52 protein-coding genes and 1 pseudogene (2 of these 53 cut by a window edge) are annotated in these 57,671 nt (G+C 39.3%); 36 read left to right on the forward strand and 17 right to left on the reverse strand.

The features are described from left to right. The 7 genes from R3X26_RS09400 to R3X26_RS09430 form a co-directional block, all read left to right on the forward strand. Positions 1 to 709: the 3' portion of a lipase family protein gene (locus tag R3X26_RS09400; RefSeq protein WP_317717043.1), read on the forward strand. 110 nt of this gene lie to the left of the window's left edge; the window shows 709 of its 819 coding nt (coding positions 111–819); the start codon falls outside the window, past its left edge; it ends in the stop codon at positions 707 to 709. A gap of 382 nt (positions 710 to 1,091) precedes the next feature. Then, the gene (locus R3X26_RS09405; RefSeq protein WP_317717044.1) at positions 1,092 to 2,165 is read left to right on the forward strand and encodes a hypothetical protein; all 1,074 of its coding nucleotides are present in this window, start codon (positions 1,092 to 1,094) and stop codon (positions 2,163 to 2,165) included. 14 nt (positions 2,166 to 2,179) lie between these two features. Beyond that, positions 2,180 to 3,310 carry a hypothetical protein gene (locus R3X26_RS09410; protein WP_317717045.1) on the forward strand — a complete coding sequence of 377 codons (1,131 nt, stop codon included), beginning with the start codon at positions 2,180 to 2,182 and terminating at the stop codon, positions 3,308 to 3,310. Positions 3,311 to 3,549: 239 nt separating this feature from the next. Continuing rightward, positions 3,550 to 3,873, forward strand: coding sequence for a DUF3316 domain-containing protein (locus R3X26_RS09415; RefSeq protein ID WP_317717046.1), 324 nt, complete (start codon positions 3,550 to 3,552; stop codon positions 3,871 to 3,873). A gap of 257 nt (positions 3,874 to 4,130) precedes the next feature. Continuing rightward, the gene (locus R3X26_RS09420) at positions 4,131 to 6,107 is read left to right on the forward strand and encodes a methyl-accepting chemotaxis protein (RefSeq protein WP_317717047.1); all 1,977 of its coding nucleotides are present in this window, start codon (positions 4,131 to 4,133) and stop codon (positions 6,105 to 6,107) included. A gap of 478 nt (positions 6,108 to 6,585) precedes the next feature. After that, positions 6,586 to 6,909, forward strand: a complete 324-nt coding sequence (locus R3X26_RS09425) for a DUF3316 domain-containing protein (protein WP_317717048.1) — start codon at positions 6,586 to 6,588, stop codon at positions 6,907 to 6,909. A gap of 210 nt (positions 6,910 to 7,119) precedes the next feature. Beyond that, positions 7,120 to 7,578 carry a GNAT family N-acetyltransferase gene (locus tag R3X26_RS09430; RefSeq protein ID WP_317717049.1) on the forward strand — a complete coding sequence of 153 codons (459 nt, stop codon included), beginning with the start codon at positions 7,120 to 7,122 and terminating at the stop codon, positions 7,576 to 7,578. 31 nt (positions 7,579 to 7,609) lie between these two features. Here R3X26_RS09430 and R3X26_RS09435 read toward each other — a convergent pair whose 3' ends face one another. Continuing rightward, positions 7,610 to 8,215: a DNA-3-methyladenine glycosylase 2 family protein gene (locus R3X26_RS09435; RefSeq protein WP_317717050.1), complete on the reverse strand. Its 606-nt coding sequence runs from the start codon at positions 8,213 to 8,215 to the stop codon at positions 7,610 to 7,612. A gap of 467 nt (positions 8,216 to 8,682) precedes the next feature. On the opposite strand from R3X26_RS09435, the gene R3X26_RS09440 reads away from it, so the two are divergent. Next, on the forward strand, positions 8,683 to 9,999 hold the full coding sequence (locus R3X26_RS09440; RefSeq protein WP_317717051.1) for an NAD(P)/FAD-dependent oxidoreductase: 1,317 nt from the start codon (positions 8,683 to 8,685) through the stop codon (positions 9,997 to 9,999). Positions 10,000 to 10,047: 48 nt separating this feature from the next. Here the strand turns inward: R3X26_RS09440 and R3X26_RS09445 are convergent, their stop codons facing one another. Continuing rightward, a complete protein-coding gene (locus tag R3X26_RS09445; RefSeq protein WP_317717052.1) occupies positions 10,048 to 10,386 on the reverse strand; it encodes a HopJ type III effector protein in 339 nt (112 codons plus the stop codon). 134 nt (positions 10,387 to 10,520) lie between these two features. Then, positions 10,521 to 10,685, reverse strand: a pseudogene (locus R3X26_RS09450) (GNAT family N-acetyltransferase); the annotation flags it as partial. A 2-nt stretch (positions 10,686 to 10,687) separates the two neighbouring features. Between R3X26_RS09450 and R3X26_RS09455 the strand changes: the two are divergent. Next, on the forward strand, positions 10,688 to 10,933 hold the full coding sequence (locus R3X26_RS09455) for a Rho-binding antiterminator (protein WP_317717053.1): 246 nt from the start codon (positions 10,688 to 10,690) through the stop codon (positions 10,931 to 10,933). Positions 10,934 to 10,998: 65 nt separating this feature from the next. Then, positions 10,999 to 11,385, forward strand: coding sequence for a DUF1801 domain-containing protein (locus R3X26_RS09460; RefSeq protein WP_317717054.1), 387 nt, complete (start codon positions 10,999 to 11,001; stop codon positions 11,383 to 11,385). Positions 11,386 to 11,442: 57 nt separating this feature from the next. On the opposite strand, the gene R3X26_RS09465 is transcribed toward R3X26_RS09460, so the two are convergent. After that, a complete protein-coding gene (locus tag R3X26_RS09465) occupies positions 11,443 to 12,795 on the reverse strand; it encodes a diguanylate cyclase (protein WP_317717055.1) in 1,353 nt (450 codons plus the stop codon). Positions 12,796 to 13,302: 507 nt separating this feature from the next. Between R3X26_RS09465 and R3X26_RS09470 the strand changes: the two genes are divergently transcribed. The 10 genes from R3X26_RS09470 to R3X26_RS09515 all read left to right on the forward strand — a co-directional run bounded on the left by R3X26_RS09470 (position 13,303) and on the right by R3X26_RS09515 (position 23,270). Further along, positions 13,303 to 14,436: a transporter substrate-binding protein gene (locus R3X26_RS09470; protein ID WP_317717056.1), complete on the forward strand. Its 1,134-nt coding sequence runs from the start codon at positions 13,303 to 13,305 to the stop codon at positions 14,434 to 14,436. Further along, positions 14,433 to 15,011, forward strand: a complete 579-nt coding sequence (locus R3X26_RS09475) for an ANTAR domain-containing response regulator (protein ID WP_317717057.1) — start codon at positions 14,433 to 14,435, stop codon at positions 15,009 to 15,011. Before R3X26_RS09470 ends, R3X26_RS09475 begins: the two co-directional genes overlap by 4 nt. A 5-nt stretch (positions 15,012 to 15,016) precedes the next feature. Further along, a complete protein-coding gene (locus R3X26_RS09480; RefSeq protein ID WP_317717058.1) occupies positions 15,017 to 15,871 on the forward strand; it encodes an ABC transporter permease in 855 nt (284 codons plus the stop codon). Beyond that, on the forward strand, positions 15,868 to 16,794 hold the full coding sequence (locus R3X26_RS09485; protein ID WP_317717059.1) for an ABC transporter permease: 927 nt from the start codon (positions 15,868 to 15,870) through the stop codon (positions 16,792 to 16,794). The genes R3X26_RS09480 and R3X26_RS09485 overlap by 4 nt, the downstream gene beginning before the upstream one ends. Positions 16,795 to 16,871: 77 nt before the next feature. Then, complete coding sequence (locus R3X26_RS09490) at positions 16,872 to 18,482, forward strand: ABC transporter substrate-binding protein (RefSeq protein WP_317717060.1); 1,611 nt, start codon at positions 16,872 to 16,874, stop codon at positions 18,480 to 18,482. Then, entirely contained in the window at positions 18,472 to 19,419 is a 948-nt protein-coding gene (locus tag R3X26_RS09495) for an acetamidase/formamidase family protein (RefSeq protein ID WP_317717061.1), read from the forward strand. The genes R3X26_RS09490 and R3X26_RS09495 overlap by 11 nt, the downstream gene beginning before the upstream one ends. A gap of 193 nt (positions 19,420 to 19,612) precedes the next feature. Continuing rightward, on the forward strand, positions 19,613 to 21,349 hold the full coding sequence (locus R3X26_RS09500; protein WP_317717062.1) for an ABC transporter ATP-binding protein: 1,737 nt from the start codon (positions 19,613 to 19,615) through the stop codon (positions 21,347 to 21,349). Positions 21,350 to 21,526: 177 nt separating this feature from the next. Next, entirely contained in the window at positions 21,527 to 22,618 is a 1,092-nt protein-coding gene (locus R3X26_RS09505) for a hypothetical protein (RefSeq protein WP_317717063.1), read from the forward strand. 228 nt (positions 22,619 to 22,846) lie between these two features. Then, complete coding sequence (locus R3X26_RS09510) at positions 22,847 to 23,074, forward strand: ParD-like family protein (RefSeq protein ID WP_317717064.1); 228 nt, start codon at positions 22,847 to 22,849, stop codon at positions 23,072 to 23,074. Beyond that, entirely contained in the window at positions 23,067 to 23,270 is a 204-nt protein-coding gene (locus R3X26_RS09515) for a hypothetical protein (protein ID WP_317717065.1), read from the forward strand. Before R3X26_RS09510 ends, R3X26_RS09515 begins: the two co-directional genes overlap by 8 nt. A gap of 208 nt (positions 23,271 to 23,478) precedes the next feature. On the opposite strand, the gene uxaC is transcribed toward R3X26_RS09515, so the two are convergent. The 5 genes from uxaC to R3X26_RS09540 all read right to left on the reverse strand — a co-directional run bounded on the left by uxaC (position 23,479) and on the right by R3X26_RS09540 (position 30,718). Next, complete coding sequence (gene uxaC, locus R3X26_RS09520; protein WP_317717066.1) at positions 23,479 to 24,882, reverse strand: glucuronate isomerase; 1,404 nt, start codon at positions 24,880 to 24,882, stop codon at positions 23,479 to 23,481. 12 nt (positions 24,883 to 24,894) lie between these two features. Then, positions 24,895 to 26,358, reverse strand: a complete 1,464-nt coding sequence (locus R3X26_RS09525; protein ID WP_317717067.1) for a fructuronate reductase — start codon at positions 26,356 to 26,358, stop codon at positions 24,895 to 24,897. Beyond that, complete coding sequence (locus tag R3X26_RS09530) at positions 26,351 to 28,810, reverse strand: glycoside hydrolase family 31 protein (RefSeq protein WP_317717068.1); 2,460 nt, start codon at positions 28,808 to 28,810, stop codon at positions 26,351 to 26,353. Before R3X26_RS09530 ends, R3X26_RS09525 begins: the two co-directional genes overlap by 8 nt. An 81-nt stretch (positions 28,811 to 28,891) precedes the next feature. Continuing rightward, entirely contained in the window at positions 28,892 to 30,193 is a 1,302-nt protein-coding gene (locus tag R3X26_RS09535; protein ID WP_317717069.1) for a TRAP transporter large permease, read from the reverse strand. A gap of 42 nt (positions 30,194 to 30,235) precedes the next feature. Then, positions 30,236 to 30,718, reverse strand: a complete 483-nt coding sequence (locus R3X26_RS09540; protein ID WP_317717070.1) for a TRAP transporter small permease — start codon at positions 30,716 to 30,718, stop codon at positions 30,236 to 30,238. Positions 30,719 to 31,077: 359 nt separating this feature from the next. Here R3X26_RS09540 and R3X26_RS09545 point away from each other — a divergent pair, with 359 nt between their 5' ends. The 4 genes from R3X26_RS09545 to uxuA all read left to right on the forward strand — a co-directional run bounded on the left by R3X26_RS09545 (position 31,078) and on the right by uxuA (position 36,040). Continuing rightward, positions 31,078 to 32,064, forward strand: a complete 987-nt coding sequence (locus R3X26_RS09545; RefSeq protein ID WP_317717071.1) for a TRAP transporter substrate-binding protein — start codon at positions 31,078 to 31,080, stop codon at positions 32,062 to 32,064. Positions 32,065 to 32,122: 58 nt separating this feature from the next. Further along, positions 32,123 to 33,916, forward strand: coding sequence for a glycoside hydrolase family 2 protein (locus tag R3X26_RS09550; protein ID WP_317717072.1), 1,794 nt, complete (start codon positions 32,123 to 32,125; stop codon positions 33,914 to 33,916). A gap of 86 nt (positions 33,917 to 34,002) precedes the next feature. Further along, on the forward strand, positions 34,003 to 34,755 hold the full coding sequence (locus tag R3X26_RS09555) for an FCD domain-containing protein (protein WP_317717073.1): 753 nt from the start codon (positions 34,003 to 34,005) through the stop codon (positions 34,753 to 34,755). A gap of 100 nt (positions 34,756 to 34,855) precedes the next feature. After that, positions 34,856 to 36,040: a mannonate dehydratase gene (uxuA, locus tag R3X26_RS09560; RefSeq protein ID WP_317717074.1), complete on the forward strand. Its 1,185-nt coding sequence runs from the start codon at positions 34,856 to 34,858 to the stop codon at positions 36,038 to 36,040. 165 nt (positions 36,041 to 36,205) lie between these two features. On the opposite strand, the gene R3X26_RS09565 is transcribed toward uxuA, so the two are convergent. Then, complete coding sequence (locus tag R3X26_RS09565) at positions 36,206 to 37,282, reverse strand: LacI family DNA-binding transcriptional regulator (RefSeq protein ID WP_317717075.1); 1,077 nt, start codon at positions 37,280 to 37,282, stop codon at positions 36,206 to 36,208. Positions 37,283 to 37,530: 248 nt separating this feature from the next. Between R3X26_RS09565 and R3X26_RS09570 the strand changes: the two genes are divergently transcribed. Next, a complete protein-coding gene (locus R3X26_RS09570) occupies positions 37,531 to 39,633 on the forward strand; it encodes an alpha-galactosidase (RefSeq protein WP_317717076.1) in 2,103 nt (700 codons plus the stop codon). 114 nt (positions 39,634 to 39,747) lie between these two features. After that, a complete protein-coding gene (locus R3X26_RS09575) occupies positions 39,748 to 41,514 on the forward strand; it encodes a solute:sodium symporter family transporter (protein WP_317717077.1) in 1,767 nt (588 codons plus the stop codon). Positions 41,515 to 41,759: 245 nt separating this feature from the next. Here the strand turns inward: R3X26_RS09575 and R3X26_RS09580 are convergent, their stop codons facing one another. Both R3X26_RS09580 and R3X26_RS09585 read right to left on the reverse strand, forming a co-directional pair. Beyond that, entirely contained in the window at positions 41,760 to 42,782 is a 1,023-nt protein-coding gene (locus tag R3X26_RS09580; protein WP_317717078.1) for a 2-hydroxyacid dehydrogenase, read from the reverse strand. Between the two features lie 215 nt (positions 42,783 to 42,997). After that, positions 42,998 to 43,591, reverse strand: a complete 594-nt coding sequence (locus R3X26_RS09585; protein ID WP_317717079.1) for an HD domain-containing protein — start codon at positions 43,589 to 43,591, stop codon at positions 42,998 to 43,000. Positions 43,592 to 43,810: 219 nt separating this feature from the next. On the opposite strand from R3X26_RS09585, the gene R3X26_RS09590 reads away from it, so the two are divergent. Both R3X26_RS09590 and R3X26_RS09595 read left to right on the forward strand, forming a co-directional pair. Continuing rightward, positions 43,811 to 45,040 carry a sensor domain-containing diguanylate cyclase gene (locus R3X26_RS09590; protein ID WP_317717080.1) on the forward strand — a complete coding sequence of 410 codons (1,230 nt, stop codon included), beginning with the start codon at positions 43,811 to 43,813 and terminating at the stop codon, positions 45,038 to 45,040. 99 nt (positions 45,041 to 45,139) lie between these two features. Continuing rightward, positions 45,140 to 45,718 (forward strand): DJ-1/PfpI family protein, encoded by a 579-nt coding sequence (locus tag R3X26_RS09595; protein ID WP_317717081.1) that lies wholly within the window; start codon positions 45,140 to 45,142, stop codon positions 45,716 to 45,718. 59 nt (positions 45,719 to 45,777) lie between these two features. On the opposite strand, the gene R3X26_RS09600 is transcribed toward R3X26_RS09595, so the two are convergent. After that, positions 45,778 to 46,371: an FMN-dependent NADH-azoreductase gene (locus R3X26_RS09600; RefSeq protein ID WP_317717082.1), complete on the reverse strand. Its 594-nt coding sequence runs from the start codon at positions 46,369 to 46,371 to the stop codon at positions 45,778 to 45,780. Between the two features lie 236 nt (positions 46,372 to 46,607). On the opposite strand from R3X26_RS09600, the gene R3X26_RS09605 reads away from it, so the two are divergent. Both R3X26_RS09605 and R3X26_RS09610 read left to right on the forward strand, forming a co-directional pair. Continuing rightward, positions 46,608 to 47,525, forward strand: a complete 918-nt coding sequence (locus R3X26_RS09605; RefSeq protein WP_317717083.1) for a LysR family transcriptional regulator — start codon at positions 46,608 to 46,610, stop codon at positions 47,523 to 47,525. 86 nt (positions 47,526 to 47,611) lie between these two features. Further along, on the forward strand, positions 47,612 to 48,304 hold the full coding sequence (locus tag R3X26_RS09610; protein ID WP_317717084.1) for a pirin family protein: 693 nt from the start codon (positions 47,612 to 47,614) through the stop codon (positions 48,302 to 48,304). 55 nt (positions 48,305 to 48,359) lie between these two features. On the opposite strand, the gene soxR is transcribed toward R3X26_RS09610, so the two are convergent. After that, positions 48,360 to 48,803 (reverse strand): redox-sensitive transcriptional activator SoxR, encoded by a 444-nt coding sequence (gene soxR / locus R3X26_RS09615; protein ID WP_317717085.1) that lies wholly within the window; start codon positions 48,801 to 48,803, stop codon positions 48,360 to 48,362. A 111-nt stretch (positions 48,804 to 48,914) separates the two neighbouring features. On the opposite strand from soxR, the gene R3X26_RS09620 reads away from it, so the two are divergent. Together R3X26_RS09620 and mog are read left to right on the forward strand one after the other, a co-directional pair. Beyond that, a complete protein-coding gene (locus tag R3X26_RS09620) occupies positions 48,915 to 50,117 on the forward strand; it encodes an MFS transporter (protein ID WP_317717086.1) in 1,203 nt (400 codons plus the stop codon). Positions 50,118 to 50,270: 153 nt separating this feature from the next. Next, complete coding sequence (gene mog / locus R3X26_RS09625; RefSeq protein WP_317717087.1) at positions 50,271 to 50,804, forward strand: molybdopterin adenylyltransferase; 534 nt, start codon at positions 50,271 to 50,273, stop codon at positions 50,802 to 50,804. Positions 50,805 to 50,875: 71 nt separating this feature from the next. Here mog and R3X26_RS09630 read toward each other — a convergent pair whose 3' ends face one another. Continuing rightward, the gene (locus R3X26_RS09630; RefSeq protein ID WP_317717088.1) at positions 50,876 to 51,259 is read right to left on the reverse strand and encodes a CZB domain-containing protein; all 384 of its coding nucleotides are present in this window, start codon (positions 51,257 to 51,259) and stop codon (positions 50,876 to 50,878) included. A 209-nt stretch (positions 51,260 to 51,468) separates the two neighbouring features. Between R3X26_RS09630 and R3X26_RS09635 the strand changes: the two genes are divergently transcribed. Further along, the gene (locus R3X26_RS09635) at positions 51,469 to 53,337 is read left to right on the forward strand and encodes a methyl-accepting chemotaxis protein (protein ID WP_317717089.1); all 1,869 of its coding nucleotides are present in this window, start codon (positions 51,469 to 51,471) and stop codon (positions 53,335 to 53,337) included. Between the two features lie 127 nt (positions 53,338 to 53,464). Here R3X26_RS09635 and R3X26_RS09640 read toward each other — a convergent pair whose 3' ends face one another. Then, positions 53,465 to 54,223 carry a PEP-CTERM sorting domain-containing protein gene (locus R3X26_RS09640; protein ID WP_317717090.1) on the reverse strand — a complete coding sequence of 253 codons (759 nt, stop codon included), beginning with the start codon at positions 54,221 to 54,223 and terminating at the stop codon, positions 53,465 to 53,467. Between the two features lie 542 nt (positions 54,224 to 54,765). Between R3X26_RS09640 and R3X26_RS09645 the strand changes: the two genes are divergently transcribed. The 3 genes from R3X26_RS09645 to R3X26_RS09655 all read left to right on the forward strand — a co-directional run bounded on the left by R3X26_RS09645 (position 54,766) and on the right by R3X26_RS09655 (position 56,792). After that, positions 54,766 to 55,212, forward strand: a complete 447-nt coding sequence (locus R3X26_RS09645; protein ID WP_317717091.1) for a GNAT family N-acetyltransferase — start codon at positions 54,766 to 54,768, stop codon at positions 55,210 to 55,212. 168 nt (positions 55,213 to 55,380) lie between these two features. Beyond that, positions 55,381 to 56,331, forward strand: a complete 951-nt coding sequence (locus tag R3X26_RS09650) for an acyltransferase family protein (protein ID WP_317717092.1) — start codon at positions 55,381 to 55,383, stop codon at positions 56,329 to 56,331. 143 nt (positions 56,332 to 56,474) lie between these two features. Then, the gene (locus R3X26_RS09655; protein ID WP_317717093.1) at positions 56,475 to 56,792 is read left to right on the forward strand and encodes a capsular polysaccharide synthesis protein; all 318 of its coding nucleotides are present in this window, start codon (positions 56,475 to 56,477) and stop codon (positions 56,790 to 56,792) included. Positions 56,793 to 56,850: 58 nt separating this feature from the next. Here the strand turns inward: R3X26_RS09655 and R3X26_RS09660 are convergent, their stop codons facing one another. Further along, positions 56,851 to 57,671: the 3' portion of an EAL and HDOD domain-containing protein gene (locus R3X26_RS09660; RefSeq protein WP_317717094.1), read on the reverse strand. It continues 412 nt past the right edge of the window; the window shows 821 of its 1,233 coding nt (coding positions 413–1,233); its start codon lies beyond the right edge, outside the window; its stop codon occupies positions 56,851 to 56,853.

Raw genomic sequence — 57,671 nt, forward strand, 5'->3', positions numbered from 1 at the left:
AGTTAAGCACGTTACAGAGCGTTGGGAGTATCAGTTAATTGGTGTAGAAAGTGCCATAAAAGGTAAAGACATAGATACACAGTGTTATGTGATGGAAAATGCCGACAATGTGGTGGTGGTATTTAGAGGCACCGATTCAATAGAGGACTGGCTTGGTAATTTTCAAGCCGTTTATGATCCTGGACCTTTGAATAAAACCAAAGCGCATGAAGGTTTCCAAGATGCTCTTTTCCCCGCAGTTATTGCTATTACACGTATGCTTGAACAACCTATTCGATATTCAAAAAAATTGTGGGTCACTGGCCATAGTTTAGGTGGAGCGCTTGCCTCATTGTATGCGGGTATGCTGATAGAGCACGGCTATGCGGTGCATGGTATTTACACCTTTGCTAGTCCTAGGCCAGGAAATGGCTCTTTTGAGGCGCAGCTAAATAGTCATGTATTTGGGCCGCATTATCGAGTGGTCAACTCTGGTGATATCGTTCCTCATGTTCCTCCTGAACCTTTTTACAGCCATCCAGGCTCTCGCATTATTTTAAAAGAAATTGGCATTGTTGACTCTAAAGGTTCTTGGTTTGAACAAAGGATTATGGCTTTAGAAAAGTTTGTCGAGAAAACGGCGAATTTATTTGATGTTGTCGATAATCACAGCTTGAATGGAGACGAAGAGAGTTACATTCCTCGTCTGATAAGAGATTTAAATCGTTGATCCCTTATTTTGTAAACGTTTAAACGTTGCCAATCTCGGTTGATTATGGAAGGGAGTTTAAGCGAAGATTTGTAAAGTTATTCCGGCTTTCTACGTTATGTCTTTGCCTGGTAATGACGAGTAATCACATTAGAGGTTTGGCTCCGTATTAGGCTATTTTGCGTATATACATAGAATTTTTTGTCTTCTGGTCGATATTATTACTACATTAGTTAAATTGTTACTACACTGATTGGGTAGGTGAGGAAGTTTTATCCACTTACAGTAGTGAATTAAGTATACCGATGCCTAATACCTAATAGATTGCAATTCGTGCTGATGTTTCATTTGGATATGATGCCGTTTTCCTTTGATAGCACATTAAACGAAGGAAACATGAATTATGGTACCGAAACCAGTTGTTCTTCTAGTTCATGGAATGGGAAACCATACCGATGCTTCTGTAAAAGAAGAGTTCAAAGATGGTCTAAAGCAATGCATGGAGTTTTTGGGTCAAAGTGATTTTGATGCCAATGATGCATTTACCATTAAAACATTTAATTATTCAGAGTATTGGGATGATAAGCGCAAAGCTTTTGCAGAACATCTTGAAGGCGATATTAAAGATGCCCTTTCATTAACTCCAAATCTTATCCAAAAAATTGTCAATATGACGTCTGAATTAGACGGTGATGATTTTCTATATACGCATGTGCTCGATGTTCTTTTTTACTTAACTGGAGGATTACGCAGTCACCAATTAATAAAATTGCATAAAATGATCGGTGATGAAATTGAAGCATCAGTGAACAACCTTAACGGTCAACGTGTCATTGTTGTTGCACACTCACTTGGTACTGCATTTGTTCATGATTGCTTAACTCAGTTGTATACACAGCGACTTGACCCGATCAATTTCGGTTTGGACCAGTTATGGTCTGTGGCAACGGTGTCTCGAATGACTCATATGATCACGCGGATGGACGACCCAACAACATCTATCGTGACGGATCATAGCCCAATTAAAGCGGGTGTATGTAAAGAGTTTTATCCAGTCTACAATGATTTTGATCCTTTTTGTTGGTTTAAACGATATACGCGTGCACCTCATGAAGGCATGCTAATCAATACTAAGCATGTCCGTGACCTTCATCAAATTTATTCTCAACCCTCTGATATCATGAGGTTTAACCCTCATGACTTACGAGAGTACTTTGCTGATCCAGAAGTGGGAGCTCGGTTTCTATCGAGTAATAATATTATTGATATCAATTTCAATGATTTTATTGCTGCGCAAGCCAAATATCGTAGTACGACTGCCACAGGTTTGCTTTCCGATTCTTATAAAGCCATACAATCACAATTAGAAGCGTTGGGAGAGACGGCTGATAGCTTTACTGGTATGAGAAAAAAGGTCGAAATTCTAAGTGAAGTCTACAAATTGATCGACGAAATACGTGATGAATTTAAACTATAAAGGGAACGTAAGTTATGAAAACACAAATCGCAGTGGGACTCTTAGCCTTATGTTTTTCCCAGATACCTTATGCGCAAGAGTTGGCGTTAAGCAATGATAATTTAGCTACCTCGTATATTAATGATCAGTGCGACTTTGAAACGGTTATTTCAAAGCCCCAAACCTTCAGTAAATGGTTCGCTGAGTACGATAAATACATTACTCAAAAAGCACTTATTGCTTGTCAGGCTATTTACTATGATAAAGATAACATACCCAAAGTATCTGAATATTGGTCTGATGACGAATTAAAAGAGATTTTACAGACCAATCTAGCTGAGTTAGATCGAGCATTTTCGTTAGATGAAAATGAACCGTTTACTACGTTGCGTAAGAATTATATCACTTGGCAGTCTGAGACTAGCTTGCCAATAGACAATGACGGTGTGCCTCGGCCTGCAAGTTTCGATTCACGAACAATTAATTTTGATAAGGAGTATTTCCTTACTACTACGTCAGGATTACCTAGAGATAAGTCAGAACGGTTTACGCTTACTAAAGAACAAAACGATTATTGTCAGACTCAATTCGTCGAAGCAAAAGATTGTGTAGATGTTTTCAATGCTTTTAATCAAATCAATGACAAGTTGGGTGTATTTCAAAAATTAAACACTATTCAACAACATAATGCTTATGTTGCGCTTCAAAATGTCAAATGGGATAAATTCTCTGATAACTCTCGATTTCAGAGCATGATTGATATTGGCTTTACATCATGGGTTTATCGAGAGCATTTCTCACGCGCTGACGATCTAATTGCGCCACCACCTTTGCAGTTGTTTGCCTTACGACCATCGATCGTATATGAACATTTGTCTGATGCACCGAAAGGAGATAGAGACGAACCTGCATTGGCACTAGAGTGGGTAGGTTTTAATGCATGGGATTTATCCATTCCATTTGGAGTGTCACTGACCAGTGTTTATGCCGATAGAGAAATAGGTAAGTCTGTAGGACACGGCCTTACTTTTCATTTAAATAACTCCTTCAGTTTTGGTTTTGCAAATCGAAGTGGAGAAGGAACCAGTTATTACATAAATTTAGAATTAATGGACTGGTTTGGTGACAACGCCGATATGCTAAATGCTTACAAAAAGTTCAAATAGTATGGAGGTCTACAGGATACGGCCTAAAAAGTATGCTTATAGGCCGCTCTATCACTATCGGATAGATGGATAACTATTGAACGTCTATCCGTTTCTACAGATGCACCGCGCATAATATTTGCTTTATTTTTTTTCCTTTACGTTCCTTTACATTCACCTTAACCCTGCCTTAACCACCCTAAAGCGTATGATAACCCCATCTTGTTAAGACATACAAAATTCATAAAAAGGGTTCTATCATGAAAAAAATTATTACTACTGCTATTGCTGCACTTCTTATCAGTTCAACTTCATTTGCAGGTGCGGTAACGTCTACATCAACATTGAAATCAGCAAGCTTTGACAGTAAAGCGCAAGCGTATGAAGCTGCGTTTGAACTTGCTGATGCAATCAATGACAAAACTGATAGCCAACTGCAAAAAGATTTGCATGTACTAAATGGCTCAGGTGTATCGGTGAATGATGTTGAAGTAAACGTGGAAGAGTTTGCTACTGATCGCAGTGACATTGGTTACCGCGCGGTTCTTGAAGTGAACTACTCTTATGACAGCAGCGACAGCTAAGATGTGAATACCGCCAATCATCTTATTAACACTGCTAACTAAGAAACGAAAGGGTCCAGATTTGGGCCCTTTTTCTATTTCTCTCAGATACCTTTCAATACAATGTCCGGTTGTGATCTAACCCAACTAAATTTTCTTGGTTTTCGTGAATAATTAGGCGTGAAATAATTCATGAATGAAATACTGCCCTTATATAAATTATGGTGGTATATTTATTAGCAATAACTAATAAAAAACTCTCTAATAAGGGACCGTCCATGCCTCTAAAATCAATTAAGCAAAGATATAGTTTAGTTCTAGTGATCTTTATTGCGCTAATCACTATCCTCACAACGATTGGTATACAGCAATGGGTTAAACCAGAACTACAAGCAGAAGAAGAAAAAAACCTTAGCTTTGCTGTCAAAGATATTGCCACTGAAATTAAACTAACCCTTACGTCTGTTCAGGCTCAACAGCGTTCTACTACTCAACTTATCCCGAACCTTGAAAGTGCGCAAATTGATTTATTATTACCTTACTTAGTTGATCAGTACGGTAATCAATTGGTATTTGGTGGTGGTATTTGGCCTATGCCGAATAAGAGAGTTGCAGGTACAGACAGAGCAAGCTCTTTCTACCATCGTGACGTAAATGGCCAACTGATAGTAAACACTTACTGGAATAGTGATGAAGCTCCCGACTATTTCACACAAGCATGGCATAAGGCAGGGCAGAATGCCCCTAAAGGTCAATGTGTTTGGGCCAATGCTTACAAAGATGGGGCCAGTTTACAACCCCGCACTAACTGTGCAATGGGTATTTATCAAGGTTCATCGTTGTATGGTGTTTCAACTGTTGATGTGACGCTTGGTTTCTTCAATGACCTTGTTGCGGATAAAGAGCGTGAACTTAATGCAGAGATATTGATTGTTGAAGCAGATGGTAAGATTCTTAGTACCAATAAAGTGCTTAGCAACGACAATGTGATCTTAACTGAACTTTCTGCACAGTCTTATCCATTCGCTACAACGTTAAATGAAGCTTTAAAAACGTCAGAATTCAGAAAAGAATTTGAGCAAAATGGTGAAAAACACATTCTTTTAATTCAACAGGTTGAAGGAACTCCGTGGCTTATCGCTGTAGCAAAACCAACAAATTTACTCACGATGCAAACTCAAGAAATCATGTCTACCTTGGCCATGATTCAGTTACCAATGGTCGTCATTTTATTAGCTGTTTTGCTTTATGCATTTACAAGTTTAGGGAATCGATTTAAGACTCTTAAAGAGAATGTAGATACACTTTCTGCGGGTGATGCAGACTTAAGTATAAGGCTTCCGATCAAAGGTGAAGATGAGTTAGATGCTGTTTCGGAATCTATGAATAACTTTATTTCATATCTACAAAAGTTGATCACTAACGTTATAGAAGCAAATAGAGTTTGTAATGAACAAATTACGGCAATGTCAGCGGTGACTGAGAAAACCCTTATGGTTTTGGATAAACATGTTAAAGAAACAGACATGGTAGCAACTGCGGTCAACGAATTAAGCTCTTCAGCACAAGAAGTTGCAGGATATACCAATCAAAGTACAGATATTACCAATTCAGCACATCGTGAAGCTCAGAACTCGGAAGATTCAGCACGTAAAGCAACGGACAGTGTTGGTGAATTAATGAAAAATGTTGAACTTACTTCTGAAAATGTTGGCAAGATGCAAGATAATGCAGCTTCAATTGAAGGTGTTTTACAAGTTATTCGTGGTATTGCAGAACAAACAAACTTACTTGCTCTTAATGCGGCGATTGAAGCTGCTCGGGCAGGTGAAATGGGTCGTGGTTTTGCGGTTGTTGCCGATGAGGTTAGAAATTTAGCAGCAAAAACTCAAGATAGTACTACCGAAGTAGCAGAGATGTTGGATATCTTAAAAAGTGGTGTTGAAACAACGGTTACATCAATGTCAGAAACTCGAGAGCAATGCCAAGTTACATCGGTATTGACGAATGAAGTCACCGAAGGTTTAGCTACTATGCAAAATTCCGTATCCAAAGTGGATGATGTGAGCGTCCAAATTGCTACAGCTGCAAATGAGCAAAGTCACGTTGCCGATGATATTAATCGAAGTATGGTATCTATTAGCACTATGCTTACAGAATTACATAGCCATGGTCAAACATCAGAGGAACACGCTAAAGCGCTCCAAAACGCTAATCGAGCATTGCAAGATCTCGTTGATCAATTCAAGGTGTAATATCTCAAACAAGATTGTTGCAGATACTTTTACCAATCACGTAACAGGAGCCGGCTTGAGTCGGCTCTTTTGGTTATTTATCTTATTTATTAAAAATTGCTTGTTGAGTTAGTGAATATTACGTTTTTTGTTACATTATGCAGTGATTAATAGATTAATAGATTAATAGATTAATAGATTAATAGATTAATTTTTAGTTAATTTTTGTTCTCTATAACCATTAAATCTAGTTATTTAAAAATATTTTTCACTAACTTTTCAGTTAAAAATCTACCTAGTTACTTTTTAAATTAAGTAGTCATATTAGTTTCGCTTACTTTAATATAAGCCTGTACCGTTCTGGTCAATGTATGAACGTAGCTGATTTTTTATCTCCTTTACGTTCCTTTACATTTATCTTAACCCTGCCTTAACCACCCTAAAGCGTATGATAACCCCATCTTCTTAAAACATACAAAATTCAAAAAAGGGTTCTATCATGAAAAAAATTATTACTACTGCTATCGCTGCACTTCTTATCAGTTCAACTGCATTTGCTGGTTCGGTAACGTCTACATCAACATTGAAAACGGCAAGCTTTGACAGCAAAGCGCAAGCGTATGAAGCAGCGTTTGAACTTGCTGATGCAATCAATGACAAAACCGATAGCCAACTGCAAAAAGATTTGCATGTACTAAATGGCTCAGGTGTATCGGTGAATGATGTTGAAGTAAACGTGGAAGAGTTTGCTACTGATCGCAGTGACATTGGTTACCGCGCGGTTCTTGAAGTGAACTACTCTTATGACAGCAGCGACAGCTAAGATGTGAATACCGCCAATCATCTTATTAACACTGCTAACTAAGAAACGAAAGGGTCCAGATTTGGGCTCTTTTTCTATTTAATGATGTATTGTTTTGATGCGAGTGTCATAAGCGATAAGCTTGTTGAAGGATTGTTATTAAAGGCGGCGTTAGTCAGTTACTATATAATCGACAATTATATCTTTCCGTCAAATTAGGTAGTAACAAGAATGAACGTACGAAAAGCAAAAGCTCATGAGCTTGATTGTATTTATGCGATGGGTTTTGATGTTTGGAACGATGGTCTGACGTTTGAAGAGTATTTAACGGCTTGCCGAAAAAGCACCAAGTATCAATCTGGTACTTGGTATGTGTTAATGGATAATGACAAGATAGTTTCGTCGTTCATTGTTTATAGCGATAATTTTGGGCTTAAAGAAGGCTGTTTTGGGGTCGGATCCGTTGCAACGTTTCCAAATTGTCGTGGTAAAGGGTATGCCTCTTACTGCATTAGTTCAATTACTACTGAACTGTTTGCTAACTCCAATTGTAAAGCAGTGTACTTGCATAGTGATATAGGCTATGAGTTTTACCACAAGCTCGGCTTTGTCCGCATTGAAGGTACGGATTGTATGTTGTATGCCAAACAGTCATCCAAATGGGACCACTCAATACCCAGTTATTTCTAGTTAATAATGACTCTTTTTGAGTTAATTCTGCTTAAGTATTATGGTAATAATTCCACAGGAATAGTGATCCAATGCTTCGCCAAGGCGTCCAATGACTAACCAATTCACGTGCTTGTGTAGGGGTTGGTCTATAATCGAGTTGTTTTAATCGTTGTAATCCGATAAGTATTCCTAAATCGTCTGCAGGAAATATATCGGTTCGCCCTAATGAAAATATTAAATATATTTCGGCGCTCCAACGGCCAAGCCCTCTAATACTAGTGATGGATTGTATTGCCTCTTCATCGCTCAAGTGTTTTAAAGCATCAATATCAAAATTTTCGTCAAGAATGGCTTTTGCTAAGCCTTGAGTATATTCGATTTTTCTATATGACAAGCCAGCATCACGAAGCTGTTGATCTGGAATTTTCACGAATTGCTCTGCGGTAACGTCGTCTAAGAGACAAAAGACACGCTGTGTTATTACCGTAGCCACTTTGGTGGATAATTGTTGACTTATTATGGTAGATAAAAACGCTTTAAATCCACTAGAACGCATACGAATTTCTGGTGGACCGAACCTAGCGAACGCTTCTTTTATCTCAGGGTCAGCTAGACTTAAATGTTGCATGCCCTGCAGTATGGTTTCAGCCTTCATATTCATCCTATTTGTTGAGTATTGTTCTAAATATCTAAACGGGTAGTTAAACACCTAAACTAATTTTACTAACGTTGTCTATACTTATATTTAGAAATAAGTTGTTGAGTTAGTAGGTGGCTATGTCATTGGTACGTATTAGATCTAAACATCTTGCATATTTATATAAGTATATGCTAATTTAGATTGTGCTTTATTTTGCTGCAACAAAAAGTATTTTACTAAATATGAGCGTATAGAAATAAGAGCGTATAGAAAATGCTTTGGTAAAAGCAGTGGTAACAACTAAGCTCGTTCAATGTGTGCTGGTACAGTATCTAAGTTAAACATTTTGATTTTTGTACAATTTTTAAGTGATAGGCCGTTTTGAATACAGTCTCGCTTCAATGATGTGAAATTCCGCCACGCATAGAGTCAGTGATAATCAAGTTAATGTTGAGTAACGTAACTTAACTAAGGAAAAGAAAATGGCAATTTCCCGACGAACATTATTAAAATCTGGTTTAGGTATTGGTGCGCTCGGTGTGGCTGGTGTCACTTATAGTGAGTTGCAGAAAATAAAGACCAATGCAAAAATTGTCGTAGTAGGCGGGGGAGCTGCTGGGATCGGTATTTCCAATATGTTGTTACGCAGCCTTGACGGAGTAAGTATGACGATCGTAGAGCCTAGAGACTTTCATTGGTATCAACCAGGACAAACACTCTTTCTTGCCGGATCATATACAGAACCTAATGATGTAGTTGGTCCAATCGAAAAATACCTCGATCAGCGCGTGACCTGGAAGCAAGATTCAGTAGTGGAGTTTATTCCAGACCAAAATAAAGTCGTGACCACTGATGGTGAATCAATACACTATGACTATCTTATTGTGTCTACTGGGCTCAATCTACGCTATGACATGATTGAAGGCATGGATGCAAGCTTGATCGGAAAAAATGGTATAGCGAGTATTTATCATAGCCCTGAATCTGGCATTGCGAGCTATAAACAAGCTCATGATTTTATTAGTAATCCAGGGCAAGGTAAGGCTATATTTACACGGCCTCAAGGCGCAATGAAGTGCGCAGGTGCGCCGATGAAAGCAATGAACTTGGTTGAGAGTTTTGCTCAACAGTCGCCAAATCGTGAACACATAAATTTTGACTATTTTACGTCAGAATCATTCCTGTTCTCGGTCAAACCATTCAATGAAAAGCTGGTAGATATTTGGCAGCAACGTCAGATCACGCCTAACTACGGACATGTGTTAAGTGCGCTTGATCCTGAGAAAAAAACGGCGACTTTTAAGCTAAATGATGGCGAGAGAAAAACGTTAGAATGGGATTTTATTCATATTGTGCCTCCGATGATGCCTCCTAAAGCAGTTATTGAATCAGAGTTAGCGGATAGTAATCGGTTTCAAGGGTATCTCGAAGTCGAGCCTTATACCTTGCAACATAAACGTTATCCTAATGTGTTTGGTTTGGGAGACTGTGTTGGAACACCAATTGGTAAAACGGCCGCTTCGGTTAAATCTCAATTACCAGTGGTAACCCACAACCTTTGTGCATTACTTCGTGGAGAAGAATTGAGTGCGAGATGGGATGGTTATACGTCCTGCCCTATGATTCTTGATGTTGGACATGCCATGCTGTGGGAGTTTAATTATTCACTGCAACCTGTAACAGCATTACCGTTTCAAGTTGTTGACCCACTTGAAGAAAGTGCTTTGGCATGGCGTATGGAAGAAACCTTCCTAAGGCCGGTGTATGACATTATGCTAAAAGGTTATACACCGATTTAATGGAAGGTTATTTACTCGTTGGGTTTAAGTTAAATCAGTAGTAACCTTCTATTTGGCGGTTAATGCCGTCCCATTGAAACGAATACCTGCCCAGCCGTGTTGGATGAAATTGCGAATATTGGCATGATCATTCCCCGCTGGGTTGTTTAACACATCGTCACGATAAAATTGGCCGAAACAAGCTAACGTTGATGGTTCGTCTAACCCTTGAATCTTAGCAAAAGCAAATATTTTGCATGATCCATTGTTCTGTCCTGCTTGGTTTTCGGTTTTGCCGTTTACAAAGCTAACAGGGGTAAAGTCGAAATTAGAGTCAATAACTTGCATAGTTTGTTCAAACATCACTTCGTTTGGTGTTGTGGCTAGCAGCTGTAAGAATTGTTTCATGTCACATCCTGTGTCGAGATTATTTATTAGCGTTTGTACTATATCATTAGGTAAAAATAAAGAGACAATGCGACGTAATATCGGTTAGGTGAATCTCACTATGTCGTAAAGTGCAACTGCAACTAATTAAACATTTAAAATACTTTGGCTAAACGGGCCATATGATAAACAGAGACATAGTCACCATTTCTGAAGGCATAAAGAGCGGATTCGCCTTCGATAACAAAACCAAACTTTTTGTATAAGTTTATGGCCGCGGTATTATCTATATACACAGTTAATTCTGCCTTTGAATAATTTTATGATCACTTGCCAAGAATATGATTATGTTGAAGTTGCTTGCTTATACCGTTATCCGGTGAGATTAACGATGAAAAGTGGTGAGATCTTACAAGGCATTGCGCTTGATACATCGCGTAATGAAAATCGTAAAGAATGTATTAAAATTAGTCGTAACGAAATAGACATGCTGATTGAACTAGATAGTATTTTTAAGTTACAAATATTAGCTGATAATCCGAATTTTTCTGAGATCATTTTTAAATAATTTAAAAATATTATGATTAAAAATGGCGTTAGTAAATACAGCCTTAGTAAAAAGAGAAAGTAATAATGGATAAACTTGTCAAAAATCGTTTTGAACAATACCCCGATGATGTTCGAATTCGATTAGAAGAATTGCGGCTGTTAATTTTTAAGCTTTGTTCTGATTTGCGGCTAAATGACATTGAAGAGTCATTGAAATGGGGCGAACCGAGTTATAGCGTTAAGACCGGGAGTCCCGTTCGACTGGACTGGAAGCTGAAATCACCAAATAATTATTACTTATTTTTTCATTGCCAAACCAAACTCGTGGATACGTTTAGAGAGCTTTACGACGGCACGTTGCAGTTTCAGGGTAATAGAGCCATAGTTTTAAGTTTATCAGAGCCCTTACCAACGAAGGCAATTACGCACTGTTTGGAATTAGCCTTAACTTATCAGCAGTGGAAAAACTAGCAGCAAAGAGAACCTAAAAAGGTAATTAGGATTAGTCTGACAAAGAACTAAAATAAATCAAATTGATTTGGATTTTTTATCTTCATACATTGATAGATCGGCTATTTTCATTAGTTCACTTGCAGTTATTTGTTCATTTGTATAAATAGCGTAACCAATGCTGACATTCACATGTATTTCTACGTGCCCGAATTGTGCCGGTTTAGCGTTAAATGCTTCCTTAATCGTGGTTAATACTCGTTGTAAGTCTGCTTCGTTAGCAAGCCTTGGAAGGATTATCAGAAACTCATCTCCACCGGTACGTGCAACAATATCAGATGATCTAAGGACACTTTTTATTCTTAAAGCAATTTCAGTTAATAATTTATCTCCGATTGCATGTCCGTAGGTATCGTTGACAGCTTTAAATTTATCTATATCAATATTCAAAAGCACAAAACGGCTGCCTTTTTTCTGGCAAGTTGTGATCATTTGCTCTAATGCATACATGAAATAGCGTCGATTTGGCAACAGAGTTAATTCATCTCGCATCGAGTGGACATAAGCGCGATGATATAAATAATAGACTCCCATGAAAATAACGAGTAGCAACAACATCATAGGATAGCCAATCAGCCGTGATATATTATTTTGTGAAAAAGAAAAGGCCTCGTTTATTGAAGGTAGAGTTATTGCGATTTGCCAAGTACCAGAAGGTAACACGACGGTTTCTTGAATATACTTTGAGTCAAAAACGCTGCTCTTTCCCCAAAATACCTCACCTAAGGCGCCTTTACCGTCAGTTCCTCTTATAGCAAAATTGTATGTATTACTAATTTCGTCTATTCCTACGCTCTTGAATAGACTCTCAATATCTAGAACTGCACTACAAACACCCCAATATTCTTGGTTGTGTGGTGGATCGGTAAAAATGGGTGTTCGAGCAATAAGACCAATTCCACCTTGAACAAGGTTTAAAGGGCCAGCCATAAAGATAGATTGCTGATCACGGGCTTTTTGTACGGTTTTAAACTGGTCGGGAAGGGTTGTATAATCTAATCCAAGCGCAGCTTTGTTGCCTTCCAAAGGATAAATAAACTCGATAACGTCATTAGGAGCGATTGCTAGATTCTTTAAATGTTTTGTTTTTTTATATAGTGCTTCTGCGATGTTTTGCCAGTGATCTTTAGGCATTTCTGGGCTGACATTAATAATGGTTGCTAAGCTGTTGGCATAAAAAATATCTAAATAAATATCCGCCTCTAATTTCGAGCGTATGATGAGTAACTCGCGCTGAGCTGAGCTTTTGATTATATTTTGAGAGTTAACTTGGTGCTGTGAATGTTGGTACTCAATTACAAAAACAGAGCCTAGTGCTAACGTAACGAATATAAATGCCATTAGTGTACGAATTCTTAATGGATTATTCATAGATACCAAATATTATTAATATTTTAATTTTTAGCCTCTCAGTCAAAGTTGACTGTAGAAGATTTAACTATATCTATTTTTTATGCATTTGTAACTTTTCTTACGGTATTTCTATTGTGCCAGTGCTTTATGTCACAATCTATAAATAGAACCCAGTGCGATAATTTATTTCATCCGAACTTGATTATTGAATAATCATATTTAATATTTATGCTCTTCAGATTAGTCATAATTATGAATTATTATTTCTGAATCGCCTAAATTGGCATGCTTTTTCCATAGTAATTGTTAGATTAGTAAATAAATTAAGCATTTTGACCGATTTTAGCTGATATTCATGCATTAGAGCACTAATATTGAGCATGCACTGCACCAGGATGGTGATTGGCCACACTGGATTGATCAAAATTAAGTCTTATTGAATTTCGCTTCGGCGAGGGTAATTGCGCCCAAACCTCCGTTTTATAGCGGAGGTTTGGGCGTTTTTTTTTGTTCAAGGAAGATCAAATGAAGCACCAAGTCCCGATTGGGCTGATATATTCAACGCAAGGCACCTACAAACATATGGGAACCAATGCCTATTTAGGAGCGCTTTATGCTATCCAACAGATAAATAAAGCCAATTCATTGAATATTGAACTCATTGCTGATCATCGTGATCCGAAAGGAAACTTGGATCATTATGTTATGGCGGTGAATGATTTATTGGCTCAAGATATTCACCATATATTTGGCACGATAACATCGAGTGCTCGTAAAGAAGTATTACCCGATATACAAAAAGCGGATGGTATGCTTTGGTATGCAAGTCCATATGAGGGTTATGAGTGTGATGAAAACGTTGTTTATCATGGCCCATGTCCTAATCAAAACTTACTGCCACTGCTTAGCTATATTATTCCTAATTATGGCAAACGAGCGGCATTGGTTGCTTCCAACTATATTTGGGGATGGGAGAGTAACCGTATTGCTTCTGAATTATTGTCAGCAGCAAATGGAGAGGTGGTATTAGAACGTTGTTTCCATTTGGATGATCTGGATTTCTCTGCAACGATCTCTTCTATCATTGATCAGTCGCCGAGTTTTGTTGTTAACAATTTAGTTGGCGAATCGAGTTATGCATTTCTTGAGCAGCTCAATGCTCAATGTTCACAGGCCCCACTTGCTGTTTTAAGTTGTAACCTTACTGAGTGTGAACTTTCAACTTTACCTAATTTTACCAATTTAAAGCTAATTACTGCTGCGCCTTTTTTCGAATCGGTTAATCCAGAATTTGTAGAAAAAGTAAAAAATACGCTGGGTAATGTTCCAGTATCGGCCTATTTTATGGGAGCTTATCTATCCATATACAGCTATTACTATTCGTTGGTTAAAGAGTTCACAAACGACACTGCAACGCTGCGAAGCACATTACAATCGATTTGTTATCCATCTCCAACTGGAGAAAATCTGTCAATAGCAGCCAACCAACATGCGATTTTACCTTGTTATATTGGCTTGTGGGATAACGGCCAATTTCAACTTTTGCACACCAAAAATCAGAGCCAGCCGAATCCATTTTTGACGGCGCAAAATTTTTTAGATGTGGAATTATTAGGCACGCTGTCTGACACCACTCCAACCTTGAGGTTAATATCATGATCACCAAACCTCTTTGTTTATCGCATATTGGATTACTGGGTTGTGATACTCGAACACAAGACCAGCTATTAAAAGTAAGTTCCCGCATAGGTTTGCAGTGCCATGCATTTGTAACCGCTACAGAGGTAAACAAAACCGATGTTCTGATTGTCGATATCGCGCATTGCTATCGCCAGAACTTATTGGATTCAGCGTTACCAATCAACCTTCCTATTATTGGGTTATTAGCTCATGGCTCACCAACCGAAATCGATAAATCAATTGAGTTAGGTGCAATGGCGGTGATTCATAAACCTATTAATCAAAATGGATTATATGCAGCGTTATCGATGGCGCAGCGTTTAAAACAGCAGCAGACAATGCTTGTTGATGAATTGGCTGATCTTCGTAATCGACAACAACAAAGAACCGTGGTGATTAAAGCGACAACACTTTTGATGGAACGCTATGAGGTTGATGTTGATAAAGCGTTATCAATGCTTCGAACGTTATCTATGCAAAATAATCAATCATTAGAACAACTTTGTCAGGACATGGTAGTAAAAATACCAAAACTGACCAGCACTAATAGGTAAGCTTTATGTCTTTAATTACCAGCCTTTATCGTCGACCTTCTGTAATGATTGCATTGTTTATTATTGTAACAGTGGCAACGTTAGCTATTGGTGCACCATGGCTTGCACCGTTTGATCCAACCGAACAATTTTTTGAAGGTTTGACTCTTGAAGGAGCACCATTGCCACCAAATAGTCAATTTTGGTTAGGTACCGATCTTCTAGGGCGCGACCTGTTATCACGTATTATTTATGGTTCACAAACTTCGCTTTTTATTGGTGTCGTTGCTAATGGAATCGCAGTGATGTTGGGTTGTATTGTTGGAATGACCGCAGCCTATTTCCGTGGTTGGGTTGGATCGATATTGATGCGTTTTACTGACCTGATGATGGCTTTCCCTGCGTTACTTCTGGCGATTGTGTTAGCGGCTATTTTTTCTCCCAGTATTTGGATTGTGGCGATGGTTATTGCCATGGTGAATTGGGTACAAGTTGCGAGGGTGATTTATTCCGAAACGCTTGCTATTTCTGATAGAGATTTTATTGCGGCTGAGCACGCTATAGGCTTGGGCTCATTCCGTATCTTGGTTGAGCATATTATTCCACACCTAATACCGACGATGTTGGTGTGGGCGACATTAGGTATTTCGACCACAGTATTGCTAGAAGCAACGTTGTCTTACTTAGGCGTTGGTGTGCAACCACCAATACCGAGTTGGGGCAATATTATCTTTGAAAATCAAACCTACTTCACCGTTGCTCCTTGGTTGGTCTTTATTCCAGGGGTTGTGATTATTGTCTTATCACTTTGCTTTAATATTCTTGGCGACGCATTACGTGACGCCCTTGACCCAACACTAAATGGGAGGGACGCCGAATGAGTCGCTATCTTGCAAAACGTATACTTCATGCATTACTGATATTATTAGGTGTTACATTTATCACCTACCTACTGCTTTACATGCTGCCGGCTGACCCTGCGCGCCAAATCGCTGGACGTAGTGCCACGGCAGAGACCGTAGCAAATATTCGGGCTCAGCTCGGGCTCGATCTGCCTTTTTATCATCAATACTTTAATTATCTTCTGAACTTACTTCAAGGTGACATGGGCCGCTCTTGGCTGCAAAAAACGGAAGTGTCGGAGTTAATCGCCGCTAGGTTGCCTGCATCATTAGAATTGATGTTTGCTGGAATCATTACCGAACTGATTATTGGGGTTAGTCTTGGTGTGGTTGCCGCTTTAAAACGGAATCGTCCAGTGGATAAACTGCTTATGACGTTTTCTTTTATCGGTGTTTCGTCACCCCAATTTATAGCTGCAATGTTGTTCCTCTATCTATTTTCGGTCAAGTGGTCACTTTTGCCAATCGGTGGTTATGGTACATGGCAGCATTTAGTCCTACCTGCATTAACGCTAGGCATACTCGGTAGTGGTTGGTATTCACGTATGGTGCGCTCATCGATGATTGAAGTGATTCATCAAGATTTTATTCGTACCGCTAGGGCCAAAGGTATTAGTCAACGACGGATTATTATTCGACACATCATCCCCAATGCGATCTTGCCGATTATCGCCATGATAGGTATCGATATTGGTATCTTTATGGGAGGGCTGGTTGTGGTTGAGTCTGTGTTTGGTTGGCCAGGTATTGGTCAATTAGTTTGGCAAGCAATTCAACGAGTCGATATCCCTATTATTGTCGGTGTTACTACGGTGTCAGCTTTTGCAATCGTGTTAGGCAACCTATTAGCCGATCTCATAGCGCCACTTGTCGACCCACGTATTGATTTAAACAAAATGTAATTGTCGAAATTTGATTTTTTAAATGGAAATAATGAACGCTCTAATTGTTAAGGGCATCAACACTAAGGAAGGTAATTATGAATAAAAGTATTTTGGCGAGTCTTATCGCTGTTAGTTTAAGCTTTTCTGCCAATGCAGAGATTAAGCAGGGCGGTTCAATGAGTGTCACTTATAAAGATGACGTTTCTACCTTAGATCCTGCTATTGGTTATGATTGGCAAAACTGGTCGATGATTAAAAGCCTTTTTGATGGCTTAATGGATTACAAGCCTGGTACTACTGAGCTAGAAAAAGATTTGGCGGAAGATTTTACCATTTCCGATGACGGTATGTTGTATACCTTTACACTGAAAAAAGGTGTGACATTTCATAATGGTAGAGAGTTAAAAGCGCAGGACGTTAAATACTCAATTGAGCGAACGATTAACCCGAAAACTCAAAGTCCTGGTGCTGGTTTTTTTGGTTCAATTGCAGGATTTGAAGAATTTAACGGCGGTAAAACAACCAGCCTTGAAAGCATTAAGGTGGTAGACGATTATACCGTAAGTTTTCAACTTTCTCGTCCAGATGCGACGTTCTTACACGTATTAGCGATCAACTTCTCTTCTGTTATTCCGAAAGAAGCGGTTGAGAAATGGGGAGATGACTTCGGTAAGCATCCTGTAGGGACTGGCGCGTTTAAGTTGGATGAATGGAAGCTTGGTCAATACCTTAACTTTGTTAGAAATGACGACTACAACAAGCCAGGTTTACCATACTTAGATTCTATTCGTTTCGAGGTTGGACAAGAGCCAATTGTTGCTTTATTACGTTTAGAAAAGGGTGAAGTTGATATTGCTGGAGATGGTATTCCCCCAGCTAAATTTTTACAAATGAAGAACAACCCGCAGTTTAAAGATCTTATCGTTGAAGGTGAGCAATTACATACCGGATACATCACCATGAACGTGAAGATGAAACCATTTGATAACCTAGGTGTTCGTCAAGCTGTTAACATGGCGGTAAATAAAGATCGCATCGTTCGTATTATTAATGGTCGAGCAAAACCTGCCAACCAACCTCTTCCACCCGCTATGCCTGGCTATTCTGAAGATTATGTTGGCTATAGCTACGATATAGAAAAAGCCAAGACATTGCTTAAAGAGTCGGGCTTTGAAAATGGATTTACTACCGAACTATACGTTGCCAATATCGATCCTCAACCTCGTATTGCTCAAGCGATTCAGCAAGATTTATCTAAAGTCGGTATCACGGTTGAAATTAAAGCATTGGCACAAGCGAATGTGATTGCTGCCGGTGGCGATGCAGAGCAAGCGCCAATGATATGGTCTGGCGGCATGGCGTGGATTGCTGATTTCCCAGATCCGTCTAACTTCTATGCTCCAATTCTTGGTTGTGCTGGCGCTGTTGAAGGTGGTTGGAACTGGTCTTGGTACTGTAATCCTGAGTTAGATGAAAAAGCAACGCAAGCAGATTCAATGGTTAACCCAGATCAGCAACAAGAACGTACGGCGTTATGGGAAAGCATTTATGTCGATATTATGGCTGATGCACCTTGGGTTCCTGTTTTCAATGAACAGCGTTTTACTATTCGTTCTGAACGTTTAGGTGGCGAAGACAGTATTTTTGTCGATCCTGTTCATGTTCCTGTTAACTACGACAATGTGTGGGTGAAAGATGTGCAATAACTGCTTAGTAAAAACAATACATAGTGCGAATCATCATTTTGGGTGGGATAACAGTATTGCGCCTATTGAAACGGTATCACCCGGGACGACCTTAGAGTTTGACTGTTTGGATTGTTCTGGTGGACAGCTTGGTCCAAGTTCTACGCTTGCCGATTTGGATCAGTTGGATTTTAGCTCAATAAATCCTATCACTGGTCCCATTTTTGTCGATGGAGCCAAACCTGGTGATGTCTTAAAGGTCAACATTCAGCAATTTAAGCCGACAGGTTTTGGCTGGACAGGCAATATCCCAGGTTTTGGTCTTCTTGCCGATCAATTTACTGAATCGGCATTGCAGATCTGGGATTTTGATCCGAACTCTCTGGCACCGTCGGCATTTGGTAAATTTGCCAGAGTGCCATTGAAACCGTTCGCCGGGACATTGGGTGTTGCGCCAGCAGAATCTGGACTCCATTCCGTTGTGCCACCAAGACGAGTAGGGGGTAATCTAGATATCCGAGACCTTTCTGCAGGAACGACCCTGTATCTTCCTGTTGAAGTCGAGGGCGCTTTGTTCTCAATTGGTGATACGCATGCTGCTCAAGGTGATGGTGAAGTTTGCGGGACAGCTATTGAGAGTCCAATGTCAGTGGTTGTGGAGTTGGATGTGGTAAAGGATATGAATATTCAAACCCCAATGTTTACCACTCCAGGTCCAGTGACCAATCATCTTGATAGTAAAGGTTACCAAGTTACAACGGGTATTGGCCCTGATTTAATGACAGGAGCGCGAAATGCAGTTAGTCAAATGATCGAGCTCATATCTAAGCAGCACAATATGCCGGCCGAACAAGCCTATATGTTGTGTTCTGTTTGTGGTGATCTTCGTATCAGTGAAATCGTTGATATGCCTAACTGGGTCGTGTCGTTTTATCTACCTAATGTAATCTTCGATTAAAGAAAAATGCTACTTTGCTGCTGTTTTGTTGTTTATATGTGGCGGTATTACTACATACCAATGCGAAGGTAATGAACAGCAACGCAATGGTAATAAATATCAAGACAGCGCAAAGTAGCGAAGTGACATTTGTACGTCATCAATTAGCACAAGGCAGTGCGGCTAGAGAAAAGTATCAATAAGGAATAATGTTATGAGTAAACTATTATCAGTAGAAGGGGTATCGATAGATATCGGCCAAGGCTCAAATAAAAAACGAGTGGTCGAATCATTATCTTTTACCTTAGACAAACGCCAAACTCTCTGCATTGCTGGTGAATCTGGTAGTGGTAAATCCCTGTCCACGCTCGCTATTATGGGGTTACTTCCTAAAGTTGCCACAGTGCCTCAAGGGGCGATTATTTTTGACAATCAAGATCTCATCTCCTTAAATGAGCGCAAGATGCAACAAATCCGTGGTAATGATATTGCCATGATTTTTCAAGAACCAATGACCTCTCTTAATCCGTTAATGACGGCTGGCAATCAACTGATTGAAGCAATACGGGCTCACCAGTTTATTTCCGTAACGGACGCAAAACGAGTGGCAATGACGATGTTAGATGCCGTTAAAGTGCCTCAAGCAGAGAAACGTTTTAAACAGTACCCGCATGAAATGTCCGGCGGAATGCGTCAGCGTATTATGATCGCTATGGCACTAGCCTGTCAGCCTAAAATTTTGATTGCAGATGAACCAACCACGGCTCTCGATGTGACAATTCAAGCCCAGATCTTGCAGCTTTTACGAGAACTTCAGCAAGACTTTGACACGGGGGTTCTGATGATAACCCACGATATGGGCGTTGTAGCTGAAATGGCCGATGATGTGGTGGTAATGAATCGAGGTGTAGTTGAAGAACATGCGCTGATTGAACCATTATTTACCGCGCCACAATCGCTGTATACGCAAAGCTTGTTGGCTGCGGTTCCTAAGCTTGGTCATGCCAAACCACTAGAGCCGGTTTCTGCTTCAGAAAACCTTTTGCAAGTAAAAGATCTGACAGTACGCTTTACTATGAAAAAACCTTGGCTCTCACGTGATTACCAAGAAGTTCGTGCGGTTGAAAAGGTCAGCTTTTCTATAAAGCCAGGTGAAACACTCGGATTAGTTGGCGAAAGCGGTTGTGGTAAATCCACCACAGGTCGGGCTTTAATGAACTTACAAGCATTTCAGGGCAGTGCCATTCTTGATGGTGTCGAGTTGAATAATTTAAAAGGTCAGCAACTTAAGTCTATGCGTAAAAATATCCAGATGATATTTCAAGACCCTTATGCTTCTTTGAATTCGCGAAAAACCATCGCCGCTTTGCTGTCTGAACCGCTTTTATTACATAACATTGCAACCGAAAAAAACTGTAAAGAACATATTATAAAGCTATTGAATCAAGTTGGCTTAGAAGCGGATGCAATGGACAGATATCCGCATCAGTTTTCTGGCGGACAGCGTCAAAGAATTAGCATTGCGAGGGCTATTGCTTCGCAGCCTAAACTTATTATTGCAGACGAATCAGTCTCGGCTCTAGATGTATCGGTACAAGCTCAAGTATTAGAGTTACTTCAGCAGTTACAGCGTGATTTAGGCATTAGTTATCTCTTTATTTCTCATGACATGGCGGTAGTAGAACAAATTTGTCATCGAGTTGCGGTTATGCACGGCGGGCAAATCGTTGAGATGGGGCCGAGAGATCAGATAATGCAATCGCCGAAACACAGTTACACCCAACGTTTACTAAGTTCTGTTCCTATTGCAGAAATTAGGCCCAAAAGAGATCTCAAGTTGGTGCTGTCAGATCATGAAACGACCGATCCTATTAAGATGTCTTCACATCGTGCCGAGCCTATCATGTATGACAAACATGATAATGACCATTTAGTTGCGATTAACTATTAATCACCAAAAAGGGGCGACTGTAAGCCCTTTTTTATTGCAATGATGGTTGGTTTAATTGTTGTTTTATTCAATGGCGTACGGCATGCAAAACGGCAGCTTAACCGTCAGATGTAATGTATTTTACCCGCACAGTGTTAGTTTGTTATAAAGAGGTATGAATCTAAATAGACGAATACTATGCATATCTGCTTCTCTATTACTGCTCATGGTTTTGGGCACGGTGCTATTTCTTGCTCGGTGATTAATCAGGTTATAAAGGAATGGCCTGATTGCAAGATCACGGTGCTCAGTAAATTGCCAGTGAGTTATTTGAACAATCGTATCCGAAGTGACTTTACTCATATTTCGATAGGTCATGATTTTGGTATGTTGATGGATTCACCCATCAAAGTTAATGAGCAAGAGAGTCGTCGTAAATATTCACAGTTACTTAAAGACTGGGACAGAGCGGTTGCGTCAGAAAAGCGCTGTCTTGCTACGATTAACCCCGATCTGTTGATAAGTAATATATCGCCTATATCACTTGAAGCAGCAAAATTACTTGGTATTAAAACGGCTTCAGTCGCGCCTTTTGATTGGGCTCAAATTTACCGTGCTTATTGTTTAGATGACACAGATGTGACCAGCCATCGGATCTACAAAAAGATGTGCGATGTTTATGCATGTGTGGATCATATTTTCAAACCAACACCTCACGTCCCAAACATCAATCATCACGAGATAAATATTGGCAGTATTGCCAGTCAACCAGAACAACCTTCATCGGAATTATTCGCTGCCCCCCCGTTTTATGAGCATCGAAGTATTTTATTTGCACTTGGTGGTTTTGCTATGCCTATTACATTATCTCAATTGCCACAGATTAGTGGATGGCAGTGGCTGGTGGACCAAAAGGTGCCGATTTCGCGTACTGATTTACACCATTTAGAGGATTTACCGTTTTCGTTTTTACAACTGCTTGCGAGTAGCGACGTGATTATAACAAAGCCAGGCTATGGTAGTTATTGTGAAATTGCTGCTTTGGCAAAATATAAAAAAGTGAGAGTTCTTAGTTTAACTCGTCCAGATTGGCCAGAAACGCCATATTTAAATGCCTTTTTGAGACAGCATGTTCCATTTTTAGAGATAGAGTTAAGTCATTTAGAAGGAAATAAGCTGGCTCAACGTATATTTGAACTTTCCCAGTTACCTTATCCTGAAACGTTACCATATGAAGATGGTGCGGAGGATTTGGTCAACTATTTAAAACGAAACATTTTCATGAAGTAACCTGAATTCTGAATAACTGTAGACGCTCACTAATATCTGATTATTTTACGTTGTTTCGATGATGTTGTTTCTTTCATTTACAAGTAAGTTGTTTATCTATCATTTTACTTCACTAGCACATTATTTGCTCTGATATTAATTTTCTGTCTATCGTAATGAGGTTAACGTTGAAATAGCATATGAATCGTATGTGATTCGTATATGTTATTTATTTTTTAGAGAGTACTTATGGGTATCGTTAAAATTTCAGATACGCTTCATGAAGAGGTCAGAAAAGCGAGTGGAGTGATGCACCGCTCGATTAATTCTCAAGCTGAGTTTTGGATTAAAATTGGCATGATGGCAGAGTTGTATCTAAATCTTACGTTTAATGAATTAACGTCTAAGTTGATGTCATCTGCTTCGGTTTCAGATAACAACATTAAAAGTGCAGAGGGAGTCGTTGGTAATGACTAATCCTGTAACCGTTAAAAGTGCTCAAGACATAGAGTATATGAGAGAGTCCGGACGGTTGTTGGCAAATGTATTTCTAGCTTTAGATTCTTATATTAAGCCTGGTTTGTCTACAATGGATATCAATGATTTTGTAGAGAAATATATTGTGGACGAACTTGATGCTCGACCATTCGGGTTACGAAGTCTTAACGCTTAGAAATGAAGAATTTGTTTAAGAATTCAATTTACAATGATGAGATGTTTGAACGTATTGATATCGACCATAACAAATTTATCAATATAGTTGAGTTTCAATTGCATAAAGGTCCCATGAAATCTTGAGATTTATAAGTGTCTGCCATAGAGAAGTATCACTCGTTACCTCTCTATGAACAATCACTTACGGTTATGACAGGAGCTAACACTTATGCGAAATAATGTTTGGCGTTGTTAAAGCAGATATTTTCAACCATCTGACCCAGCAAAGACATATCGTTTGGCATTTCACCGCTTTCCACCCAACAACCAATCATGTTACATAAGATACGGCGGAAGTATTCATGACGTGTGTAAGATAGGAAGCTACGCGAATCTGTAAGCATACCAATGAATTGGCTGAGTAACCCCAATTGAGATAATTGTTCTATTTGTCGTTGCATACCGTCTTTTTGGTCGTTGAACCACCAGCCAGAGCCAAACTGGATTTTTCCTGCGATACCGCCACCCTGAAAATTGCCAATCATGGTCGCTATCATTTCATTATCACGAGGATTTAGGCAGTATAGAACAGTTTTTGGTAGCTCGTTGGTTTTATCCATCTCATCAAGTAAATGTGCTAATTCGAATGAGAAAACACGGTCACTAATCGAATCATAACCAGCGTCAGCACCCAGTAGTTTAAACATGCGAGTATTGTTATTACGTTGAGCTCCAATATGCAGTTGCATGATCCATCCAAGCTTAGAATAGCGCTTACCTAACCAGACCTGTACCGCTGTTGAGAATTGGGCGCATTCTGTTTCTGATAGAGTTTCACCTTGTAGGCGACGAGTCATGAAGCTATTAAGCGTCTTTTCTGTTGGGATAGCGGCGTAGCGTACGATTTCAATACCGTGATCAGCGGCACGACACCCATGAGAATCAAAGAATACGAGGCGTTTATCGAGAGCGTCCAACAAAGTAGTAAAGTTATGGATTTCTATATCTGCCGATTGACCAAGTAGTTTCATGTAGTCGCAAAAACCGTCAAGTTCGATTTTGAAAGCTCTATCTGGTCGCCAACTTGGTAGAACTTGCGTATCAAAGTTGTTATTTGCCGCTAATGCTGCATGGTGCTCGAGTGTATCGATAGGATCATCGGTTGTTCCTGCCATTACAACATTCATTTGTTTCATGATACCGCGAGCAGAGAACTCTGAAGTTTGTAACCGTTCATTACATTCATGCCAAATGCTTTCCGCGGTTTCCGGATTTAGTATTATGTTGGTTATACCAAATGGACGACGTAGCTCCAAGTGAGTCCAATGGAATAAAGGGTTTCCCAAGGTCATTGGGACGGTTTTAGCCCAAGCTTGAAATTTGTCATAGTCACTTGCATCCCCTGTTATCAGGTGCTCTTGAATACCTGCAGAACGCATTGCCCGCCATTTGTAGTGATCGCCTTCTAACCAGATTTGACTCATATTTTCAAATTGACGATTCTGAGCAATATCAGCAGGATTTAGGTGGCAATGATAGTCAAAAATTGGTTGGTCTGATGCGTGTTCATGGTAAAGACGCTTCGCAGTCTCATTACTTAGTAGAAAATCAGGGCATAGAAAACGTTTCATATTATTTTCCTCTTAGAGTGCAGCGACAGTCGAGCGCGCACCATTATCAATTAGAGATTGGTAAGCCGAGCTTACCGCGTCGATAACTTTTTGATTTGCACCAATGTCTGCAGGAAAAATCGTTTCGATAGCAAGTAATGGGCGAACGACAGATATATTTTGGCCGTATTTGTCACACACTGCTTTAAGTTGTTGCGCCATTGGATCTTTAACATCAATGGTGTTCCCTTGTTCATCAACTGCGGATACATAACGCATCCAACCAGCTATGGCTGCTGCGAGCCATTTAAAGTCGGATCCGTGTTCTAGATGAAAACGTAAACTACCTCCTAGGCGTTGTGGAATTTTTTGGCTCCCATCCATCGCGATTTGCCAAGTTTTATGTTTAAGACTCGGGTTAGTAAAGCGCTCAATAAGCAGATTTGCGTAGCTTTCCAGATCAGTACCTTTCGGCATGGCTAGTGAGGGGGCTTGTGCTTGCATCATCATGTCAAATGCCGCTTTTCGATAACCATGATCTGTCATGGTGTCAGAAATATGTTTGTAGCCGCCAAGGTAGCCTAAGTAAGCGAGGAAAGAGTGACTTCCATTTAGCAAGCGAAGTTTCATTTCTTCATATGGCACAACATCGGTAACAAATTCAGCTCCAGCAAGGTTCCAATTTGGTCGACCTGCAACAAAATTGTCTTCAATTATCCATTGTCGAAATGGTTCGCATGAAATACCACATGGGTCTTTGACGCCTAGTAGTTGTTCGATTTCATTAAGTGTATCTTCTGTCGCAGCAGGCACAATACGGTCAACCATTGTACAGGGAAATGTGACGTTAGCTTCTATCCAATCACTCAGCTCTGTATCAAGTAATCGAGCATATTCGACGATGACCATTTTTGCTACGTGACCATTTTCTTGTACGTTATCGCAAGATAGTACAGTGAATGGTCCAATTCCGCGTTCACGCCGGATTTTTAGTGCTTGAACGATGTAACCTAACGCTGATTTAGGTTGAGTTGGGTTTTGTAAATCAGCCATTATAAGAGCATTATTTTTATCAAGCTTACCTGTTGCGGGGTCGGCACAGTATCCTTTTTCAGTAATGGTCATGGATATAATAGCGACTTGAGGTTCTGTCATTTTATCTATAACCGCTTCAACACCGTCAAAGTAAGGATGCAACGATTCTTTTACACAACCAATAACTTTAACATCAGTAAATTCTGCCCCTTTTTCAACCACACTATAGAGGTGATCCTGTTGTCGCAATGATTGAATGAGGTCGATACCAGAAAATAAGCTTATTTCACATATCCCCCAATTACTATCGGATTTACGAGTAACTTCGTCGGTGAAAAGTGCTTGATGAGCACGATGGAATGCGCCGAACCCCAGATGAACGATTCGAGATTTTAGTTTTGAACGATCGTAAGTGGGTCGGCTGATCGATTGGTTAGCAGTATGATTGCTAATATTAAGCATTAATCTGTTCCTTATCTTGCGGCAGAGAGTGGGGATGTGCCGCAGAAAGTGGAAAAGCTGCGCCGTTTTGGTATGTAGTACCATTTACGGTAAGTTGGCGAGATTCACCGTGAGGTAGGTGAAGTGCCAGGACGTCGTAAGCTGGTGTGAAGTGACCAATTCGGATGATGCTTAAGTCAATGGTGTTATTGTCGCATCTCATTTCGATGTTTAGTGTAATGTGGTCACCTGATTGATAACCGTTAGTTTCACCATCGTCATCAAATAGACTACAAACACTGTGCCCCACTCCTTGAATTGGATAGATGTTCAGATTACGACGTTTATCTTGTTTTGGATTAACACTGGCAATTCGTTCACTGGTTGGAATGATAGAACCGGCCCGAGCTAGAAGAGGGATACGCTCAAGTGGAGCATCAATTATCACTGATCTACCGGCGCTATACCATTGACCTGTGTAATAGTCGTACCAACCATGTTGGTTGTTGGGTAGATAGACCATACGCTCTCGTTGGCCTGCTTCTACAACTGACGCCACTAGAAGGTTTCTGCCTAATAGGTAATCATCGTTTTCTTCCAGTGTATTTTCATCGTGCTCATGGTCGAGGAATGTTGGGCGTAACATTGGCTCATCGTTTGCGTGCGCTTGGTATAAAGCGTCGTAGATGTATGGTAATAATTGATAACGAAGTTTCATTGCATCACGGATGATAGGGGTTACGGTTGGGTGCATCCATGGTTCGTTTACACTGCCGTCGTCATTCCAAGAGTGGATAGTGAAGCGAGGGTGCATAACACCGTTTTGTACCCAACGAACGAATAGTTCTGGATCTGGTTTTTCACCAGAGAATCCGCCGACATCGTGCCCAAGATTATATAAACCAGATAAGCTCATACCTAGTCCCATTTTGATGTTGTATTTCAAGCTGGTCCAGTTTGTTCTATTATCGCCACTCCATGTCTGAACATAGCGGTTCATGCCTGGACAGCCTGAACGAGATATTAGGTAAGGTCGAATATTCGGTGCGTATTGTATTTGCGCTTCGTAAGAAGCACGCATCATTAGGAGAGGCTGGAGTGGACGGATCAGGCTAACAGGGATCTCTTTGCCAAAACCGCAACAGCGAGCACCTTTATCCCAGATTTCATATTCGTTGTTATCGTTCCAAGTCGAATCGATACCTTTATCAAGTAATTGTTCTTTAACGTTATCTTGCCACCACTTTACGGTATCTGGATTTGTAAAGTCTAGATGCGAACCATCTGAATCCCAAAAGACAGAATTTTCTGGCCGATCATATTCAGAATCTTTAATGAATAAACCTTTTTGTTCGACTTCTTGAAATCGTGGGTGGCTATGCAGTAGACAAGGTTTGATGTTTGCCGCTAATTTTAAACCATTACTGTGAAAATGTTCGGCCATCGTATTTGGATTTGGTACTTTATCGTAGTTCCAGTTGAAGACATACCGTAAGTCACCAATAGATGTGTAACCAGAGGACAGCTGGAATGAATCACATGGCATACCGTGCGATTCACATTGGTCAACAAATCCTTCTAATAGTTCTTGAGAGTTTGGTGCGTCAGTATATTGCATAGTTGAACCGCTGTAACCTAAGCTCCACTTAGGGCCAAATGCAGTCCCACCAGTAAGTCGAACGAACTGTTTAGTCACGCTCTTGACGCTATCACCGTACATAAAGTAAAGGTCAAGATCTCCATCTTCGGCACGGTAACTACGATACTTTATGTGGTAGTTATCTAATTCGTTACCCAAATCGAACCAGCAGTTTGCAAGATTGTCGTAAAAAACACCGAATGATGCGCTTGTTGAGCGAGTGTTGGTTTCAGTAGCAGCACAAGTGTTTGTTTTAGTAATATAAAAAGGAACGTGCTTGTATAGCGGATCCGTTTTGCTTGCATCATAACCCATTGCGTCTAAGTTGCGCATTTCAAAACGACGTCCTTCGCGATTTAGATTGCCTGTTTTCTCTCCAAGACCATAATAATATTCGTTATCCTCTCGGTTCATAAAATGGCTAATACCCGGTTCAGTCACTCCTAGTTGAAATGCGCCAGTTTTACGATCTTTAGTTAATGGTTGCCACTCACCATTAATTTTGTGCTCCCATTCCATCCATAATGGTTGGTTCAGGGTTAGGCGCAAGGTGTCCGTTGCTACAATAAGCTTGTCTTTAGTATTAGTTAATGCGTAAGAAGGAAGAGAAAAACCTTTTGTTGACATGCGATCCCGACCTTGCCATGGGACATCTTGGCCGTCTGGTGCAACCATCCATGTACGGTCTAGACGCAACACGTTGTGACGCTTTATCAGCACGCGTATCAGGTTTGATTCCAGCACGAATAGATGAAGTGAATGTTTTTCATCTACACTTAGGACGATTTCGTTATTGTGTTGCTGTTTGAAAGACCAATTTTTTAGGTTTTTCATTGTAAACTCCTGTCGAATTAGAGAGCCCTCGAAAGTAAGGCCCTCTATGACGTATTGATTGATGTAGTGCGGGTTAGCTGGTTAGTAACCTAGGAATAATTGAGGTAACGCTAGGCTTAATTGTGGTATGAACGTCACCAACATCAACGCGAATACTAAAACCGCGTAAAAAGGTAGCAGCGGTTTGATCACTCGATCTATTTTAACTTTGGCTACTGAGCACCCAATAAAGAGTGCAGAACCTACTGGAGGGGTACAGATTCCGATGGCTAAATTAAAGGTCATCATGATACCGAAGTGCACTGGATCCATACCTAAATCCATTGCTATAGGTAGAAATATTGGCGTGAATATAAGTAGTGCTGGGGTCATATCCATGAAGATACCAACTACCAGTAGAATTACGTTGATGATGAGTAAAATAACAATAGGGTTTTCTGATACGGCCAATAGCGCATCGCTTATCATATAGGGTATATCGGCATTCGCCATTGCCCATGACATACCCATAGAAGCCCCAATAAGCAATAAGACAATTGAAGTGGTAACGACTGACTCAAGGATAATAGAGGGTAATTGTTTAATCGATACTTCTCGATAGAACACGACCGCAAGAATAAGCGTATAAACAACTGCAATGGCGGAAGCTTCCGTTGCAGTAAATATTCCCCCTATTATCCCACCCATAATGACTACGATTAAGCTTAAGCTTGGTAGAGCTTTCCAGGTTTTATTTAAGACTTCAGAGATACTGGGTTTCGGTGAAACAGGGTATCCTCTGCGACGTGCTATCAAACCTGCAACGATCATTAAACTTAAGCCCATTAATAAACCAGGAATATAACCACCTAAAAAGAGTGCACCAATAGAAGTACCACCAGAGATCAATGAGTACACAATAAAGGTATTACTTGGCGGTATAAGTAGACCAGTTGGGCAAGAAGTAATATTGACGGCAGCGGAATATGACTCGTCATATCCTTCTTTTTTTTGTAATGGAGCCATTGTGCCACCTACTGCCGCTGCGGAAGCGACAGCCGATCCTGATATTGCACCAAACATCATGTTTGCCATTATATTCACATGGGCAAGTGAGCCAGGGAGGTGTCCACCCAACACTTTGGCAAAGTCAATAAGACGAAGTGCTATTCCTCCTTGATTCATAATATTGCCTGCAAGGATAAAAAATGGGATCGCGAGTAAGGCAAAACTATCTAAGCCCGAAGCCATTTTCTGTGAGATAACCGCTATAGCGGCATCAAAAGGTAGAGAGAGCATAATCGTGAGTAGAGAAGCGATACCTATCGCAAATGAAATTGGAACGCCTAATCCTAAAAAGAGGAAAAAACTACCAAATAAAACAATAATGACTTGCCATTCCACAATGATATTCCTTATGTGTTCTTTTCGTAGGAGGAGATTGAGTTATTTTGTATTTGATATGTTGTCTATAATATCTTTTGTCAAATAAACCATCATGAACAATCCACTTAATGGAATGGCCGCATAGATTAAGCCCATTTCTATTCCCAATGCCGGGGAAATTTGACCTGTCTGTAGTGTTTTAAGCATTAATTTTCCACCACCATAAGTAAGGATTACCGAAGCAAACACCAGACTAATCGTGTTAACGATAAGTCTTAATTGGGTGATTTTTTTAGCATCGTTCTCCCATTTAGCGGCAAGTAAATCAATGGCTAAATGGCGCTTTTGACCTAGAGTGTATGCCGCTCCCATTAAACCGACCCATATGAATAAGAAGCGAGCGACTTCATCTGTCATTGTGCTTGGGATATTGAGTACGTAGCGAGAAAATACTTGCCAAACAACACAAGCCACCAAAACACTACTCAACGAAATACAAAATAGAGAGAGTACTTTATTCATTATCGTAATGAGGCGATTCATAACGTCTCCTAGTTGAGGATATTTCAAGTCCATAACATTTTTATTATTTAACTTGTATTACGGATATATTTTTAGGTTGAGCTGGATTTAAACACAGACTGATAAAATGGCGCGTGATATTCCTCACATAAAAATTGGTCAGGCCAATTTTGAGGCTAAAAGCATGACATTGGTCAACCAATGAGGTTTATTTTCTTGTTTATTAGCAAAAATTGGTTCAGTTTAATCTGGTACCCAATAAAATTCCGGTTTTAGATTAAATTGGTACACCGGATACATATAAAAAATAACTAACAACCTACAAACCTATAACTAATAGACAATAACCTATTATTTGAAACAAAAAACGGAGAACCAATATGCGTTGGAACAAGATAGTACTTAGTACTGGGATGTCATGTGCACTCGTTGCGTCGGTCAGTTTTTCTGCAATGGCTGCAACTACGCTTAAACTCAGTCACAACCAAGATCGTAACCATCCTGTACACAAATCAATGCAATATATGGCGGACCAAGTTAAAGAATATACGGATGGTGAGGTTCGTATTCGTATTTACCCTAATGGGCAACTTGGTACTCAAAGAGAGTCTATGGAGCTGTTACAAAATGGCGCGTTAGATATTGCTAAATCCAACGCAAGTGAAATGGAATCTTTCGAACCCGCTTATGGTGCGTTCAATATTCCTTATATTTTCCGAGACCGCGAGCATTATTATCGTGCTATGTCTGGCGAAGTAGGACAAAAAATCCTAGATGCTTCTTATGATAAAGGTTTTGTTGGTTTAACATATTATGATGCTGGAGCTCGAAGCTTTTATGCAAGTAAAGCCATTACATCACCCGCTGACCTTGCAGGTTTAAAAGTTCGCGTGCAACCAAGTCCTACCGCTGTTCAAATGATCAAGTTAATGGGTGGGTCTCCAACCCCACTTGCTTACGGTGAATTGTACACGGCACTTCAACAAGGAGTGGTCGATGGTGCTGAAAACAACCCTACTGCGTTAACGACAGCAAGACATGGTGAAGTGGCTAAAGTGTTTAGCCAAGATGAGCATACAATGATCCCTGATGTATTAGTAATTAGTTCAAAAGTTTGGGATGATCTTGGCGACGATTATCAAAAAATTCTGAAGAAAGCAGCAAAAGAATCGATGCTTTATCACAAAGATTTGTGGACAAAAATGACAGATGAATCCATTCAGAAATCTAAAGATTCTATGGGAGTGAAGTTTGTTACAGTAGAGAAACAACCTTTTGTTGATGCTGTTAAGCCAATGCATGATGCCGCTCTAAATAACCCAGCTATTGCTGAGTATGTTGGTGCGATTGACGCTCTTGCGCAATAATTTTAATCGTTAAATTCAAAATAGAGCGCGTAAACGCGCTTTTTTTGGAGTACTTAAGATGCTTGAAAAATCAGAATTAGCAGAAAACGCAATAAATTGTTTGCATGATGAACAATATGATGTGCCTTTTAATCTGCAAAATCTCAATCATAAAAATATGTTGTTCATGGAAGGTCGTGTGACGGAATCTCTGAATGGTCATTGGAATTTTGCAGTGGATCTTCTCGATACCGGTTTACGTCAACGATGGTACGAGATGCAGCCGGTCCCTGCTGAAGAGCGCACCGAGCCGTGGGATTACGATCCCTACGTCGGTGAAACAATTCCAGTACCATCCAATTGGCAAATGCAGAAAGAAAAGTGGTACTTTTTTGAAGGTAGTGCTTGGTATACCAGAGCATGGAATTATAAAGAGAAAGAACAGGGCGAACGTGTATTCTTGCGTGTTGGCGCTGCCCAATATGATTGTAAAGTGTTCTTAAATGGAGAATTTATTGGCAATCATTATGGCGGTTCAACGCCGTTCTTTGCAGAATTTACTGGTAAGTTAAAACCTGGTCAAAATTGGATCATGTGTTGTGTTAATAACACCCGCACTTTAGACCGTGTACCAATGCGTAATACTGATTGGTTCAACTATGGTGGTATCTATCGTGATATTGAGATTGTTCGGACGCCTACTGAGATCTTACGTGATTTACATGTCTATCTTGTACCCGATGGCGAATATGACAAGGTACGAGTAGATATTGAAATAGAAGGACAGATCTCAGAAGTAGAGTTTGCTATTGAAGAACTTGCTATTAAGAAAACCCTTTTGGTTTGCGATGGTAAAGCAACGGCAGATATTTCAGTTTCTCCTGAATTGTGGTCACCTGAAAACCCTAGATTATATAATGTTACTGCGAGCTATGGGAAAGACAAAGTCACAGATAGGGTAGGTTTTCGTCAGGTTGAAGTAATCGGAACGGATATCTATGTAAACGGTAAAAATACGTTTCTACGTGGGATCAGTGTACATGAAGACGACAAAGTATTGGGGAAAGTAGTTACACCTGAAGATTTAAAACGACGGTTTCAACACGCTAAGGAACTGAATTGTAACTACATGCGTTTCGCTCATTATACTCATCATGAATTGGCAACTAAGATGGCTGATGAAATGGGCTTCTTAATATGGGCTGAGATTCCTGTGTACTGGGCAATTGATTTTGATAATCCTTCAACTTATCAAGACGCTGAAAATCAGTTGCTTGAAATGATCAAACGGGATAGAAACCGAGCCAGTATTATTATGTGGTCTGTCGGCAACGAAAATGCTGATACGGATGCTCGACTTGAGTTTATGTCGAAACTGGTTAAAGCCGTGCGTGATAATGATGAATGTCGCCTAGTTTCTGCTGCTTGTCTGGTCAATCACAGTAAAAATAAGATTGAAGATCGACTCGCAGAACACCTAGATGTCATTGGAATAAACGAATATTACGGTTGGTATGAAGAGGTATTTGACGAGTTAATAGAAATTGGAGAAAACTCTAATCCAGGTAAGCCTGTCGTTATCTCCGAAACTGGTGCTGATGGATTTATTGGTGAAGGCGCTCCAAAACTCGGCTTCTTTAGCGAAGCTTACATGACAGATGTTTATAATAAACAGATAGAGTACTTACAACGCTTAGATTACATAAAAGGCATATCACCGTGGATTTTGTACGAATTTAGAGTAGAAAGACGACAGAACATGTTCCAACTCGGTTGGAATCGTAAAGGCCTTATATCGAATGATAAATTCACCAAAAAGGCGCCATTTTTGTTACTAGCAAATTTCTATCAAAAATTAACGCAAGCAGGATAGGACTTACCTTACCGTTAGTCGACCAATTGGTTGACCAATTGAAGGTTTCTGATAATATACACTTAAACTTTAATGAAGAAGTACTCATGAACATAGCGATTTCAACACCCAAACGTCTTTACCAGAAAATAGGTCTTGCATTACATGATCGTGTTCGGTCGGGTGAGTTCAAGATAGGTGATCGTTTGCCACCTGAACGTGATATTGCGCAAGAAATGAATGTTAGTCGTTCGGTTGTTCGTGAAGCGGTAATTATGCTTGAGCTCCAAGGTCTCGTTGAAGTCCGAAAAGGTTCAGGGGTGTATGTTATTAATGAGGCTGTCGTTGGCCTCAATCCTAGTTCAGAAGTAAGTGCAAGCCGTGAATCCTCTGACATCGGCCCGTTTGAGTTACTGCAAGCTCGTCAGGTTCTTGAAAGTCAAATCGCTAGCTTTGCGGCATTGAATCTTACTAAAAACGATATCTCTAAACTTAGAGAAGCACTAGATATAGAGCGTAAGCAGCTTGAGACGGGAAATGGTGATTATGATGGTGATGAAATGTTTCACCTTACCATTGCCGAAGCGTCTCAAAACAGTGTTCTAAGTGATATTGTTCAGGCTCTTTGGCTGCGCCGTGATGAAAGTTCGATGTGGCGTCATTTGCATTCGAGAATTACTAATAAAAGTTATCGAACTGCTTGGTTAGCAGACCATGAAGTGATTTTGAGAGCATTACAGCATCGAGATCCAGAAGGTGCGCGCAAAGCAATGTGGGATCATCTTGAAAATGTGAAACAAACGTTATTTGAATTATCTGATATTGATGACCCGAAATTCGATGGTTTTTTATTTAGATAATTAACACTTTTCAATTCAATAATACGAAATTACAGACTTGAACTGGTAAATAAACATTTATTTACCGAGGGATTGTCACGTCTAAAAAAGGTGCATATATATGGAACAGACTTGGCGTTGGTATGGGCCCAATGACCCTGTATCTCTCAATGATATAAAACAGGCTGGGGCAACAGGTATTGTGAATGCTCTTCATCATATTCCAAATGGAGACATTTGGACTAAAGACGAAATTTTAAAAAGAAAAAAAATAATTGAAGAAAAAGGGTTTGTTTGGTCGGTTGTAGAGAGTATTCCTGTACATGAGGAAATTAAAACTCGATCAGGCAACTACGTGCAGTGGATTGACAACTACAAACAATCACTAATTAATTTAGCTGAGTGTGGTATTGATACGGTTTGTTATAATTTTATGCCAGTACTTGACTGGACTCGTACCGATTTAGAATATGAATTGGCAGATGGCTCAAGAGCATTGCGGTTTGACCAAATAGAATTTGCTGCTTTTGAATTATATATTCTCAAGCGACCTGGAGCCGAAAATGAGTACACGGAAGAAGAGCAACAAGAAGCATGTACTCGATTTGATTCCATGACCCAAGCCGAAATTGATAAACTAACAGCAAACATCATAGCAGGGCTTCCTGGCGCGGAAGAAGGATATACGCTTGAGGAATTCCAAGAGCGCTTAGATACTTATAAAGATATCGATAAAGACAAACTTCGTCAGCACATGGTCTTGTTCTTAAATGAGCTGATGCCAGTATGTGAACAATTTGGTCTAAAATTGGCGGTGCATCCAGATGATCCTCCGCGTCCAATTCTTGGCTTGCCTAGAATCGTTTCTAATATAGAAGATATAGAAGCCCTAACAAACGCAGTACCGAGTAAAATGAATGGTATTACAATGTGTACTGGCTCTTATGGCGTACGAGGAGATAACGATTTAGTGAAGATGATTGAAACTTACGGAGATCGTATTTATTTTACCCATCTGCGTTCAACAATGCGTGAAGAAAATCCATTGAGTTTTCATGAAGCCGCACATTTAGATGGTGATGTGGATATGTACAATGTTATTAATGCGCTGCTTAAAGAGGAATATCGGCGAAAACAGGCTGGCGAAACTCGTTTAATTCCTATGCGTCCAGATCATGGACATCAAATGATAGATGATCTTAAGAAGCAAACTAATCCGGGATATTCTTGTATTGGCCGTTTGAAAGGTTTAGCAGAAATACGTGGTGTTGAACTGGCTTTGCAGCGAACTTTTTATAACAAATAGTTGGTATAAATAATAATTGATAACGTCAGATTATTTCGATGATGTTTTGGTTTACCTCAAGAGGCGCTAAACTACGGCCTCTTGCTGTTTTATATTGTGAAAAGACCCAATGAGTTTATTGGTTTCTAAATCTTAAGCTCTATCTAGCCTTATTACCTAAAACGACTAATCATCTAGCAGCGCTTCTACTTTTCTTAATAGCTTTCTGATTTGATGTTTGTTGTTTTGTTTGGCACATTTACTGTCACTGCTGTGGCGGACGATAAGTTCAACCGGTATGTTGATCTGTCTTAATGCTTGATGTTCGGCTGAGTTGTGATTTTTTAATTTAATCGCTTCTAGGACGGTTTGTTTTCCTATCGCAGTAAAGTCTTGTTTTACCGTAGTGAGTGGAGGCGTAAAGTACGCACTATCCGCGATGCCATCAAATCCCACTACAGCGACTTGTTCAGGCACACTTATTTGTAATTCATCTAAGGCTCGTAAAGCACCTAGGGCCATTTGGTCACTCGCAACTATAACCGCGTCAAATTTAATTTGTCGACCAACAGCCTCACGCACCGCTAAATATCCACTACTTGCAAGCCAATCACCTTGATATTGATAACTAATAGTTTTACCTGCGCTATGAATTTCATCTACCCAAGTTTCAAAGCGGATGGCCGACGCGCTCGATTCTTTAGGGCCAGCAATAAGTAAAAACGTTTCACGTCCACCTAGAATTAAGTGTTTTACCACGTCCTTTGAACCCTGTGCATGCTCACCGTGAACATAGTGAACGGGAGTGCCTTCTGGCACATCAACGAATATCAGATGTAAACTTGGAAATTGTTCGACTAGAGATATTGCATCACTGGAGGTGAGGGGAACGTTAAGAATAATGCAATCAACTTGTTGGGCGATCAATTCGCGCACGGAAGCTTGAACGTGCTCTAGTCCTGGCTGATTAACGACAGAGAAAGCGGTACCGAAGTTTAACTCATTTGCTTTATCTCTCACGCCATTGGCAATGAGTGCCGCGCCATGCAATGCCATATCTAGTGTGATTAGTCCGATATTAGTCGACTTAGCGCGACTCAACATTTGTGCACCTTTGTTGGGTATGTAACCCAGCTGTTTAATCGCTTGGTTTACTTTTATTCGAGTTTTTTCGGCGACATTATCTGAACCGTTGGTTACACGAGAAACGGTTTGGGTTGATACGCCTGCCAGCTTGGCGACATCTTTAAATGTGACACTCACAAGTTTGTCCATGAATTAACGATAGATTGAAATCATTATAATGAACTTATCAGTTAAGCGTTGTGTGCTTGTTCAAAATTGTCATAAAAACATTATATTTTGTTTTCGAAAACAGTCGATCTTGTTCATATTTTATTAGACTTAAATACGTTTTTGATCACATAAATTCGTTATATCACTACAGATAAAATAAATTCAGAGCAAGATATTAACCATTAAATGTTTACGAAAACAATATTGGATCTGCTATGAGTAATTTTGTTCATCTACACAGTAAAAATCACAGTTTAATAATTAAAACCGATAAAGTTCCTGAGATCCTTCATTGGGGTTCAAAAATTTCGCACATTGACGATGACCTTTTATTGTCTACCGAGCGACCTATTTCTCAAGCTCGCTTAGACGTAGATGTACCTTTATCTCTATGCCCTGAACTTGGCAGCGGCCATTTTAATGCACCCGGGATAGAAGGCCATCGTGATGGTTACGATTGGGCGCCCGTGTTTACATTAATTTCTTCTCAATCTGATGATAATCAAGCGACCTTTTTGTTGGTGGATGATATTGCAAAACTTGAGCTTAAGGTTGAGTTAAAAATGAATTACGCGACAGATGTTGTTCAAAAGCAGGTGAGCGTTAAAAATATCGGTGCGAGTCAATACTATTTGGGCAAACTCTCTTCAACGTTACCCCTTCCAAATCATGCCAATGAACTCATGACGTTCCACGGTCGCTGGTGCCATGAATTTCAAACTCAGCGTCAATGCTTTAAACATGGTGGTTTTATGCAAGAAAATCGCCGTGGTCGTACATCTCATGAAAACTTCCCTGGATTATTTGTCGGTACGAATGGCTTCAGTGAGCAGCTTGGTCAAGTGTGGGGTTTTCATCTTGCTTGGAGTGGAAATCATCAAATGCGAGCAGACGTACGTAGCGATGGTCGACGATTTGTGCAAGCTGGGGAACTTCTATTGTCAGGAGAAATCATTCTTGATGTTGGTAAAGAGTATCAAACCCCTTGGTTATATGGTTGCTATAGCAATGCTGGTTTAAATGGTATTTCGCAACGTTTCCAACAATTTGTGCGTGATAACATTGTTACGTTCCCTGTCAACAAGCCTCGCCCAGTACACCTGAATACTTGGGAGGGTATCTATTTTGATCATAAGCCTGAATACATTATAAAGATGGCAACCGAAGCAGCCGAAATGGGGGTCGAGCGTTTTATTATTGATGATGGTTGGTTTATTGGTCGCGATGGAGAACGTGCTGCGTTAGGTGATTGGTACCTTGATACAATTAAGTATCCAGATGGTTTAGAGTCTGTGATTGAGCACGTTAATAACAAAGGCATGGAGTTTGGACTTTGGGTTGAACCTGAAATGGTTAGCCAAGATTCCAATCTTTACCGCAACCACCCTGATTGGATACTCGGTTTGCAAGGTTATCATCAACCTTCTGGTCGCTGGCAATATGTGTTAGATCTGCAAAATAAAGATTGTTACAACTATTTATTTGAGCGTTTAAACGACCTACTTACCCGTTATAACATTCGTTACTTAAAGTGGGATATGAATCGTGAACTGGTTCAACCCGGCCACCAAGGCCGTCCTTCAGTCCATAGTCAAACTCAAGCCGTCTATCATTTAGTCGACCAATTAAATGAAACTCACCCAGAAGTAGAAATTGAATCTTGTGCCTCTGGCGGTGGCCGTATCGATTTTGAAATCCTAAAGCGAACTCAACGATTTTGGCCATCGGATTGTAATGATGCGTTGGAGCGACAAGCGATTCAAAAGGGAATGAGTTACTTTTTTCCTCCTGAAGTGATGGGTACACACATCGGTCCTGCTGAATGCCACTCTACCAATCGACGCCACAACATTAATATGCGAGGTGTAACGGCATTAACTGGTCATATGGGCGTTGAATTAGATCCAGTAAAAGAGTCAGAAAAAGAGAAACAAGCGTTTTCTCGTTACATTGCTTTACATAAGCAGTTTCGACATTTACTGCATAGTGGTCGTAGTTTCCGAATCGATCCTGCTGATCAAAATCAAAATATTTATGGAGTAGAGAACGAAGATGAAATATTGATCATTGTGTGTCAGTTGGCAATGCCGGAATACGCACTGCCTTCCCCACTACGTATTAGTGACGCGGATGTAAATGCGCAATATCAAGTCAAGTTGGTTGAGATGCCCCAAATTAGTTTTCAGCTAATGAAACAGCGCCCTAGGTGGTTAGATAAAACGCTGACGTTAAGTGGCGACAATTTGAAAGAAATTGGATTGAACTTGCCGATTTTAGACCCGGAATCGGCCCTTATCGTTCATCTTCAAAAACGCTAATGAATCATCAATAAACCTTATATATATCTGGTACAGGTGCCGTGATAGTTATCACTGCACTTTTTCCTGATAAACGAATAACAACCATAACTTTAATAGATTAAGGACAAAATTATGCCAATGACAATCCTACTGTCATTTTTCTTCTTTACAGGCTTCGTGGTATTTTTCACTTGGTCACGTGTGAAGAATCAAAAAAATGATTCAAAAGACGGCTTTTTCCTCGGAGGTCGAAGCTTAACTGGTGGACTTATTGCTAGTTCGCTTATTCTTACCAATCTTTCCGCAACTAGCTTTGTTGGGATGAGCGCACTATCGTTTAAGGGCAATATGTCGGTGATGGGGTACGAAGTTGCCTCAGGGATCACCTTGATCATTATCGCTCTGTTTCTTGTGCCTCGCTACCTTAAACAAGGTATTACCACTATTCCAGATTTTCTTGAATCTCGCTACGACCTTTCTGTTAAGCAATTTGTAACGGGATTATTTCTATTAAGCTATATTGTCAATCTACTACCTAACACTCTGTACGCAGGTGCCATGGTTATTGGCGGTATCTTCGATATTGAGACAATGCTGGGCATTAATCGTTTTCAAGCAATTTTATTAATCGCCTCTATTATTGGTTTTTTAGGGTTATTTTATGCTATTTATGGCGGCCTAAAAGCGGTGGTTATTGCTGATACATTAAACGGTGTCGGTCTGATCGTTGGTGGCTTAATGATCCCTATTTTTGGTTTAATCGTTTTAGGGCACGGTAGTTTTATGGAAGGCTTAGACATTATTACAACTAACGCGACGGATAAATTACAGGCGGTTGGCGCTGAAGATGATCCAAATGTGCCATTTTCAACCATGTTTACTGGGTTACTATTAGTTAACCTTTATTATTGGGGAACTGACCAAGCTATCATTCAACGAGCGTTAGGAGCGAAAAATCTTAAAGAAGGTCAAAAAGGCGTCATTCTTGCCGGTGCAGTCAAGGTATTAACACCATTATTCTTAATTGTGCCAGGTATTATTGCTTATCATATGTTCGGTACAGTGGATGCGACGGGTCAAAGTTATGAAGCCGATACCATGTACACTCGACTGGTTAACGAAGTGCTGCCTAAACCATTGGTGGGATTTTTCCTTGCGGCAATGTTTGGTGCGATTTTATCTACATTTAACGGGGTCTTAAACTCCTCAACAACGTTATTTACACTTAATGTTTACAAACCCATTTTTGATAAAGAGAACAAACTATCTGATCAACAATTGGTTAATAAAGGTCGTTCATTTGGTCTGTTCATTGCTATTTTGTCAGTTGGTATTGCGCCATTTATCATGTTTGCTCCAAATGGTCTGTTTGATTTGTTACAACGCCTTGCGGGTCTATTTAGTGTTCCTATATTTACTATCGTGTTTATGGGGTACATCACTAAACGTGTTCCAGCGATAGCGGCCAAAATCTCCTTGAGCGTTTTCGTATTGGCTTACGGTATTGTTCAATTTACTCCGGCATCAATGCATGATTTTCTTGGCCCACTTAAGCCATTGGCTGAGTTACATTTCTTTCATCAACTAGCAGTGCTGTTTGTGATTTGTTGTGTGATTATGTTTGTCATAGGCAAAGTTCGACCACGCGAAACAGATTACGTTTTGCCCGTTAATGAGGCAATGGATATTAAACCTTGGGAATTTCGCTTTGAGGCTTCGGCAGTGATTCTATATATGGTGCTTGGTGCATACATTACCTTCTCTGACTTAGGTTTGGTTGCGGGTGATTCATCCTTCATGGTGACCTACGCTTTATGTGGGATTGTTATTCTCGGTGGTATCTTTGCTCGAATTAAAACAAAACTAAAATCCGCTCGCCTAGAAGAAAAAAATGTCTAATCTAGAGGAAGATAAGTTAACGTGCGTGATAATAGTACAGTGTGAGCAAGTAAAGGCACTTTGCGATATTACGAAAACGACAGAGTAGTGTTGCCCGACTGGATGCAAATCATTCACCACTGATGGACCTACTTTGAGCCAGTAGTACTAAAAAGCCAGTGTTTGCTATAACACTGGCTTTTCAGTTAGGGGAGTGTGCAGTTATTGCTAACACTCTTTTTGTTTTTGTTTGATAAAATTATTGCTTAACTGTTATCAAAAACGTGTGGCGTTACTTCGTTGCCGTTGGTTTCGCCTTTACTGTAAGCCTGTATATTAGACAAGGTGGTTTCGGCTATGTTTTGTAGGGCTTCATCGGTTAAGAACGCTTGGTGACCGGTAAAAATTACGTTGTGACAAGCGGAAAGGCGACGGAATATGTCATCTTGGATCACTTCTGCTGATAGATCTTCAAAAAACAGCTCTTTCTCATGTTCATAAACATCTAATGCTAATCCGCCTAGCGTGCCATCCTTTAACGCGTCGATACAGCTTTGTGAATCAACCAATTTGCCACGACTGGTATTAATTAACAACGTGCCTTTTTGCATTTGACTGAATGCTTCTTTATTGATCAAAAAGGTGTTTTCGGCTGTTAATGGGCAGTGCAGTGAAATAATTTGTGACTGTGATAGTAAAGTATCCATACTGACATATTCGACTCCTAACGCTCGTGCTTCTTCGTTCGGATACGGGTCAAATGCGAGTAATTTACAACCAAACCCTTTAAGGATTCGTAGGGTTGCTAAGCCGATTTTACCTGTGCCAACCACTCCGGCTGTTTTGCCGAAAATATTCATTCCGGTCAACCCTTCTAAGGAGAAGTTTGCGTCTCTAGTACGTTGGTATGCTTTATGAATGCGGCGGTTTAGTGTCATCATTAGTGCAATAGCATGTTCGGCTACCGATTCTGGTGAATATGCAGGGACGCGAGCGACTCTTATACCGTAGCGTTCCGCTGCTTCTAAATCGACATTGTTGAAACCAGCGCATCGCATTAGTAACAGTTTGACGCCTTGTTCGCTCAGGACTTTCAGTGTTGCTTCGCTTAGATCATCATTGACAAAAGCGCAAACTGCATCATTGTTTTGTGCAAGACTTGCTGTTTTCTCGTTGAGCACGGTATCAAAGTAGTCAAATTGCAGTTCGTCGTTGTTGATCCAATTTTTTTTATGCTGTTCAAAGCTATTTCGGTCATAGCGTTTAGCACTGAAAAACGAAACTTTCATTATATTCTCCTTTAGTGTTGAACAGGCAATATCATCGTAATGAGATTGCCTGTTCAATCGTTATGTAATGATTCTACCCATGACATTACCGTATTGCGCGTAAGCATTCGACCCTGTTGATATTGGGGGAATTTGAACCTTGTGACTTGAACATATGATAGGCGCAATCTTGCGGCGATACGTTAGCTAATATTGATTTCGGTGTTAGATGTAACTTATTCCGTTTTTAGCCAGCCTTTTTCTGTGGCGGCCTCAATTTGTTCTACAACAAAAGCCCAAAGTTTAGGCGCGGATTTTTCGAGATGTTTATTGCGATTAATGACTTGTTGTTTCATAACGTGGTGTTGTGCCCAACTACCGCCTTCATTTTGTATATTTTGAATTAATGGTAATATTCTATCCATCGCTTTGGCAAAACGAGCATCTGCTGTTTGTGCTTGTTCAAATTCAGTCCATAAATCGAGGAATTGTTTACTATGATGTTCAGGCAATAAACCAAAAATTCGATGAGCTGCCGCGACTTCTTTATCTGATTGTTGATCAAGAATGGCTTTTGAATCAAAAGCGAAAGTGTCACCAGCATCAATTTCGACAATATCATGTAACAATAACATCAAGGTAACGCGAGAAATATCAATGTCTTCTTCTGCATATGGGGCTAAGACGTGAGCCATAAGAGCGATATGCCAACTGTGTTCAGCGCTGTTCTCAAATCTATTGTTATCTGCCTTGATTAATGTGCGTCGATAAACCGATTTCAATTTATCCATTTCTAGGATGAAATCTAACTGTTTGGCTAACTCTTGCATGAATACTCCGTAGATGAAAGTGGACTTAGGATGTCTTATAGAAATTTAACATTCTCTGTAGAACTGAACCAGACGTTTCGAACGTAATCATTTCAACATCAAAATCCGAGTAAGTCACATTCATCACTTTTATACTAACTGGTTTTCTTTAAATAATTTATAATAAATACATAGTTCATCACGTCATAAGTGGATTTTTTACACGACATTAGGAATGCAATGCCTGAAATTAATATCGATTCGACTTATGGTGTTATTGTGATCAAAGATCTAAATCTTGTTTATGTTGATGATAATTATGCAAGAATATACGGCTACAAATCAGCTAAAGAGTTAATGTCTAATATCAACTCATTTTTAGATCTGATTGATCCAAAGCACCATCAGGTGGCTCGAGAGAATTATTATCGACAAATGAGCGGCCAACTTAATCCCCGTGGTCGAACGTTTAAAAATATTGATCGTAATGGACGTGTCTTTACGGTATTTGCTATTGATCATGTAATCCAATGGAAGGGAGAGCAGGCGATGCAGGTAACGGTAATGGATATGTCTGCACTCGAAGACGCCCATCAGAAAATTACAGAGAACGAACGCAAATACAAACAACTAATTAGCTCATCAGGTCAAGGGATTACAGTCCATAAAAATTTCAAACCCCTTATGGTTAATCAAGCTTGGGTTGACTTAATGCATGCACCATCAATTGAGTTTGTTCTTGCCAATGTTAGTCTCATGGAGTTTATTCCCAAAAAAGAACAAAGCTTCGCTCGTCAACAATATAGGGATATTATTAGCGGGGAACTGAGAGGTTCAAATCGTATTGTTGAAAATATTTGTTTTGACGGAGCGAAACGTTATTTTCGGGTCTATGACAATAGAATAGAGTGGGATGGCGAGCCAGCTATTCAGGCGGTTATCGAAGATGTCACCGAGAAAGTTGAGTTGGAAAAGAAACTGAAATATCTGTCCATCACAGATTCACTCACTCAAGTATACAATAGACGCAAACTTGATGAGGTATTGAAGCAGGAGAGAAATCGCCAGACTCGTTATGGTCACCCTTTATCAATTTTACTTATTGATCTCGATTATTTCAAAACCATTAACGATAACTTTGGTCACCAAGCGGGTGATGAAACGCTTATAGCGGTAGCCAGTTTGCTTAAGGATAGTGTAAGGAAAACAGATACAGTAGGACGATGGGGAGGTGAGGAGTTTCTCATTATTTGTCCTAGTGCGCTGATTGACGCTGCGCAGCATTTAGCAGAAAAGCTTAGAAAGGCCATTTCAAGATTGGAAAATGGTGTTCCTCGAACGTTAACCGCCAGTATTGGCGTTGCGTCAGCAAAAAACAATGAACCAATCGAGAAACTTCTAAAACGAGTAGATGAAGCGCTTTATTGCGCTAAGCATAACGGAAGAAACCGAGTGGAAGTGTCGCAATAACCACTAACCTTAAACCATGTTAGTTGTTTGCAGTAGGCATGATCTTCAGTTTTTTCTCTTTGCGTTGTTATTTAACATATATGAGAACAAGGTAGTGTAATGAACATTGGTATCTACATCTATAAAGACGCTGAGGTTCTCGATTTTTCAGGGCCGTTCGAGGTCTTTAGTACGGCGAAACGCTTGGCCACTCATGATTGGAATGTGTTTTTAGTGGCAGAAACAGCAGAGCCCGTTAGCGCTCGAGGAGGCTTTAAAGTCCTACCTCATTACTCATTCGAGAATCATCCGTGTATCGATGTTCTAGTTGTTGTGGGTGGGGTTCATATCGAAGAGATGAATAAACCCCAGGTTCTTAATTGGTTAACGTCGGTTGATCAAAAAGCCAATCGCGTTGTTTCTGTTTGTACGGGTGTATTTTTGCTTGCAAATGCAGGATTAATTGATGGCTTATCGGTTACCACTCATTGGGAGGATATTCCCGATTTAATCGAGTCCTTTCCTAATTTAGATGTCATTGACGATAAGCGATGGGTTGATTGTGAAAAATACACCACATCTGGTGGAATATCGGCAGGCATAGATATGAGTTTACACATGGTTTCGCTACTCCATAGTTTATCACTGGCTAAAACAGTCGCGAGACAAATGGAATATCATTGGCAGGACAACGTATAGAGTCCTGTTATCAAAAGGGTCAGTTTCGCTTTTATTTGACCCTTTAATTTCTAAATCAATTAAAGTGCTACGCCATCTATTTCTTTTACAGCTGCAGCTAAACGTTGCTCTCGTCCCGGCATATTGAGCCCCTCTGCATAAATAAACGTTACGTCAGTAATACCAATAAAAGCCAGCACGTCTTTTAGATACTGAGTTTGTGAATCGTGAGCGGTATCTTTATAAATTCCTCCTCGTGCCGCGAGCACAATCGCCTTTTTGTTTTCCATTAAACCAACGGGGCCCGTTTCGGTGTAACGAAATGTCACGCCTGCTCTGGCTACCCTATCTATCCATGCCTTAAAAGTCGAAGGGATACCAAAGTTATACATCGGCATAGCAATCACAAGCGTGTCACTGAGCTTTAATTCGTCGATTAAATTGTCAGAAATGGCTGCTAAATCCGCTTGCTCTTGAGTGCGCTCTTTCTCTTCCGTCATCCATGCCGCCATTTCCGACTGAGTTAAATGAGGTAATGCTTCTTGTGCTAAATCACGTTCAATAATATTAGCCGTCGTTTCTGTCGCAAGTTTAGATACTAAAGTTTGCGCCAGAATATTGGACTGTCCTTGATTACCATTTAAAGATGACTTAATGACTAAAATATTGCTCATACTAATAACTCCTAACAATTTCAATGAATTGGCTCAATATAACGACGGTATTATTGATTAAAAGAGCACAGATGAAAATATCTTAATTTAGTATGAATCATTCTATTAAATCGAATGTTCTGTGTTAAATTGAGGCAGGGTGGAGGTTTACGATGATGTTTGCTTCCATGCATATTTACGGTTGCCATTAATAATCATGTCGTTATAAAACGATAACGTATTGAAGTGAGGAAATAATGCTACGGATATCTTTAGAGCAATGGCGTATGTTCCATGCTGTCGTGAAATATGGTGGTTTTAATCAAGCCTCTCAGCAAGTGCACAAAAGCCAATCGAGTATTCATCATGCAGTGAGTAAAATTGAAGAGTCTCTAGGTATTAAATTATTTTCGATTGAAGGACGAAAAACGGTCCTAACTGAAGCCGGTAAAATGATCCTTAGGCGTTCCAGTTATTTGCTTGAAGAAGCCAAAAATGTAGAAGATATTGGTATTACTTTAAGTCAAGGTATTGAAACTCATTTGAAAATTGCAGTTGATGAAGTGTTTCCTCGTCAACTGCTTTATGCCGTGCTAGAACAGGTTTCGACAAAATTTCCATTGGTGCAAATTGAATTATTTGAATCCATATTAAGTGGAGCAAATGAGATGCTTGAGAACGGTGATGCTGAAATAGCGATCTGTGGAAAACCGTTAGAGGGTGGCGTATCCCAAGGCCTTTATCGCATTAAATTTGCCGCTGTTGCTAGTCCGCTTCATCCTTTGCATAGTCTTGGTCGAACTCTGACTTTGGAAGATTTGAAAAGCTATCGACAAATAGTCGTAAGAGACTCGTCTCAGTTGAATAAAAAAGAGAGGGCTAGCGATGGCTGGCTTGAAGCGAATCAACGTTGGACCGTTAGTCACATGCAAAGCTCTATAGACATCATTACCAAAGGGTTAGGATTCGCGTGGCTACCGCTGAGTTTGATTGAAGAGCAATTAAAAAATGGCGATCTTCAATCGCTGCAACTTGGTATCAATAGTGAACGCATGGCACAAGTTTATTTAACGTTCAAAGATGAAGATAGTTTGGGCCCGGTTGCTCGATACTTTTTAGCAGAACTAACAACGCTCTGCCATGACTACTCATCTGAAGAACATTCTAATTTATAGAATAATAAACTCGAAATTAACTAATTTTAACGGTTCACAATAAAGATTAGCATTAATCCCATCAAATTAATTGGAGGGATTAACCTATGAAATATATTAGAAAAGCACAAGATAGAGGCGTTGTGGATTTTGGTTGGTTGCAGAGTAAACACAGTTTCTCGTTTGGCAGCTATTATGATCCGAACCATGTTGGCGTATCTGTTTTACGTGTTATTAATGATGATACGGTGATGCCAGGAAAAGGTTTTGGTGAGCATGCCCACAATGATATGGAAATCATATCTTATGTTATTGAGGGGGCGTTAAAGCATAAAGATAGCACAGGAAATAGTTACGCAGTGCCCGCTGGAGACGTGCAACGAATGAGTGCTGGTCGAGGCGTCACCCATTCTGAATTTAATGCTTCAAATACAGATAAAGTGAAATTTCTTCAGATTTGGATTGAACCGAATGTTAGCGGCATTGAACCCAGTTATGAGCAGAAAAGTTTTCCTAAAAAAGACAATTTGACTTTGCTGGTCAGCCAAAATGGTGACGACGGCTCATTATCGATTAATCAGAACGTAATGATTTCTCGTTTAGTTTTAGAGAAAAACCAAAATATCAGCTTATGTTCTGAATTAGGTATGGGCTATTTACATCTTATTAAAGGACAAATTATGGTTGATGGACAGGTATTTAACCAAGGTGATGCCTTTACTATTGAACCTGATAAGACACTGGTGGTGAAAGCTGATACCTCTATTGAAGCGCTTTGGTTTGATTTACCTTTAGTGTAAATCAATAGTGTAAATCAATAATAACTCGGACTTTATATCGCGCCATATAAGAAGTCTATTTGAATTCTTCAGGATGAGAAAGTAAGGTCTTTTCAGCATAAGTTTTGGCGCGAATGTCCTGTGGATTATAGATAGCACAAGAGTCCATAGAAAGACACCCGCAGCCAATACACCCACCGAGATCGTCTTTTAATGCTTGTAATTGCTGAATACGGTGATCGAGCATAGCACTCCAATTTGATGCCATTTGTTGCCAATGTTGACGATTTGGAGCCTGATGCTCTGGTAAGTCCGCCAGAGATACAGCGATTTCTTCTAGTGTAAGGCCAACCATTTGAGCCGCTTTAATGACGGCGATTCTGCGCAACACATTTCTGTGATATCGACGCTGATTACCTTGATTTCTCCAACTAGAGATAAGTCCCTTTTGTTCATAAAAATGTAAGGTAGAAACCTTCACGCCTGATCTTTTTGCTACTTCGCCTACCGTCATTTCCATGTTGTACTCCAGTTTGTTGGGTTTTTCTTTCTATTCGTTAAAAAGTGCTTTACCTAAAGTTAACTTGAGGTATTAACCTAGCATTAAATATGACGTAGATGGAACTAGAAAATGCAGTTACAAGTAAAAACCAGCACTCGGTATTATTTAATCGGTCGATTCTTTGATGGAATTTCATCAGGGTTGTTTATGATGGCATTGCCTTGGATTATGCTCGAAACACCTAATATGGGCGGGTTTGTTGCCATGGTTGCTTTTGGTTGTACGGCTATTTCTTTTGTCATGACACCAGTGTTTTCAACCTTCATCGACCGCTGCTCGAGAAAAAAAATATTAGTTTGGGTTCAGTGTATACAAGCAAGCGTTGCCGCTATAACTGCTCTGTTTTATGGTTTTGGATATGGATCTGAATGGGTTCTTGCCGCGGTTCAGTTAGTTTTTTGGACATCAAGTAATTTAGCATGGTCTACTAATAATGCCTTTACTCAAGAAAACTTTGAACAAGATGAATATGCGGCGATTTCTGGTAAACAAGAGATAGTTATGCAGGCAACAACGTTAGGTGCTGGGGCATTAGGTGTTGTGCTACTTGATATTTGGAGTATGGTTGGATTTTCTTTTTTTGCTGCAATTTCCTCGTTAATTGCAAGTTTTAGCTACTTATTGACGCCTTATCGCCGAAAATTAGCTACTGCAAGTTCGGTTAATTTTGTGGCACAGATGAAGGAAAGCAAACAAATTTTTACTCTACGACCTCATTTTTATGCTTTTCTTATGTTGTCTGCATTGAGCTATCCAGTATTAACTTTTCTGACTAAGTTGGTTCCAATCTGGTTTTCAGAGGCAGAAATTTCAGGTGAATGGTTTGCTGGCTATAATATCGCTTTTGGGATGGGCTCATTAGTCACGGGATTATTTGTACAAAGATTATTAAAATTAGCTTCATATCGAATTATCATGATTGTTTCCATGGGCGCCGCTTCAATCATGCTCATGGGGATGAGTGTATCTTTTCTTCCTCATTTATTACTTTTGTTTACTTTCTTTTTTGGAACATTTAATGCGTTAAATCGAATTGCACGCACAAACCTGATGCACCACAGTATTAGTATTGATCAACGTGGCAGGGCGGACGGTGGATTACAGATGTTTGCTACGTTGGCGCAAAGTATCAGTTATGTGGCGATTGCTGGTTTAAGTTATTACGATATTACTCAACTTGGTTTTCTTCTTGCGGCCGGCGTTATGGTTTGTGCCGTCATTTTAATGCTGTACTTGAATAAACAGACTGGGCTTATAATGGAAATAGCTTAAATAGGCTTATGATTGTTTGTGGCTATGATTGTCATAAAAATATTATTATTTGTTCAATAAAACCCAGTGACAATAATTACCCAAAAAACAAGACCTACTGATTTTATTTCTTTAAACTTGGTGTCAGCAACCATTCAATTTAAGAGACAATAAATGACTAAAGCTAAAATTGGTATTGTCACGGTTAGTGACCGAGCAAGTGCAGGTGTGTATGACGATCTTTCTGGCCAGGCGATAATTGACACTTTGAATTCGTATTTAGTGTCCGACTGGGAACCGGTATATCAAGTGATACCAGATGAGCAAGATGTTATTGAAGCGACTTTAATTACTATGGCGGATAAGCAGAATTGCAGCTTGATTGTGACGACAGGAGGTACAGGACCTGCAAAGCGCGATGTTACCCCTGAAGCGACCGAAGCAGTGTGCGACCGTATGATGCCTGGCTTTGGTGAATTAATGCGCGCTGAATCACTAAAATTTGTTCCAACCGCTATTTTGTCACGTCAAACAGCCGGTCTTCGCGCCGATACTTTAATTGTAAACTTACCGGGTAAGCCTAAATCTATCCGTGAATGTTTAGATGCTGTTTTTCCTGCTATACCTTATTGTATCGATCTAATGGAAGGACCTTTCTTAGTATGTAATGAAGACGTGATTAAGCCGTTTCGTCCAAAACAAAAATAACCACTCTAATAGTGTAATACCTGTAAAGTGAGGGGCAAGTTCCCTTCACTTAAATTAATCGCCTGAGCGCATTACTTTGCATTGATAATTTCTTCCATTAATACGTCAAGTTGATAGACGACTCGTGTGCTTGCTTCTTCCATCGCGTGAACCGAATTAATGATATCATCCGCATTCTTATTAAGACCAGATTGCATAGCTTTTCTGCCGTATTCGTGTACTAACCTGTGAGGTTCTTCTATCATTGGATAGCTGATAAGGTTTTGGAATCCATTACCATCCGCCTTTGTGTACCATTGTCCTAGCCGGCATTCGCCGTGAGCCTTTAAAGTTGCCAGTTCTTGCTTCAGGGCATCATTTTCTGATTTTAATTTCTTGTAGTTAAACAATACGCCACGTTTATTATGTTTACTGGATTTATAAATTAATTTTAATCTACCCCACGATCTGGTCAAGAATTATCAAACAGCTCATTCTTCATTACTATTCTTTAGAGTTATTATCTGTAAAATAATAAAAAACAAAGATTTGTTAGAATTTAATTTATTTAATAATTCTTTTTATAGTTTTATGAACTATATATCTAAGTGTTGGTTCATGTTGACATAGCATAGTATTGCGATCGTTGATGTAAAAAGAGACGAATAAAACAAAAGGTATAAGTATGAAATTTAGCTATAAAATAGTCGCGGTATCTTCCGCACTACTAATCATAACTATCACACTGCTTTCGTTTAAATTATATTTTACTGTAAGTGATGAAATTTATCTCAATACAACGAGTGGAATTGATGATGTCGTTAGTAGTGTTTCGAATAACGTTGCGTCAGAAATTGAAGATAAGAAAAACTTCGCTCGTTATGTATCTAATTTAGTTGATAGTAATCCAAGCAAAAGCGCGATTGAAAAGATACTTCAACAACCCGCATTATCGGATGTTTTTCTTTTGGTTGGTGGTGGTATGGAGGCCGATGGAAAAGTTTTTACATCAGACCCTGATTCGGAGCCAGGAACGTCAGTCGACGCTCGTGAGCGTCCTTGGTATAAAGCGGTAAAAGCGAGTAATGATCTGATTGTTACTGCTCCATATACCGATTCTATTACCAAAGAAATACTTATTTCTTTGGCGACACCTATTAAACAAAATGGCAAATTTATCGGTGCGATGTTTTATGATGTAAGCCTCGACCACTTAGCTGATATAGTAAACCGAGTTAAGTTATTCGGTGCTGGTCAATTATTTATTGTTGATGAAAAAGGCACAACGATCGCGCACCCAGATCAACAAAAAAATGGTCAATCATTTTATTCGTATGAATCTAATGTCCAAGTACAGTCAGGACGACAAAGAGTATCGATGAATGATACAGATTATGTATTTGATTTTGCTAAAGTAACAGGCAGCGATTGGTATGTTGGTGCGAAAATCGATTTTGACATAGCGTTAGATGCCATTCAGCATATAAAAACTACGTCAATAATATATGGAATTAGTGCGGTTGTTATTTCTACTGTGGTGTTACTTGTCTGTATCACCAACTTGATGGTTCCTTTAAGCCGCTTGAATACAGCGATCAAAGATGTTGCATCAGGTCAAGGTGATTTAACCAAGCGGTTAGATACCAAAACTGATCCAGAATTTTCGGAACTGGCAGATAACTTTAATCAGTTTACAAGTACTTTACATGGGCATATTACTCAACTTAAAAATATCAGTAGTAAAGTTATACAAGGGGTTTCAGGTGCAGCACAAAATGCGGAACAGTCTGCGGGTGCCGTGGCAGAACAGTTGGAGGAGTTAGAGCAACTCGCTACCGCGATGAACGAAATGGCGGCAACCTCGAATGATGTAGCTGGTAACGCTCAAGGAGCAGCATCTATAGCACAAGAAGCGGAGGAAGCAACTCAAAAAGGCGTGCAAGTGGTTAGTTTAACCACACAGGCAATTGATCAGTTATCAGATAAAATTGATTTAGCGGCTACCGAGGTGAAAATTCTAGAAGATGCAACAATAAGTATTGAGACGGTTCTTCAGGTTATTAACGATATTGCTGACCAGACTAATTTATTAGCTCTTAATGCTGCGATTGAAGCTGCGAGAGCAGGAGAGCAAGGACGGGGTTTTGCAGTGGTTGCGGATGAAGTTCGCTCTCTCGCTCAGAGGACTCAAGAATCAACGAGTGAGATACGTAGTATGATTGAGCACTTGCAGGTGGGGACGCGATCCGTTGCTTCAGCGATGGAACATAGTAAACATAGTGCTGAGAATACCGTGTCTAAAGCTCATAGAGCCAATGATGCGTTACAAAATATACGTAATTCTATCCAATGTATATCCGACTTTAACCTACAAATAGCTTCGGCCGCAGAGGAGCAGAGTCTAGTTTCGGAAGAAATTAATGCTAATACATTAAAGATTAAAGACCTTTCAATAGCAATATCTAATGATGCAGGAGAAGCTAGTGCAGCAATGAAAGTGCAAGTTGATAACATGAATGAGCAGAGCGAAATTTTGAATAAATTTATTGTTTAGAATAGCAAGAAATACTGTTAGGTTAGTGCTAATCTATTATTTTAGAGTTAAAAAAGCACGAACAATAGTGAATTTACTCTGTTCGTGCTGTAATTTGTGATTAACCAAATCGTTAATGTATTTCGGTTTATTTGTTTGCGTTACGCTTACGGTAACCAGCAAAGCCTAATAATCCTACCGCAAAAATAGCTAACGAACTTGGCTCTGGAATTTCAGTGGTTGATACAGCTTGTTGGGTAAAGCTTGAATAAATAGTAGTATCTTGACTAAGGTTATAGAAACCGAACGAGCCGTCGTTGAAAGAGCCACTAACACTCAGTTCCAATATATCATTTACGTAGACTTCAACTAATGAAGAGGTAAACAGTAAGTCAAATGAATAGGTAGCGTAGTCTGACCAACCAGTTAAGCCTAAAGTTGCTCCTCGAGCAAGCTCCTCAACAATACCTCCATCAACATGAGTCCAGAAGTCCGAGTTTACAATTCCTGACGATGGATTAGTAAATGCGCCAGTTACTCGTGAAATAGCAAGACCTGCTTCAGCAGTATTCTGCTCCGCTTGTCTCCAATCGATTAGCAGGTAATCAGCAGCGTCGTTATTTAGGTCACCAGTGTTATAACCAAGTACAAAACCGATGAAGTCATCATCACTTCGTGTATTAACCGTAATTTCACCTGATAGCTGTTGATTCTGGCTATTTTCACCATTAAAGAAAACGGTTGGCAAGCTGTTTTCAGTTTGAGTTACGCTATTGTTGTCATTAGCGACGACCCAAGTACCTTGCCCTTCTGAGGTCCATGTCGACAAATCAACTAGTGCAGCGTTAACATTACCGACAAAAAATACAGACACTAACGTTGCAACAGAAAATAGATTTTTTTTCACTTTTTATCTCTCTTTTTAGTTGTATCACTTTCTTGTGATTCGAATATAGCAAGCAATATCTATGCCGCCATTAAGAATCAATAAGTTACATATTAAATTGAAATTAGTGTAAATATTACTGACATTTATGAATCTAACACGGTGTTACATTTTAATGTGATTTCTATTCCAAATTATAATCTGATAGTTAAGTTGATTGTAAGTCACTGATATATGAATATATTTATTTTATATTAACAACAGGGAAGGCGTATGTTGTTGATTTTTTAAGGTGTAAATAAAGCTGACATTTTACAATAAATTTATTAGTTAATAATTTAACTTATTGTAAATATTTACAATTTGAATGCTATAGTTGATTCGGAAATTCAAAATAATAAGGACAGTGAAAGATCTGCTGCGAGATAATATTTATATGAATAATGGTTGTTCGAGTCTAGCGTTGAAGCACTAGTAGCAAAGCGGCATTAATGGACACGGCAAATCGAACGTAGTTGAGTAATATAAGGTAGCGTTTCTCTAACCAAAAAAGGACGAAGTAAATGAAAATAATGCAAGCAGGCATCGAGGACTTAGAGTTAATCACTCCTCTCTTTGATTTATATCGAGTCTTTTATGCTCAAGTTAGCGATGTAACCACGGCGCATAAATTTATAAAGTCTCGGATCGAAAACCAAGAGTCAGTGATTTTTTTAGCGGTAAATAATGAGGGGCAGGGTGTCGGCTTTACTCAACTTTATCCTAGTTTTTCTTCAGTTTCTGCCGCCAGAATTTGGGTTCTAAATGATCTCTACGTGGCTGATGAAGCACGAAGACAAGGTATCGCTAAAAAGTTAATGAATGTAGCTAGGGATTTCGCTGCTAACGATAAGGCTAAAGGGTTAGCTTTGGAAACCAGCGAGAACAATATTACTGCCCAACGCTTATATGAGTCTTTAGGGTATGAAAAGGAATTAGCCACATATCATTATTTTTTGAACTTAAATTAATTGTATAAAGTAGGTTTTATATATTGATGTTCTCATTTTTGATTATTCACTGAATATGTAACTATGGTACTTTAATTATATTGACACTAGAATTATTTAGTTTAGTAATTATTGCGTGAATCTTTTTCTCTCATCATTACTTAATGTCGGAAATTAATAGAGGTCAGCATGGAGCGTAACTTTTCATTAGATATACTTAAACTTTGTTTAGCTTTTATGGTAGTAGGTTTACATGCCGGCTTTCTTAACGATTTTAGTGCCGCAGGTCACTTTTTAACCGTACATGGTGTTTTTAGAATTGCAGTACCTTTGTTCTTTGTGATAAACGGATACTATTTTTCTTCGATAGCTAACATTTCAGAATTAGCTAAATGGGTAAAAAAGATAACATTGCTCTATGTATTTTGGATGTTGTGTTATTCTTATTTTTGGTTTGATTTTGAACGTAATGGGGTTGTTTTTACAATAAACACTATGATGCTTGGTTATAACCATTTATGGTATTTACCTGCAATGGTAGGGGCAGGGATTTTGACCTTTTTATTTAGAAATAATTTAGGAAAAGCTGCTTGTTTTGCTTTTGTTGCTTTCTTAACAGGGGTGTTGATTCAATATATGGGCAATTACCATATTATTGAAAATGAATTTTTTGATATGTTACTAAACAAGATTAATTTTCACCGAAATTTTCTATTTTTTGGTTTTCCCTTTTTTTTTATTGGTTTTTATATTAGACATACAGAGTACAATGCGAGCTTTAGTCGTCTGATTTTAATTGTTATTTCTGGGTTTGTTTTGTTGTTGTTAGAAAGTTACTATAATTACTCGAATCCTTTTAATGATGGTGGTTTTGACAATTTATTGTCTTTAGCTATTATTTGTCCAGCGATTTTTTTAGTTATATTAAAAATGCCTTTTAAAAGTGAAAACAAAAAATTAGCTTTTGTATCTTCCGGTGTTTATTTTGTGCACCTATCATTTTTAATTATTCTGAGAGATGTTTTTATGTCGGGATACCAAGGAACGACGCTAACCATTTTATGCATATTAATATCTGTTTTAGCGTCTTTTGTTTTGATTAAAGTTAGAGATAAAACCAGATGGTCTTTTATTTTGTAAGAGAAATCAAATAGGTGACTACCTCAGTGATATATTTAGGTCGTTGTATAAACTAACTAATCACTTACTCTATATGAAATGGTTTTAATATAAACTCTTACCTTCCGGGTATTAGAGGAACAACCAGAAACATTAATATTGATGTGAAAGGGCGATTAGATAAAATAAGGCCTATCATATTTAAAAATAAAACAGATCCGGCTGTAAAATGTGATGTCTATAGAGCGAATCTTATCAATCAATATGGTGGTATCTATTGTGATGCTTCTGCCATCGCTTTAAATAGTCTAGATAGCTATTTTGATATCATCAATAGAGAGAGAAAATTCATTTTTTCACAACGACAAAGTCATGGAAAATCACACTATCCTGTTAGTTTTTATGGAGCAGTTAAACATTCAGATATTATATCTGAAAATTTTTCTGCTATAGATTTACTTTTAAAACAGAAAAAAATTTAGTTATGATACAATTGGTACTCAAACACTTATACCTTTAGCAAATGATTGTTAATAGCACTTAACAATCATTAAGCCACAGGTGGGCATCAAACTCGCACTCGATAATTACTGCTAGGTCCACTCCTAATTTTTTTTCTATTATGGTTACTTCGCCCCAATCTGCTTTCTCTAACGCTTCCGATAGTGTCAGTAATAAACCGAGTACTCCTTCTCGTTCGGTTAGCGCTTTTTTAATTGATTCTGACAAGCTAAGCGAAGCGAGAATTTTATCTAAATCACAGTCTAAAATTCCGTTAATCAGAGAGAGTATTCCGCAAAGATATGCTTCGTTTGCCATTGTTTTATATGATGTTTTCGTCATCAGTAATTCAAAGAACTTCGCTCTTTGTAGAGACATATAAAATAGCTGTTTCGGCTTTTTAGGGTTAATAGCCAAAAGTGCGGTATAGGATACAAATTTTCTTATCTGGTTTGCACCTAGGTAAGCTAAAGCCTGGCGAAATGAGTTGATTGGCGCGCTAATATGAGCACTAGAATTAACGAAATTCAATAATTGCAGTGAAAAAACCGCATCTTGGGAAATAATTTGTTCTATTTTTTTGAAATCCATTTCCTCATCGGCAATTGCTTTGCAGAGTTCTATACTGGTATTTAGAGATGAGGTGATTTTGTTGTTGGTGATGATTTCTGGTTTATTAAAAAAATAGCCTTGAAATAAGTCAAAACCTGCTTCTTTAGCAAGATGAAATTCTTCATAGGTTTCTACTTTTTCGGCTATATATGTGATGCCAAACTTGCGGTGTTTTTCAAAAAAAACTTTTGCTTTGTCTAGCGAATAAACTTGCAAATCAAACTTAATAATATCAACAAACGGGTAAA

The sequence above is a fragment of the Vibrio sp. TH_r3 genome (assembly GCF_033101115.1).
Lineage (GTDB): Bacteria > Pseudomonadota > Gammaproteobacteria > Enterobacterales > Vibrionaceae > Vibrio.

Coding starts and splice junctions, on each gene's coding strand:
- uxuA (WP_317717074.1), top strand. CDS start 34,856: ATGGAACAGACTTGGCGTTGGTATGGGCCCAATGACCCTGTATCTCTC.
- R3X26_RS09575 (WP_317717077.1), top strand. CDS start 39,748: ATGCCAATGACAATCCTACTGTCATTTTTCTTCTTTACAGGCTTCGTG.
- R3X26_RS09610 (WP_317717084.1), top strand. CDS start 47,612: ATGAAATATATTAGAAAAGCACAAGATAGAGGCGTTGTGGATTTTGGT.
- R3X26_RS09490 (WP_317717060.1), top strand. CDS start 16,872: ATGAATAAAAGTATTTTGGCGAGTCTTATCGCTGTTAGTTTAAGCTTT.
- R3X26_RS09580 (WP_317717078.1), bottom strand. CDS start 42,782: ATGAAAGTTTCGTTTTTCAGTGCTAAACGCTATGACCGAAATAGCTTT.
- R3X26_RS09650 (WP_317717092.1), top strand. CDS start 55,381: ATGGAGCGTAACTTTTCATTAGATATACTTAAACTTTGTTTAGCTTTT.
- R3X26_RS09455 (WP_317717053.1), top strand. CDS start 10,688: ATGATCACTTGCCAAGAATATGATTATGTTGAAGTTGCTTGCTTATAC.
- R3X26_RS09585 (WP_317717079.1), bottom strand. CDS start 43,591: ATGCAAGAGTTAGCCAAACAGTTAGATTTCATCCTAGAAATGGATAAA.
- uxaC (WP_317717066.1), bottom strand. CDS start 24,882: ATGAAACGTTTTCTATGCCCTGATTTTCTACTAAGTAATGAGACTGCG.
- R3X26_RS09515 (WP_317717065.1), top strand. CDS start 23,067: ATGACTAATCCTGTAACCGTTAAAAGTGCTCAAGACATAGAGTATATG.
- R3X26_RS09525 (WP_317717067.1), bottom strand. CDS start 26,358: ATGCTTAATATTAGCAATCATACTGCTAACCAATCGATCAGCCGACCC.
- R3X26_RS09420 (WP_317717047.1), top strand. CDS start 4,131: ATGCCTCTAAAATCAATTAAGCAAAGATATAGTTTAGTTCTAGTGATC.
- R3X26_RS09430 (WP_317717049.1), top strand. CDS start 7,120: ATGAACGTACGAAAAGCAAAAGCTCATGAGCTTGATTGTATTTATGCG.
- R3X26_RS09505 (WP_317717063.1), top strand. CDS start 21,527: ATGCATATCTGCTTCTCTATTACTGCTCATGGTTTTGGGCACGGTGCT.
- R3X26_RS09500 (WP_317717062.1), top strand. CDS start 19,613: ATGAGTAAACTATTATCAGTAGAAGGGGTATCGATAGATATCGGCCAA.
- R3X26_RS09465 (WP_317717055.1), bottom strand. CDS start 12,795: ATGAATAATCCATTAAGAATTCGTACACTAATGGCATTTATATTCGTT.
- R3X26_RS09440 (WP_317717051.1), top strand. CDS start 8,683: ATGGCAATTTCCCGACGAACATTATTAAAATCTGGTTTAGGTATTGGT.
- R3X26_RS09600 (WP_317717082.1), bottom strand. CDS start 46,371: ATGAGCAATATTTTAGTCATTAAGTCATCTTTAAATGGTAATCAAGGA.
- R3X26_RS09425 (WP_317717048.1), top strand. CDS start 6,586: ATGAAAAAAATTATTACTACTGCTATCGCTGCACTTCTTATCAGTTCA.
- R3X26_RS09435 (WP_317717050.1), bottom strand. CDS start 8,215: ATGAAGGCTGAAACCATACTGCAGGGCATGCAACATTTAAGTCTAGCT.
- R3X26_RS09605 (WP_317717083.1), top strand. CDS start 46,608: ATGCTACGGATATCTTTAGAGCAATGGCGTATGTTCCATGCTGTCGTG.
- R3X26_RS09410 (WP_317717045.1), top strand. CDS start 2,180: ATGAAAACACAAATCGCAGTGGGACTCTTAGCCTTATGTTTTTCCCAG.
- R3X26_RS09590 (WP_317717080.1), top strand. CDS start 43,811: ATGCCTGAAATTAATATCGATTCGACTTATGGTGTTATTGTGATCAAA.
- R3X26_RS09405 (WP_317717044.1), top strand. CDS start 1,092: ATGGTACCGAAACCAGTTGTTCTTCTAGTTCATGGAATGGGAAACCAT.
- soxR (WP_317717085.1), bottom strand. CDS start 48,803: ATGGAAATGACGGTAGGCGAAGTAGCAAAAAGATCAGGCGTGAAGGTT.
- R3X26_RS09620 (WP_317717086.1), top strand. CDS start 48,915: ATGCAGTTACAAGTAAAAACCAGCACTCGGTATTATTTAATCGGTCGA.
- R3X26_RS09595 (WP_317717081.1), top strand. CDS start 45,140: ATGAACATTGGTATCTACATCTATAAAGACGCTGAGGTTCTCGATTTT.
- R3X26_RS09510 (WP_317717064.1), top strand. CDS start 22,847: ATGGGTATCGTTAAAATTTCAGATACGCTTCATGAAGAGGTCAGAAAA.
- mog (WP_317717087.1), top strand. CDS start 50,271: ATGACTAAAGCTAAAATTGGTATTGTCACGGTTAGTGACCGAGCAAGT.
- R3X26_RS09485 (WP_317717059.1), top strand. CDS start 15,868: ATGAGTCGCTATCTTGCAAAACGTATACTTCATGCATTACTGATATTA.
- R3X26_RS09415 (WP_317717046.1), top strand. CDS start 3,550: ATGAAAAAAATTATTACTACTGCTATTGCTGCACTTCTTATCAGTTCA.
- R3X26_RS09635 (WP_317717089.1), top strand. CDS start 51,469: ATGAAATTTAGCTATAAAATAGTCGCGGTATCTTCCGCACTACTAATC.
- R3X26_RS09445 (WP_317717052.1), bottom strand. CDS start 10,386: ATGAAACAATTCTTACAGCTGCTAGCCACAACACCAAACGAAGTGATG.
- R3X26_RS09550 (WP_317717072.1), top strand. CDS start 32,123: ATGCTTGAAAAATCAGAATTAGCAGAAAACGCAATAAATTGTTTGCAT.
- R3X26_RS09460 (WP_317717054.1), top strand. CDS start 10,999: ATGGATAAACTTGTCAAAAATCGTTTTGAACAATACCCCGATGATGTT.
- R3X26_RS09475 (WP_317717057.1), top strand. CDS start 14,433: ATGATCACCAAACCTCTTTGTTTATCGCATATTGGATTACTGGGTTGT.
- R3X26_RS09480 (WP_317717058.1), top strand. CDS start 15,017: ATGTCTTTAATTACCAGCCTTTATCGTCGACCTTCTGTAATGATTGCA.
- R3X26_RS09540 (WP_317717070.1), bottom strand. CDS start 30,718: ATGAATCGCCTCATTACGATAATGAATAAAGTACTCTCTCTATTTTGT.
- R3X26_RS09545 (WP_317717071.1), top strand. CDS start 31,078: ATGCGTTGGAACAAGATAGTACTTAGTACTGGGATGTCATGTGCACTC.
- R3X26_RS09470 (WP_317717056.1), top strand. CDS start 13,303: ATGAAGCACCAAGTCCCGATTGGGCTGATATATTCAACGCAAGGCACC.
- R3X26_RS09570 (WP_317717076.1), top strand. CDS start 37,531: ATGAGTAATTTTGTTCATCTACACAGTAAAAATCACAGTTTAATAATT.
- R3X26_RS09495 (WP_317717061.1), top strand. CDS start 18,472: ATGTGCAATAACTGCTTAGTAAAAACAATACATAGTGCGAATCATCAT.
- R3X26_RS09555 (WP_317717073.1), top strand. CDS start 34,003: ATGAACATAGCGATTTCAACACCCAAACGTCTTTACCAGAAAATAGGT.
- R3X26_RS09645 (WP_317717091.1), top strand. CDS start 54,766: ATGAAAATAATGCAAGCAGGCATCGAGGACTTAGAGTTAATCACTCCT.
- R3X26_RS09530 (WP_317717068.1), bottom strand. CDS start 28,810: ATGAAAAACCTAAAAAATTGGTCTTTCAAACAGCAACACAATAACGAA.